This window comes from Okeania sp. SIO2C9 (assembly GCF_010672455.1).
In the GTDB taxonomy this organism is placed as follows: Bacteria; Cyanobacteriota; Cyanobacteriia; order Cyanobacteriales; family Microcoleaceae; genus Okeania.
This window is the reverse complement of sequence record NZ_JAAHGO010000007.1, coordinates 288,490-346,160: the sequence shown is the minus strand read 5'-3', so window position 1 is coordinate 346,160 and position 57,671 is coordinate 288,490. Positions and strand designations below refer to the sequence as shown.

At 34.5% G+C, this 57,671-nt stretch carries 35 protein-coding genes and 1 pseudogene (1 of these 36 running past the window's edge); 16 read left to right on the top strand and 20 right to left on the bottom strand.

What is annotated here, in order from left to right; all coding sequences use genetic code 11:
* Positions 1-905 carry the 5' portion of an efflux RND transporter periplasmic adaptor subunit gene (locus F6K23_RS07795; protein WP_293152954.1) on the bottom strand. It extends 1,075 nt beyond the left edge of the window, so the window shows 905 of its 1,980 coding nt (coding positions 1-905); the start codon lies at positions 903-905; its stop codon lies off the left edge, out of view.
* Between the two features lie 243 nt (positions 906-1,148).
* Between F6K23_RS07795 and F6K23_RS07790 the strand changes: the two genes are divergently transcribed.
* The 5 genes from F6K23_RS07790 (at position 1,149) to F6K23_RS07770 (ending at position 8,685) form a co-directional block, all read left to right on the top strand.
* Complete coding sequence (locus F6K23_RS07790; protein ID WP_293152951.1) at positions 1,149-1,994, top strand: Npun_R2479 family HD domain-containing metalloprotein; 846 nt, start codon at positions 1,149-1,151, stop codon at positions 1,992-1,994.
* Positions 1,995-3,270: 1,276 nt separating this feature from the next.
* Entirely contained in the window at positions 3,271-4,395 is a 1,125-nt protein-coding gene (locus tag F6K23_RS07785; protein ID WP_293152948.1) for an AI-2E family transporter, read from the top strand.
* A gap of 564 nt (positions 4,396-4,959) precedes the next feature.
* A complete protein-coding gene (locus F6K23_RS07780; protein WP_293152946.1) occupies positions 4,960-6,027 on the top strand; it encodes an ABC transporter permease in 1,068 nt (355 codons plus the stop codon).
* 493 nt (positions 6,028-6,520) lie between these two features.
* Positions 6,521-7,444: a class I SAM-dependent methyltransferase gene (locus F6K23_RS07775; protein WP_293152943.1), complete on the top strand. Its 924-nt coding sequence runs from the start codon at positions 6,521-6,523 to the stop codon at positions 7,442-7,444.
* A 1,052-nt stretch (positions 7,445-8,496) separates the two neighbouring features.
* Positions 8,497-8,685 carry a hypothetical protein gene (locus F6K23_RS07770; RefSeq protein ID WP_293152940.1) on the top strand — a complete coding sequence of 63 codons (189 nt, stop codon included), beginning with the start codon at positions 8,497-8,499 and terminating at the stop codon, positions 8,683-8,685.
* Positions 8,686-8,795: 110 nt separating this feature from the next.
* On the opposite strand, the gene F6K23_RS07765 is transcribed toward F6K23_RS07770, so the two are convergent.
* Positions 8,796-13,964, bottom strand: a complete 5,169-nt coding sequence (locus F6K23_RS07765) for a CHAT domain-containing protein (RefSeq protein ID WP_293152937.1) — start codon at positions 13,962-13,964, stop codon at positions 8,796-8,798.
* Between the two features lie 598 nt (positions 13,965-14,562).
* Here F6K23_RS07765 and coaE point away from each other — a divergent pair.
* Positions 14,563-15,183, top strand: coding sequence for a dephospho-CoA kinase (gene coaE, locus F6K23_RS07760; RefSeq protein WP_293152934.1), 621 nt, complete (start codon positions 14,563-14,565; stop codon positions 15,181-15,183).
* 1,589 nt (positions 15,184-16,772) lie between these two features.
* On the opposite strand, the gene F6K23_RS07755 is transcribed toward coaE, so the two are convergent.
* The 9 genes from F6K23_RS07755 to F6K23_RS07715 form a co-directional block, all read right to left on the bottom strand.
* Entirely contained in the window at positions 16,773-17,744 is a 972-nt protein-coding gene (locus tag F6K23_RS07755) for a hypothetical protein (protein ID WP_293152931.1), read from the bottom strand.
* Between the two features lie 592 nt (positions 17,745-18,336).
* Positions 18,337-19,008 (bottom strand): Bpu10I family restriction endonuclease, encoded by a 672-nt coding sequence (locus F6K23_RS07750; RefSeq protein WP_367267652.1) that lies wholly within the window; start codon positions 19,006-19,008, stop codon positions 18,337-18,339.
* 313 nt (positions 19,009-19,321) lie between these two features.
* Complete coding sequence (locus tag F6K23_RS07745) at positions 19,322-20,488, bottom strand: DNA cytosine methyltransferase (protein ID WP_293152928.1); 1,167 nt, start codon at positions 20,486-20,488, stop codon at positions 19,322-19,324.
* Positions 20,489-20,512: 24 nt separating this feature from the next.
* A complete protein-coding gene (locus F6K23_RS07740; RefSeq protein WP_293152925.1) occupies positions 20,513-20,947 on the bottom strand; it encodes a hypothetical protein in 435 nt (144 codons plus the stop codon).
* Complete coding sequence (locus tag F6K23_RS07735; RefSeq protein ID WP_293152922.1) at positions 20,919-21,509, bottom strand: Panacea domain-containing protein; 591 nt, start codon at positions 21,507-21,509, stop codon at positions 20,919-20,921. Before F6K23_RS07735 ends, F6K23_RS07740 begins: the two co-directional genes overlap by 29 nt.
* A 489-nt stretch (positions 21,510-21,998) precedes the next feature.
* Entirely contained in the window at positions 21,999-22,619 is a 621-nt protein-coding gene (locus F6K23_RS07730) for a hypothetical protein (protein WP_293152919.1), read from the bottom strand.
* A gap of 114 nt (positions 22,620-22,733) precedes the next feature.
* The gene (locus F6K23_RS07725) at positions 22,734-23,969 is read right to left on the bottom strand and encodes an LL-diaminopimelate aminotransferase (RefSeq protein ID WP_293152916.1); all 1,236 of its coding nucleotides are present in this window, start codon (positions 23,967-23,969) and stop codon (positions 22,734-22,736) included.
* Positions 23,970-26,228: 2,259 nt separating this feature from the next.
* On the bottom strand, positions 26,229-27,176 hold the full coding sequence (locus F6K23_RS07720; RefSeq protein ID WP_293152913.1) for a metallophosphoesterase: 948 nt from the start codon (positions 27,174-27,176) through the stop codon (positions 26,229-26,231).
* A gap of 33 nt (positions 27,177-27,209) precedes the next feature.
* Positions 27,210-27,362 carry a hypothetical protein gene (locus tag F6K23_RS07715; RefSeq protein ID WP_293152910.1) on the bottom strand — a complete coding sequence of 51 codons (153 nt, stop codon included), beginning with the start codon at positions 27,360-27,362 and terminating at the stop codon, positions 27,210-27,212.
* A gap of 777 nt (positions 27,363-28,139) precedes the next feature.
* Between F6K23_RS07715 and F6K23_RS07710 the strand changes: the two genes are divergently transcribed.
* The 3 genes from F6K23_RS07710 to F6K23_RS07700 all read left to right on the top strand — a co-directional run bounded on the left by F6K23_RS07710 (position 28,140) and on the right by F6K23_RS07700 (position 32,327).
* Complete coding sequence (locus F6K23_RS07710) at positions 28,140-29,654, top strand: polysaccharide deacetylase family protein (protein ID WP_293152907.1); 1,515 nt, start codon at positions 28,140-28,142, stop codon at positions 29,652-29,654.
* Between the two features lie 84 nt (positions 29,655-29,738).
* Complete coding sequence (locus F6K23_RS07705) at positions 29,739-29,882, top strand: hypothetical protein (RefSeq protein ID WP_293152904.1); 144 nt, start codon at positions 29,739-29,741, stop codon at positions 29,880-29,882.
* 936 nt (positions 29,883-30,818) lie between these two features.
* Positions 30,819-32,327: a diguanylate cyclase domain-containing protein gene (locus F6K23_RS07700; protein ID WP_293152901.1), complete on the top strand. Its 1,509-nt coding sequence runs from the start codon at positions 30,819-30,821 to the stop codon at positions 32,325-32,327.
* A gap of 184 nt (positions 32,328-32,511) precedes the next feature.
* On the opposite strand, the gene F6K23_RS07695 is transcribed toward F6K23_RS07700, so the two are convergent.
* From F6K23_RS07695 to F6K23_RS07670, 6 genes are all read right to left on the bottom strand, one after another.
* A complete protein-coding gene (locus F6K23_RS07695) occupies positions 32,512-32,871 on the bottom strand; it encodes a hypothetical protein (protein WP_293152898.1) in 360 nt (119 codons plus the stop codon).
* Between the two features lie 504 nt (positions 32,872-33,375).
* Positions 33,376-34,812 carry a DUF5009 domain-containing protein gene (locus F6K23_RS07690; protein WP_293152895.1) on the bottom strand — a complete coding sequence of 479 codons (1,437 nt, stop codon included), beginning with the start codon at positions 34,810-34,812 and terminating at the stop codon, positions 33,376-33,378.
* A gap of 901 nt (positions 34,813-35,713) precedes the next feature.
* Positions 35,714-36,433, bottom strand: coding sequence for a hypothetical protein (locus tag F6K23_RS07685; RefSeq protein ID WP_293152892.1), 720 nt, complete (start codon positions 36,431-36,433; stop codon positions 35,714-35,716).
* 523 nt (positions 36,434-36,956) lie between these two features.
* On the bottom strand, positions 36,957-37,142 hold the full coding sequence (locus F6K23_RS07680; RefSeq protein WP_293152889.1) for a hypothetical protein: 186 nt from the start codon (positions 37,140-37,142) through the stop codon (positions 36,957-36,959).
* Positions 37,139-37,486, bottom strand: a complete 348-nt coding sequence (locus F6K23_RS07675; protein ID WP_293152886.1) for a hypothetical protein — start codon at positions 37,484-37,486, stop codon at positions 37,139-37,141. Before F6K23_RS07675 ends, F6K23_RS07680 begins: the two co-directional genes overlap by 4 nt.
* Before the next feature lie 1,216 nt (positions 37,487-38,702).
* Complete coding sequence (locus tag F6K23_RS07670) at positions 38,703-40,742, bottom strand: AarF/ABC1/UbiB kinase family protein (protein WP_293152883.1); 2,040 nt, start codon at positions 40,740-40,742, stop codon at positions 38,703-38,705.
* Between the two features lie 2,467 nt (positions 40,743-43,209).
* Here F6K23_RS07670 and F6K23_RS07665 point away from each other — a divergent pair.
* The 3 genes from F6K23_RS07665 to F6K23_RS07655 all read left to right on the top strand — a co-directional run bounded on the left by F6K23_RS07665 (position 43,210) and on the right by F6K23_RS07655 (position 46,189).
* The gene (locus F6K23_RS07665; RefSeq protein ID WP_293152880.1) at positions 43,210-44,256 is read left to right on the top strand and encodes a hypothetical protein; all 1,047 of its coding nucleotides are present in this window, start codon (positions 43,210-43,212) and stop codon (positions 44,254-44,256) included.
* A 111-nt stretch (positions 44,257-44,367) separates the two neighbouring features.
* Positions 44,368-44,838 (top strand): hypothetical protein, encoded by a 471-nt coding sequence (locus tag F6K23_RS07660; RefSeq protein WP_293152877.1) that lies wholly within the window; start codon positions 44,368-44,370, stop codon positions 44,836-44,838.
* A 997-nt stretch (positions 44,839-45,835) separates the two neighbouring features.
* Complete coding sequence (locus F6K23_RS07655) at positions 45,836-46,189, top strand: hypothetical protein (RefSeq protein ID WP_293152874.1); 354 nt, start codon at positions 45,836-45,838, stop codon at positions 46,187-46,189.
* A 312-nt stretch (positions 46,190-46,501) separates the two neighbouring features.
* Here F6K23_RS07655 and F6K23_RS07650 read toward each other — a convergent pair whose 3' ends face one another.
* Positions 46,502-47,464 (bottom strand): transposase, encoded by a 963-nt coding sequence (locus tag F6K23_RS07650; protein WP_293152871.1) that lies wholly within the window; start codon positions 47,462-47,464, stop codon positions 46,502-46,504.
* A 708-nt stretch (positions 47,465-48,172) separates the two neighbouring features.
* Between F6K23_RS07650 and treS the strand changes: the two genes are divergently transcribed.
* A complete protein-coding gene (treS, locus tag F6K23_RS07645; RefSeq protein WP_293152868.1) occupies positions 48,173-51,505 on the top strand; it encodes a maltose alpha-D-glucosyltransferase in 3,333 nt (1,110 codons plus the stop codon).
* 970 nt (positions 51,506-52,475) lie between these two features.
* Here treS and F6K23_RS41600 read toward each other — a convergent pair.
* Both F6K23_RS41600 and F6K23_RS07640 read right to left on the bottom strand, forming a co-directional pair.
* On the bottom strand, positions 52,476-52,799 hold the full coding sequence (locus F6K23_RS41600; RefSeq protein WP_367267651.1) for an RNA-guided endonuclease InsQ/TnpB family protein: 324 nt from the start codon (positions 52,797-52,799) through the stop codon (positions 52,476-52,478).
* Positions 52,800-52,818: 19 nt separating this feature from the next.
* On the bottom strand, positions 52,819-53,730 hold the full coding sequence (locus F6K23_RS07640; RefSeq protein WP_367267650.1) for an RNA-guided endonuclease InsQ/TnpB family protein: 912 nt from the start codon (positions 53,728-53,730) through the stop codon (positions 52,819-52,821).
* 1,610 nt (positions 53,731-55,340) lie between these two features.
* Here F6K23_RS07640 and F6K23_RS07635 point away from each other — a divergent pair.
* From F6K23_RS07635 to F6K23_RS07625, 3 genes and pseudogenes are all read left to right on the top strand, one after another.
* Entirely contained in the window at positions 55,341-56,072 is a 732-nt protein-coding gene (locus F6K23_RS07635; protein WP_293152866.1) for a Stp1/IreP family PP2C-type Ser/Thr phosphatase, read from the top strand.
* Positions 56,069-57,214 (top strand): anhydro-N-acetylmuramic acid kinase, encoded by a 1,146-nt coding sequence (locus F6K23_RS07630; protein WP_293152864.1) that lies wholly within the window; start codon positions 56,069-56,071, stop codon positions 57,212-57,214. Before F6K23_RS07635 ends, F6K23_RS07630 begins: the two co-directional genes overlap by 4 nt.
* A gap of 143 nt (positions 57,215-57,357) precedes the next feature.
* Positions 57,358-57,671, top strand: a pseudogene (locus tag F6K23_RS07625) (anhydro-N-acetylmuramic acid kinase); the annotation flags it as partial.

The following is a 57,671-nucleotide window of genomic DNA, read 5'->3' as shown; positions in this document are numbered from 1 at the left end:
TTAGCTTTTGCTTCTGCTAACTTAGCTTCAGTTTGAGCTACAGATGCCAGAGCTTCATTGCGACTTGCTTGTGCTTGTTTCAACGCAGCAATAGCATCATCTCGACTTGCTTGTGCTTGTTTCAATGCAGCAATAGCATCATCCCGACTTGCTTTTGCTTGTTTCAAACCAGCGATCGCCTCATCTGTACCTGCTTTTGCCTGAGCAATAGCAGCTTTAATTTGGTCGCGGTCAGCTTCAGCTTGTTCGCGTGCAGCAATAGCTTGTTCTACCCCTACCTTAGCCTTGCTGTAAGCCGCTTTTCTTTGTTTTACTCCACTGCTAGTAGATTCTACTTGAGATTTGGCCTGGTTAATTTGCGATTTCAAAACAGAGTCATCTAAAATTGCCATCACCTGACCTAAAGTAACTTTGTCTCCTTCTTCTATCAATACCTGTTGAATTTGCAACCCAGTCGCCTGTGGCAATACTGGCAACAAATCAAAGGCAACAACATCACCTGTGGCATCAAAGGTACGTTCTACAGTTGCTAATTCTACGGCCGCTACTGTGACACTCATAGTAGGAGCCAAGTTATTTTCGACCGCTTGTGTGGGAGAATTTCCCGGAATAGTTTCGTTCCCAGAGTTGTCCTGTGGTCCGGAAACTAACTGCATACTTGCCACACTAGCAACTACACCGATGCCAATACCAACAATTAATCCTTGCCATCTAACTCTATTCTTCTGGGGAGGAAATGCAACATTGTCACTAATGATTTCTTCGCCTTCCTCTTTTTGAGTATAGACACTCAGAGTATTTATATTGTAGCTCTCGGCTTGATGAGAGTTGTCTAGACGATCGCTATCTTGCTTTTCTAGTATATTTTCTGGTATAATATCTTGTCTCAATTTAGTTTCACCCATTTCCATCATCACTCAACAATTATATTGTAAAGAAAAATTATAGTTTTGTTAGATTTCTTTAAACCATGAAGTAACTCGAATATAAAAATGACCCTGATTTCGCTTTCTGTGTCTCATTACCTTTAGCACTATTTATAATATTAAGTAAGTAAGAATAAATGACGTAAGAAAGCAAAAAAATAATTCAGACAACTACAATATTTAGAAAAGCCTAAAAAAATCAAAACAAATTAAGAAAAAAATATGTTTAATGCCACTGAAATATTAATTAATTCATTTGTCGAAAAAATTAAAGATGGCTACCGTCGCACTTACGGCGGTTATAAGTCTAACTACGAAGAAATTATTGGTTGGGCAGGAAATATGGCACTAGAAAATATTGCCAATAGCGATGCTCTTTACCATAATGTAGAGCATACAATTCTGGTGACTCTTGTAGGCCAAGAAATTCTACGGGGAAAACATATTCGAGAAGGAGGAGTTGCCTGCGAAGATTGGTTACATTATATTATTTCCTTAGTTTGCCATGACATAGGATATGTAAAAGGAGTTTGTCGGGCAGACAAAAAAGGATGGTACGCTACGGGTAGGGGTGATGAAATGGTTAATTTACCATTAGGTTGTACGGATGCTAGTTTAACTCCTTATCATGTGGATCGCGCAAAATTATTTATTAATGAACGATTTGGCGGTCATAAACTAATTGATGTGGGAATAATTAAACATAATATTGAATTAACACGCTTTCCTGTTCCGAAAGAATCAGATCATCAAGATACTGTTAATCATCCTGGTTTAGTACGAGCGGCAGATTTAATTGGCCAGTTAAGTGACCCCCGCTACCTCAATAAAATTTGTTCTTTATATTATGAATTTGAGGAAATGGGTTTCAATGAAAAAGTAGGGTATAAAAATCCTAGCGATCTGCGCGATAATTATCCGCAATTTTTTTGGCAAGGAGTTCATCCTTATATCAAAAATGCTCTGAAATATTTGTCGCTAACACAGCAAGGTAAGCAAATTATTGCTAACCTTTACTCCAATGTATTTGTAATAGAGCATGATCCTTCTCAGAAGGTTGCTGTTTAATAATTAATAATTAATAATTAATTATTAATTATTAATTATTACCTCTTCTTTTCAAGAAGAGGATTGACTAATTATGAAAATTGTTCTTCACAGGAGTCGATTGGATATGGCTCCGAGACCTCGCCATCCCACCCAACGGGGAAGCTGCGAAGATCGACCGCTTATTATCCCCTTAAAAGGGGAGGCGCATACCCACAATTTTTCGGTAAGAAGGAAATAGGTGTTTAGTTATCTAGTGTCGCTACGCGGAAGTTAAAAGTCAAAATTCATGCATCGAGTGCTAATTGGCGAGGTTTCCTACGGGGCGCCTACTGTGCGGAAGTAATTCCGCACACAGCCCCTCCAGAATGTAAGACGCATATCTGACAGTCAATCATTTTTGATTTGTAATTGTTTTGGGATTTTGTAACTGGTCAGTTATTTCTGCCATCCTGCACTAGGCAATTATTTATCTACCAGAGAAGGAAAAATCTTGTTTTGTCTGAGTTTTAAGCTTTTGATATATCCTAAATTTTCCTTCAACTGGTATAATATTTTGTTGAAATAAGTCATTTCAGTTATCAGTTAACAGTACCTCTGCAATCAGGAGGCAAGAAAATACGGAATTCTCTTTTTTTATCCCCTTAAAAGGGGATACCTTAGACCACGATTTTTCGGCAACAAGAAAAAGAAAATATCTCTAATACTAAATTCAGTTATTATCGGCTAATTACTTAAATGTTAAAAACCTTTACCTCTAAAGATTTTAATTTTTTCAACACTATCTTATATAGCTAAAGGAAGGAGGAAAAATCTTGTTTTGTCTGAGTTTTAAACTTTTGATATTTCCGCGCCCTTTTCTTCGATTTTTATACTTTCTAACGGAAAAAATTATGTCTTTAGATAATATTAAAAATTTTCACAGACAAAAATCTCAGGTGACTATTTCCAATAATCAGTGTGAAGTAATTTGTGAGACGCTAGAATTCTACAAAACAGGAATATCTTAACGAAGTCAGAAGTCAGAAGTCATAAGTCATAAGTTAGAAGCGGTGCGACCCCGCGACGACGCCAGCTCGCTTGCGGAATGCGCACTCCTGTGAGTCAGAAGTTAACCCACCCCTAACCCCTCCCAACCCACCCCTAACCCCTCCCCTCCTGGGAGGGGAAGTAGGGGATTTACCCCGCTCCAAAAACCCGATCGCCTTAAAAGGCGGGGTTGCGCGACCCATGTTATTTTGATAAACTTTGAAGCTGCCTAAGCTCTGACCAATTACTAATACTAATTACCGACTTTATGGATGTCAAATTTTCACCTATTCAACAGTTTTTAATTACATGGTTATTATTATTAGTAGCAGGATGGTTAACAATCGGGGCAATTAGTTATGTAGGTGAAATAGTTAGTATTCTAATTACAGCAGGATTAGTAGCGTTTTTGTTGAACTATCCAGTGTCTAAACTACAAAAAATTTTGCCTCGAAGTTTGGCAGCAGGTTTAGTATATTTAACCGCTGCTTTAATAATATTAATTATCGGCCTAACTATTGTTCCACCAGTTCTTAACCAAGCTCGACAATTGTGGTTGAAATTTCCCGACTTATTAGAATCTGCCAGATGGCAATTAACAGAATTTCAAACCTGGAGTGAAAATAATAACTTACCCTTCGATGTTGGTATTTGGCAACAACAATTACTAGCAGAAACCCAAGAACAAATACAAGCGATCGCTACTACAAGTTTGGCTTTTGTCTTAGGCACAGTTAACTGGTTTTTCGACTTAATCTTAATCTTAGTCATTTCTTTTTATATGCTCTTAGATGGAGAAAGAGTTTGGGATAATCTAACAAGTATTATTGTTCCAAAAGTACGAGATGTATTTACAAAATCCCTAGAAGTTAATCTGCAAAGTTTTGTTTCTGGACAGTTGTTATTAGGTTTATTTATGGCAACTACCTTATCTGTTGCTTTTTGGCTTCTTGGTGTTCCCTATTTTCTACTATTCGCAGTATTTATAGGTTTAATGGAATTAATTCCATTTATTGGCGCAACTTTGGGCATTGGCACTGTAGGCAGTATAGTAACATTTATTAATTGGTGGTTAGCTTTAAAAGTCTTAATCGTAGCGATCGCTCTCCAACAAATTAAAGATAATATAGTTGCCCCTAGAGTCATGGGCAATTTAACCGGACTTAGCCCAGTAATTATTTTTGCAGCATTACTATTAGGTGGTAAAATAGGAGGACTTTTGGGAGTAATATTAGCAATTCCACTCACTGGAGTTTTAAAAAGTATTGTAGAAGTGGTGCTAAATCCAAAATTACCACCCCAAACTGGCTCTTTCTTTTATAATCCTATGGATGAAGAACATGAATTATCAGAAATAGAAATAAAACAATTAAATCAAAAAATTTCTCCTTAACTTATTATCTCTTACTTATTTTTTTTTCTATCCTTCCTTTTACCTAAATTATTTCTTCTTTCTAACTTAATTAGGCTCGTAGTTGGGCTTTAGCCCTGACAATACTGATAGTCATTCTAGTTAATCTTGAGGCACTTAACCTTGATATAATCTTGAAGAATAAGAGATTTATCCGTCTCATTTTTATTTTAAATTACTAGAACTTATGCAATACAACATATTTTAGTCATTGCGACCGATAGGGAAGCAATCTCAAATCCTAATTTTTCATACCTTATGCGTAAGTCCTGACTAATATAGTATTAGGGCTAAAGCCCAACTACGAACAAAAACCTTATTATCAGTAATTATCCGATAGGGTAACTCCCCTGGAGAGGAAATATAATATTATTTTCTTCCTTCTTCCTTCTTACCGAATAATTAAGGTTTAAAGCCTCTCCTTGTAAAGGAGAAACAAGAAAAACTTTTCCTTTGAGTCAATCCTCTCCTTGAAAAGAAGAGGTAATTATTAATTATTAATTATTAATTGCTGAAACCTTCCTTCTTACTTCTTACTTCTTAAATATGAAATGGTGGAAAAATCTTAAAAAAAATCCTCTAGCGAGATTTGGTGCATTATTACTATTAATTTTTTACATAGTAGTAATTGCTGCTGATTTTGTTGCCCCTTATGACCCCTACGCATCTCAACCTAATGGTTCCCTACTACCACCCACTAAAATTTATTGGCAAAACCAAACAGGTAATTTTATTGGACCCCATATTTATCCCACAACTCAAGGACCAGTAGACTTAGAAACTGGACTGCGCAAATTAAATGTAGACTTAGATAAACCATCCCCTCTCGGTTTATTCGTTAAAGGAACACCCTATAAACTGTTTGGCATCTTGCCGCTAGATCGACATTTATTTGGCAGTACAGGTGAAGCAAAATTTAACATATTAGGCACTGATGAACAAGCAAGAGACCAATTTAGTCGCCTAATTTTTGGCGGTCGTATTAGTCTATTTATTGGTTTAGTAGGTATTCTGATTTACTTTCCTCTAGGGATGATTATTGGAGGAATTTCTGGTTATTTTGGTGGTTTAGTAGATAGTATTTTGATGCGTTTTGCTGAAGTACTAATGACAATTCCAGGTATCTATTTGTTAGTAGCATTAGCTGCTGTATTACCACCTAGTTTAACTAGCGCTCAAAGATTTCTATTAATTGTAGCTATTACTTCATTTATTAGTTGGGCAGGTTTAGCAAGGGTAATTCGTGGACAAGTGCTATCCATTAAAGAACGAGAATTTGTCCAAGCTGTAAGGGCAATGGGAGCAAATTCTTTTTACATCATTATCCGTCATGTATTGCCTCAAACTGCAACATACATAATTATTTCAGCCACTTTAGCCATTCCTAGTTTTATTATCTCAGAATCAGTTTTGAGTTTGATTGGTTTAGGCATTCAACAACCAGACCCATCCTGGGGAAATATGCTATCTTTAGCCACCAACGCTTCAATCTTAGTATTACAACCATGGTTAGTATGGCCACCAGCATTATTGATTATTTTGACAGTATTAGCCTTTAATTTATTAGGAGATGGGTTGCGAGATGCTCTAGATCCAAGAAATTTGCAACGGTAATTTTCAGGAGTCAGGAGTCAGGAGTCAGGAGTCAGGAGTCAACCCACCCCTCGCCCCTCCTGGGAGGGGGAGGGGAAGTAGGGGCGAATGGCCATTCGCCCCTACAGGAGTCAGTGCAAAATTTGTAGGCTCAGTTAGACGGCTAAAATCTAGATTGTGAAAGGCATTGAAAAATCCGTCGTAAGGCACCATTCTAGCTGTGTTGTTCTACTACGTCTTATAATTTATTTGGCTTTTCCCTGTTCCCTGATATAAATCTGATGATTGGCAGAATAGAAAAAGATAAATTTTTCTTTAGGGTTTAATACTTCGCCGTCCACATGGTATTTACAATTAGTTGTGGTTTTAAGTCCCCATCCACTTTTTCCTTTTTCCTTCTTCTTTCTTCCTTCTTCAATTTAAACAATTTTTTTAAGGATAAAATATGACGTTTGCTCCGCATTCCGCAGGAAAGTTACGACCATAGGAAATTAACTGATAACTGATAACTGAAATGACTACTACTTTAAAACCTAAATCAGATATAGCAACACAATTAGTAAATGGAATTCTCTCCATTAAACCACTGGCAAAATTGGCAAAAACTCAAGCACGAAAGATGATTATTAAACGTGCTGAAAAAATTGGTGTACCTTGGCGCAAACAAGTAAAAGAACTTTCCGAACGTAATTGGGATAAAGAATGGGAAATAGTAAATAATCCTAATTTGATTTATCCACAATATTACCTTACTTCATTTCATGCCTATGAAAAAGGTAATATGAGTTGGGAAGCTGCTGTAGAAGAAGAAGTAGCTGCTTTGGCAGTTCATGCTGGCATTTGGCCAGAATCAGGTATTGCTGGAGATGCTAGACTTCGTAAAAGTTTTCTTGATATTCTCAAACCAAAAATTACTGCACCAAAAGATATTTTAGATTTAGGATGTGGTGCGGGGTTAAATACTTTTACTCTACAAAAAGTTTACCCAGAGGCTAAGTTGACAGGGGTAGATTTATCACCTTATTTTTTAGCAGTTGGTTTGTATCGTTCCCAACAACAAAATTTAGACATTAATTGGGTTCATGCTGCTGCGGAAGAAACTGGTTTGCCTGATGCTTCTTTTGATTTAGTTTCTATCTCTTTAGTCTGTCACGAACTACCACAAACTGCTACTAAAAAAATATTTCGCGAGGCAAGACGGTTATTACGTCCAAAGGGCAATATTGCAATTATGGATATGAACCCTAAATCAGAAGTTTATGCCACAATGAAACCTTATGTTTTTACTTTGTTGAAAAGTACGGAACCTTATTTGGATGAATATTTCACTTTAGATATTGAAAAAGAATTAATTGATGCTGGTTTTATGACTCCCAAAATAATTTGTAATACTCATCGTCACCGCACAATTATATCATGTCCAGTAGAACAATTTTAACGCGCGTCAGAAGTCAGAAGTCAGATAGGGGAGCCGTCGGATTGGCGACGTACAGAAGTTAACCCACCCCTAGCCCCTCCCCCGACCGTGGAGGGGAATTAGGGGATTTAAGCCCCGCTCCAAAAACCCGATCGCCTTAAAAGGCGGGGTTGCCAGACTCATATTATTTTGATAGTAGGGCTTCGTAGTTGGGCTTTAGCCCTGACAATACTTATATTAGGGCTAAAGTCCAACTACAAACAAACACAAATTTTATTATAACTAAATTATCCGATAGTGTAGCTCCCTCGGAGGGCAGGGTTAATTTATTCTCACTAGAGAATAATTGATAGGGAGTGTGGATACCCACCCCTAATATCAAATCCGGTAGCATCAGTGTAATTAGATGGTGAGTAGGGGAGTAGGGGAGTAGGGGAGTAGGGGAGTAGGGGAGTAGGGGAGATAGGGAGATGGGGATATCTAGAAATATTTGGTAATGGTTGAAGATGGAACATTTTTTACCGAAAAATTGTGGGTATGCGCCTCCCCTTTTAAGGGGATAATAAGCGGTCGATCTTCGCAGCTTCCCCGTTGGGTGGGATGGCGAGGTCTCGGAGCCATATCCAATCGACTCCTGTGAAGAAAAATTTTCATGAATTTGTCAATCCTCTTCAATTCATAGAGAGGTAATTATTCATTATTCATTATTCATTATTAATTGTTGAAGTGCCGAATTAAACGGATTTGATATAACCCCTCCCTGGAGGGGAATGTGGAGTTAGGGGGAGAAAAAGACACCTAGAAACCTCACGGGGTGACAAGCGCCTCAAAACTATTGTGGGGTAAGGGTTTAAAAGATATAATCCCTTTCAAAAATTCAATGTTTTTCTCATAATAATAATCATTCTTTTGACATCCTCCCGACGCTGCTCTACGAGACAGCGCGGGATTCCTAAACATACATTACAAAGTTTAAATTTATTTAATGAAATATTGAGATTAACGACCAGAGGGATTGATTAATTTAATAAGTAGGTTAATGTTAAATTAGCAAACAATTTGAATCAAAAAAAATGATTGAGAAAGAAAAAAATCTCCCACGAAATACTTTGAACAACGTAACTGAAAAACAACAAATTAACAATAACTTAAAACCTCTGGTAGCTGTGTCTGACGATCAGAGACTAACAAGAGCAGACCCTTTTGAAACTATGAGAGGATGGAACTATGGTATTCCTGGATGGTATGTAGAACGGTATTGAATAGCGATCGCAGGAGAGCAAAGTTGAACTTTCTATTTTTTCTTGTGAAACTGTTGGAGCGATAAATTGTTTCCCTATTTTTCCTTCTTCCTTCTTCCTTCTTCCTTCTTTTACCATGGCGAACCAATCATCGTAAATGCTGCCCAATAATAAGGATGAGATAAATCCCTTCTACCTCCTCTAGCTAACTCCCGTGGTAGAGGTAGATGTTTATTACCATTTCGGAGTATATGACCATCTTGTAAATGCAACTCTCCCCGTAACATTGCTAACTGGGCCTGTCGTAATGCTGCTGCTTTAATTGGTCTGTTAGATAAACTCTGATAAAACTCAGTCATTAAAGCTAATGTACCAGTATCACTAACGTACCAAAGACTTGCCAAAGCAGACTTGACTCCCGCTTGCACTGCTAACCCAGCAAAACCTAACTCAGCTTCTTCATCTCCGACTGCAGTAGTACAAGCACTCAAAACTAATAACTCTACCTGTGTATTATACAAACGTAACTGGCGTAATTCATTTAAGCGTAACTTAGTATCCCAGAATTGAATATAAGAATTGTCAGCACCCCCTGGATGAAATTCTCCATGAGTAGCTAAATGAATAATTTTGAATTTTTCTTTGCTACTTTGCTGCTTTAAATTTTCGAGAGTAAATCCTTGATTCAAAAAAGATTTACCAGGCCAAAGATTATTCACGATGCTTTTAAGTTCTACAGGTACTGCTGGCAGAGGAGTTTGCTCGGTATTACCAGGAAATTCAGATGCTCCCATTGCCAAAACTTGAGAACCATTTAATCCAACATACGTTGTATCAGTTAAAGTAAAACTAGGAATTAATCCCAAACTATATTTTTCGACCAGGAATTGTTGACCATCATGTAGAGCGGCTATGGGAAGAGTTCGCAAACCGCTATCCATCGAAAAAATGATCGTATTAATATTATGATTTGCCAATTCTTCAGCAATTGGTGCAATTAACCATTGATGTAATTTTTGAGCATTTGGTAAATAATTATCAGAATTTAATTGACTGGGAGTCCTAATCTGATTTGTAAATTTTTTGGCAACCTCAATCACTTCATCTCTTGTTTGCCCACTACTTCTGACGATAGGTTTACCGTTTGGCAAAAACAATTGCAGTTCTAAATTATTGGGTTGTGCAGATACATATATAATTGCTGGTCTGATGCCTATTTTTTCAACGCTACTGAGAGTATTTCGGATATTTGCTGCTGTGACAGTTTTTTTAGTAATATTTTTTCCTAAATAACCCGCGAATTCTCTGCCTCTGTTTAACTCTATTTGCGATAGGGTATCAGTTAAACTAACTTGATTGTAATTATCGTTGCGAGAAATTTCGGAAGCAGTGGTAGTCATATTTTCTTCTACGACTATAGTTGGAGTTTGTTTCTGAGAGGACTTACCTTGGACGGGATTTTCTATAGCAACAGTTTGTTCTAAAACTGATGCAATTGAACTGGAATTAGTATCTTCTACAAGAATATTTGTCTCCACATTTTCGACAACAAGTTGAGAGTTATTCGGTTGGTCAAATTCCAATGTAGTTTGATTTTGATTTTGATTTTGATTTTGATTTTGATTTTCCACAACTAATGGGATAATTTGTTCTTCTGAACTACTCATTGAGGATGCAATGTTTTCTGCAATAGGGGTCGTAGGTTCTTCTGAACTACTCATTGAGGATGCAATGTTTTCTGCAATAGGGGCAGTAGGTTCAGAATTATCTAAAATTTGTGAGTTTGATTCGGGGTTTTGAGATACTATCTGTATATCTTGATCTGTGTTTGAGGGTTCCTCGTTATCTACTTCAGGGGGAATTTGAGTTTGCGGTTCCTCTATATTTTTTGGCTCCTCAACTAATTCTATTTGAGTTTCGGTAATGGTAGTAGTTTGATTTTCCTCAGAATTACTAGATTCTGTCGATTCTGGTTGAGTGACATTTTGAGGAGTTGATTCTTCTGAGTGAGGTTGATTTTCTTGACTTTCTGATTCCGTTGTGGTTTCAGTAGTGTCAGAATTTTGTGGTTGAGAGTTCTCTACTTCTTTGAGTTGAAAACTACTAGGTAGAGAGCGATCGGGTGAAACTGTTGATTTTCCATCTGTTATTGCTCCTACAGAACCATTAGTTGTAGCATCTCCAACGATAAAAGGTGTATTTCCAGTACTAATAGCAATATTTCCCCCCACTACCTCTCCTGCGGTAGAAATACTAGCAATATTCTGATTTTGGTCTAAAAAAGTACCTCTTATCCTGAGAGTATCACCTGTAGTAATTTCTACATTACCTCCACTATTTCCCCCTTCTGCTTGTATAGATATGACTTCAATAGCGTTTTCCGCATTCAGTTTAACTTCTCCTGCATTTCCTGGTGTAGCGCTAGAATTTATTCTACCTATAGTTATACGATCGCCTGCTTGTAAATTAATATTTCCTCCTGCTGTTGTTCTTGTGGTGGTTAGTTTTCCCGTTTCGATAGAACCACTACTAGCAATATCAATATTGCCAATACTATTATCTGATATATTTGCAGTCACATCTCCAGTCTTAACATTGCCTTGAATGCTGGTAATACTAATACCTGTGGATGTGGAAATATTGCCAGTGGAAATATCACTATTAGCATTTATAGTAATTTGAGCATTATCTACCCCAGTTATTGTACCTGTACCTGTAATTGTTTCTGCTTGAATAGTTGTGGGGTCATTGAATACAACTCCATTGTTATTGCTGCTTTCTGTAGAAGCAATAGTAATATTGCCAGAGTTTTCAGATTTTCCGATAGTAACAGACTCAAAACCATTTGCCAAAGTTACCAAATCTCCTGTTGTCAGGTGTAGAGGCAAATTGCCGTCTGTCCCTTCTATATTTTCAAATCCTCCCAGAGTAATATTTTGATTTTCTGATGCTGGTTGTAAGATGAGTCTCCCATTACTACTGACACTGTTTTCTCCACCTAAAAGGTTGATTTCATTTCCAGTAATACTAATGTTACCAGTTTCTCGACTACCGCTTGAGGTTGATATTCCTCGCAAGTTTAGAGTATTTCCAGCTCTAATATCAATATTCCCACCACTTTGCCTACCTTCAGCATGAATGCTTTCTGTATCAATATCAGTAGTAGCATTTATAGTAATATTCCCACCCCTAGAGTCTCCACTCGCATCAATTTCTCCTGTAGTAATATCTCCCTGTGCTCTAATATCAATATTCCCACCACTTTGTTGACCTTCAGCATTAATGCTTTCTGTATCAATATTAGTAGCAGCATTCATAGTGATATTCCCACCCCTAGAGTCTCCACTCGCATCAATTTCCCCTGTAGTAATATCTCCCTGTGCTGTAATATCAATATTCCCACCATTGCTTTCTACTGTCATATTTGAGTTGGTAGTAGATAAGTTATTAGTCATCACAAAACCTTGACTACTGGTGAGATTAAGTTCTCCTCCTTCTGTATTAATATCTCCAGTATTTATCGTCGTGCCAGAAATATTAACTGCTGCTCCTTGAGTATTGATAGTATTTTCTGAGTCTATTGTCAAAGACCCCAAACCATTTTCGTCACTATCTGCGACAAATGAGATTTCACCTTTTGTCTGAGCAAAGCTTAATTGAGTTTCAGATAAATTGTTGATAGTAATATTATCAGACGCTTGAAAAGTAATATTTGTACTATCTGATATGCTTTCTATTGATGATTTTGATATTTGAGATTCTATTGCCGTTTCACCTCTTAAAGGATTATCTGCTATCTCAATATTTGTATCTACAATATTAATATTTTCAGCCTTAAATGATAAACTGCCCAACACATCTGGAGAACCTAAATTAACAGTACCATCAAAAATTAAATTTCCTTGACTAGAAACTTCTACTAGATTTTTACTGGAATTTTGTTCTGCCGATATAGACTGTTCCTCAATCCGACCAATAGCTTCTATTTTGCCAAAAAAGCTAGTTTCTTCATCACTCCAAATAACTATATTTCCACCCTCATCCCTAAAAGAGGTAGTAAATATTTCTGTATTTTCATCTACATAAGTACGAGTAGCACGAGGAGCTGTTCCTAAACCTTGAGAATCTCCACCAATTCTAATATTGCCACTACCATAGAGACCAGAAGCATTAAGCTTGGCATTAAATAATCCTACTTTTTCTCCAAAAATATTGATTCTACTTGTATTTGCCAATTCAGAATTTTCTGCCCAAGAAATATCAAGAGAACCAGATACAATCGTTGTACCTAAATCTGTAGGAATTACTTGATTAGAACCTGTCAAAACCACTTCATTATTATCATTAACTCTAACTCCAGTAGCCATTTCCATCACTTCACTATTACCTGTTAAAAGCTCTGGTATAGATAAGGGATTTAAACTGTGTAATTCTTCTGGTAAATCATTAGAAATTCCTCCATCCTCTGTCGCTATTTCTAAATTTAATAAACGTCCTTCTTGACTAATACGGACTAAATTTTCTCCAGGAACTGTAGAGATCGTAATTTCACCACCTGGTGCAGAAATTTTACCCGTATTAATAATTGTACCCCCCAATAAAATAATACTTTCTCCTGCTTCAACAGTTAGCTCTCCTTCATTTAAAATGACTCCAGGACTCGTCATCGGGAAAGAAAAAGCACTAGGATTTCCTGTTAAAATATCGTAGTTATTTTCACCTATGCTATTGAACCAACCAGAGTCAAAACCAATACCTGAACCAGTAGTCACGACAAAAGATGCAGGTACATCCAATCTAGCATTTGCACCAAAAATTATACCCGCAGAGTTCATAATCAGTAAGTTGGAATTGCCCCCTGTTACCTGAATTAGACCATTAATTACAGAAGCATCTCCACCAGTGACACGAGTCAGAATATTTTTGATATTTGGGTTAGAGATAAAGTTAACAATTTGGTTTTCTCCCAAATTAAATCTCTCGAAGCTATGGAAAAGATTAGTATTATCTTTTGATTGCTTCCCACCTGTAATATCAAAGCGAGTTTGGGAAGAATCTGGGGATGGTATTACCGGAGTTACTACTGTATTGGTTGAGTTTTCTTCGGGAACTATTGGTTGAGTTGATGTTTGAGCTGATGCGATTTTAGCGGACAAAATTTTCCATGAAATCATTCTTAATCTACCATTATTTTCCTTGTCATGGAATGGTAGGAGGGCAGCAGTATCCAATATCCAAAGTCCTGTTAGGGGAACAGCTATGAGAATCTGATAAATTTTATAGATGGGTGCATGGTTCATTGGTTTGTGATTTTTGATCGCTTATCATATAACTACTCTTTCGTCAATATTTTTTTGTCCTTTAATTAATGAGCTACATCTATAGCAGGAAACAGGGAACAGCGGTACGACCCCGCCTCGGCGACAGAGGCAAGCGGTCGATCTTCAAAGCGAACCGTAGGGTGGGATGGCGAGGTCTCCTCACCATATCCAATTGACCAAGATAGGGAACAGTGGGAAAAACATTGCTTAGTCTAAGATTCATCATCAGCATAAGTCCTAACCGCTCTGGCTATTGCCATAACATAAAATCAAATAAATATTATAGAGAAAATTTCTGTTTGAGCTATTTCCATTTCTACTGTAATCTAAAATTTTCATAACTTGCTTGTAACTTTTCAGTGAAGATAACAGTAATTACAAGGAAGAGGAGTTTTCAATCAGGGTTGCTCGCGCCTGTTTTCTACACCTACAACCTACAACTACCAGCAAAGGAACTAGCGACGATAATAAATGGTATAAATTAAGCTAAACTACTAAAAGTTAGGCTCTGTCTAAAAATAATTAACTTTTGGCTTTTAACTTTTGACTTTTAACTTTTGACTTTTGACTTATTTATATGCGTCTCATTGGTTTAACTGGGGGTATTGGTACAGGAAAGACTACTGTATCAAATTATCTGAACAAAACTCACCATCTCCCAATTTGGGACGCAGATATTTATGCTCGCAAAGCCGTACAACCAAATTCATTGATTTTAGATAATATAGTAGAAAACTATGGCACTGATATATTGTTAGCTAATGGTAATCTTAATAGGCAAAAATTAGGAGAGATTGTTTTTAACAATCAAGAGGAGTTACTCTGGTTAGAGAAACAAATTCATCCTTATGTACGCGATCGCTTCGAGCAGAATATTCAGCAGTTTGTCATCAAAAATAATGAACCTGGGTATCATAGCTCCGATAGATACCCCACAGCAGTATTAGTAGTACCATTACTGTTTGAAGCCAAAATGACTGATTTAGTAACAGAAATTTGGGTTACATACACTTCTCCTCAACAACAAATAGAAAGATTGATGAAACGGGATGGGTTAAGTCAAGAACAAGCTTACACTCGAATTAATCATCAAATGCCTCTAGAAAATAAGTGTCAACAAGCGGATGTAGTTTTGGATAACTCCTCAACCTTAGAAATCTTGTTGAAGCAAGTAGACTCAGCGATCGCTCATCCCTAATCACCTAAATAATTGATCATCTGGCCGCAATTTTCCTGGAATAAGTAAAGACACTGAATTATATCCTGAAAAGACTATATAAGTTTTGTATTTAATAGTAGAAACTCCTTGCATGAACAATGGACAACTCCTATGAGTCTCTACCTATTTATTTACATTTCCATCGTAATTTCGACGATTTTATTCCGTAATATCTGCAGTTTACAACTAAATTACTCAACCTCAAATACCCAACAATCTTTTGCTCAAGTTAGGGTGTACTGTGATGAACGAGGTAGTGGACGTGGCGAAGCATAGTGTATTGGTCGCAATAGATAAACCTTTATGTACTTTCATATCCACAGTACCAGATATATAAGTTTTCCAGCATCCTGACTTCTGCTGTATCAACTACTTTCTTATTTTCTAGTTATACCAAATCCGGTCATTGCTAGTATACTGATTACGGTTTTCAACAATTAACAATATTTTGAAAAGCGTGTAGTGCGTATTGATGGCGGGTCTGTAGACGCGGAGTAAACATTAGAGTTGTCGCTAAATAGAGGGAAAAAATCGCTCCAACCTAGACAGAGCAATAATTCCAATACTTTTTGGCTACCAATAGCTACAATCCTTACATAACAAAGTTTTTGGGGATTTTTTAAGTTATAAAACGACAAGTCTATTCGCTATCCTCTATCATACACTTGATATAGCAGAAGGAAGAAGGAAGAAGAAAGAAGGAAAAGTTTTGCGTTGTCTGAGTTTTAAGCTTTTGATATTTCTGCACCCTTTCCTTTGATAGCTATAACTGTTAACGTAGTTCCTCCAAAGAAGGCTAACTCTTAATCTATTTAAAAGTTATTCACCAGACATCATATAATTAATGCCACAATAGTCAAGGTCTTAAAACAGTCCTTTGTTATAAATTATATGCTTGGTTTTTTCATTGTTCTACTTGCATCATTCTGTTTATGTTTTCAAAATGTCATTGTCAGAGTTTTATTCAACGAACAGACAATTTTGGGAATTCTGCTTGGTGCGCGTTCCCTCTCTTCAGCATTCCCATGGCGAGGAAACCTTTCCCTACGGGACGCTGACGCAAACGCCGGGGTCAGACCGCTTGCGCCGTGTGACGGCGCGGGGTCGCATCCGCTTTTTCCCCTATTCTATTTCTGAATTTTCTGACTTCACCAAGACTGAGTTTTGAGGACTGACTTCTATCCCAAAAGCACATACCGTGTGTAAAGATACCAAATGATTCTATAGAAAAGAAAAGATAGGAGGATCGATTTTTTCATCACGCTATTATCCGGAATCGAAATAATATAACAATTTTCAACAATTAAGAATTAACAATTATTGATGAGATTAGGCTTTAAATCTTAATTATTCGGTAAAGGAAGGAAAGAAGGAAGAGGACAATATATAGATGTTAATTTTCTCTATGATTCGGATGCCAAATAATTAACTCTTAAAAACTTCCCTCGCAATAATTATCACAGTCGAAGAAAAGGTTAGGACATATCAAAAGCTAAAAATTCAGACAACGCCAGATTTTTCTAACTTCGGTCCTTATTTCTTCCTTCTTCCTTCTTCCTTCTGCTATATCACTCATTTGATTTTTGAACTTCAGAAGTATGACTGAGATAATTACCAAAAACTTGACTCAAAGCATCAGCTTTTAAATGGTAATTCCAACGACACATTTGTGTCATTACTTTCATCAAGCTATAGCCAATCTCAATACCATATTTTAAATGATAAAACTTGATAATATCTTGACCAGAAGTTCGCTCTTTTTGATGATAATTTAATAGTCTAAGTAGACGAGAGATACTGCCAATAACTCGCCGAAAAACCGAATCACCAAAACCCCATCTAGTGATTCCCCAAAACTTAGCCAAATGATTAACTTCATCTTGTAAAGGTTGAGCGATCGCCATTTGTAATGCCCCTGTAGAATGAGACATTAACCATATATAAATAGATACGGCACTCCATTCAGAACTTATTCTACTTACTCCATGATTATAGATTTCTGCCCGTACATTTCCAGTAGGTTTATAACCATGAACGGTATTAGGTTTTTGCTGTAATTTTTTCCCTGTAAGTTGTTGATAAATCTTGTTAAAAGTAGGGGCGTGTTGTCGTTCTTCTTTTTCCCAAGTACCAACTTCAATTATTTTCCCATTTTCATCAGTTACACCTCCCATAAATCTAGCTAATTGAGGATGAGCTGTTTGTAAATAACCCCAACTTTCTTGGGAATAGGAACGAATTGGTGCTTCAATTTCTACGGCGGAAGCAATTACTTGTAAAAATAATGTTGGTTCGATACCAATAATTTGACTATTGTTAATTGCTTGCAAATTAATTTTTTGCCATGGTCTTTGTTGAGGATTTTCAAATTGTTGAGGTAAGTCTAATAGTCTTTCTGTAAGAATGTCTTGAGAAAGATAGCGTTCAAGTAAATAATTAATTCTGGCTCTGGTTTGTAGATAATTAGGAGTGGAATGGCAATAACCAGCTAGGTCAAATTGGGTCTGATTAGTGGAATTAATTGTTGTTAATAAGTTCATGGTTTTTCAGTTAAGTTATTTTTGGTGTAATGATCTAGGCAGATTTGAGAAAGTGTTACCAAGTCTCTGACAGATTATTAATAGAAACTGACCAGATTAAAAAGTGTCACTCTTGTGTTCTTGCCTTTCTTAATACCAATCCTAAGCTAACTATTAAGGTAGAACTTAGTATGTAGGTGACAGTTATTTAATTGTCATAGAAGAGAGTAGACAGTTGTAGTGATTTTTCTAAACTGGCACAGTTGAAATTATTTCAATACAAATGATTAGCTAGCTAAATTAAATAACCACGCTTCAAACCAAAATTAATACCACCCTCCCAATCAGAGGTTAAATAATCTCGAATATTAACAAATAAATGTTCTACCACATCTACATATATAGGATTTTTAATATACCCTTTCTGATATCGGAATTCTCTATCCGTATTCTTTTGTTTTCTTAATACATATATTTGGTCGATTTTGAATTTTCGTAAATTTACCTAATAATTAAGGTTTAAAGCCTCTCCTTTAAAGGATAAAAAATAAAAAATTTTCCTTTTAGTCAATCCTCTCCTTGAAAAGAAGAGGTAATTATTAATTATTAATTATTAATTATTGAAGGCATCTGTTAATTTTAGCCATTCTGCAACTAAAATATAAATGGCATTAGAGTTTCTATGCTTAAGTTGTTCTGCTGCTGTTGCTGCGTCTTGAAGCATAGTTTTATCCAAATAAGTTTTACATTCTATAACTACAGCAGGTACATCCCAAATATGACTTTCTAATTCTTGAGAACCCTGACAATTCATTTGGGCATGAATTCTCACTCCTATGGCAAAATCATTATCTTTCAACTCAATTAAAGCATGAGGATAATTGAGCATATCTTGATAATTTTCAGACCGAAAAAATATATCTTTGAAAGTACGAGACTTACCAATTAAAGCTTGTGATGAAAATTCACTAACTAAATCTTTGAAAAGGTAATACATAAATTCTTCCAAGACAGATGAATGGAGATTTGAACGAGAATCAAATTTTTCAGCATAGTGTTGTTGTTCTAGAAAATCTTTGTATTTATTCAAAAATTCTACTCGCTTTATCAATAATTCGCTATCTTGGTTTGTTGTTTCAATTGATGGAGCAATTAGCCCTTCATCAGCCAATTTCCACTCATTATATTTTTCTCTTATTTCTCTCAAATATCTCCGATAATCTTCGTCTATATATTTCGTTTTATGATTTTCCTTTTGCTCTAAATTATGACCATAAACATACATCTTATTTAGCTCTATTTTACCGAAAGATTGTTGTTTAAAGCCTTCCCTTTTAAGGGGATAATAAATAAAAATTTTCCTGTTCGTCAATCCTATCCGTTTTCAAGGAGAGGTAATTCTAAATTCGCGCATTCTAAATTCTAAATTATTGAAAACTGTTTTAATATATTATCGGCAATAGCTTTAGCTAACAAAGGAGGAACGGCGTTTCCAATTTGATTGTATTGACATAAATGTTTTTCTGCTAAACGACCTTCTCTCAATAGTAGCTCATCTTTTTCTTTTGGGTTTAATACCCCACGGTAAACGGGGGTGCTTACAATTGGTTGGGGTTTGAGTCCCCATCCACTTTTTCTTCCTTCCTTCCTTCCTTCCTTCCTTCCTTCCTTCTTCCTTCTTCTTTCTTCCTTCTTCCTTCTTTAAGACTAACAACTGTTGGTTTACCCATGAATTTCAAACTATCTGGAAATGATTGTATTCTTGCACCTTCTCTAGCTGTGAAATTTCTATGTTGATAAGGATGAACAAAATTAGCATAAAATGATGCTGGAATTGTATGGCATGGTTTATCTGGATGGAGTCTTCTATTATTTTGGTCGTAGATTTTTTTAGATATTTTTGTAGAGTTTCTTTGTCGCGGTTGTAAATGTTTTGGTGCATCTTTTCCAGAATTTCCCCAACTCATTGTGGCAAATCTTTCTACCATTCTTTTAGTGTGATTCATTGCTTTGTGATTAAACAGAATTTTATTGCCATTTCTCAACAATTTTTGATATTCATTCGACGGTTGTTTGGAATAATTTGACTCTTCTTTTCCTTCACCAGCTTCCAAGGTCGGTAAGTCAGAAATAGCATCCCATAATGTCGGACAGAACTTTAAATTTTCTCCAAATAAAGACATTTGCTGATTGGTTAATATTCCATGAGTTGGCAAGGGAAAAGGATTTTCTAGTTCCCGTTTTGAAGCAACAATAAATAAACGTTTTCTGATTTGAGGTACGCCGTATGCTGTAGCTTCCAATATTTTTATGTAGACGTGATACCCAATCTTATTAAACTCCTCTTCAATAATGTCAATAACTTTGGTTTGAGAATGAGTCCTAATTTTTATCAGGTTAGGCACATTTTCCATAATTAATATTTCTGGCTCAAAAACTACAGCTATTCTGATTAATTCTCTAAAAAGATTATTTCTAGGGTCTTTAGGATCTCCAGAATTTTTATTACAAATAGAATATCCTTGACAAGGGGGACCTCCTATCACAATTTGTGGTTTATTATTACTCCAAATCCCTGCTATATCCTTATTAGTAATATTCGTAATATCTTGATTGATAACAACTGCATCTGGATGATTATAAGCAAAAGTTTCTGATGCCCATTTATCTATTTCTATAGCACCAATAATTTGACAACCTGCCCATTTAAAACCAAGACTAAAACCGCCTGCACCGGAAAAAATATCTAATATTAATGGTTTCATAAGTAATACTTTTAGCAAAAATAGTCAAGCAACTATTTCATTTTTAGTAGTTTCTCTGTCAATAGATTTTTCCTCAAAAGTTTCTTGAATAACATCTTTAATATCTCGATCAGGAGGTCGTTTTTCAAATTGTTGATGATTATAAATCCATAAAGGATTAATTACTCTTTTCATCTCGTAAACTAAATACATTAATCTGATTTTTCCTGATGTACCTTTACCAATAGTTAAAAGTAACTTATAAAACTGACATTCATCAGGTAATTCAAGACCTTTTGGTAAAGGTTCAGCCCTTGCTTGAGGAGGATAAGGGTCAATGATTAGTTTATTGAGGTATATACTAATATCCTGAGTAAACTTCTGTTTTTCAGACTTAGATTTATAGGTTTTCACTAACTTTTTAAAACTGTTTTCAAAGTTAGTATTCTTCTTAATCAAGAAGAGATTTGAGCCAGTCATTTACTTCTCCTTGCTGAATATATTCTGGTTCTTCCTTAGATTCTATTGCTGTGTTTAAAACATAAGAAACAATGGATGTGTAGTGAGGATGTTCTTTCTCAATTTCTAAAAGTTTTTCTTCTCCTAATAAACGCATATCTTCTAATAGTATAGGTTCGTCTGAATTTGCATCACTAGGTAAATCTTTTCTGGCTTTTTTCCAAGGAGATTCTGAGTGTGTTAAGTCACTTAAGTCGTAAGCATCATATTCGCCAAAATATTGCCAGACTTCCTCTAAAATATGCTTGATTTCTGAGGTTAAATTTGCCATATTTTCCTGAATTGGAATAGGTAATTGTTCGGCTTCAAATTTACTGTAAAATTTATAAGCAGGAGGACAAACAGGACCAGATCGCCAAGCTTGTATTTCATCGGCGAATAAAGGTTCATCATTAAGAGCTAAATATAAGCATTGGCTATAGTAGAGAAGTTTTTGTACTTTCATATTGGTTATTTCAGCTTCTCTACCATCTTCATAAGCCCGCATAATGAAATATTTGGCTATTTCTAAGGGGTTAATCATGATACTTTTATCTGTTTGTTTTTAATTTAACAAAGCTATAGATACTTATTATTTTAATACTAACTCAGGATTTACACAACTAGGCTTGGTTTCCTAGGAAAAGTTTGATTCTTGTTAAATAAAATATTAAACAGAGACTTGAGAATCTAGTGCAGGATAGTAGAAATAACTGACCAGTTATACCAGTTTGATAAATCTTTGCTACAAATATTTAGGTTACTGCTTAGGAGTCAGGAGTCAGGAGTCAGAATGAATAGGTTTAATACCATTTATTGTGTAGTAATTTATCTTTTTAGTCCAATATATATTTCCTACAAATTATTTTAATACTGCTTATTATTTGTAACATTATTTTTTCAAGTTTCTATTACAAAATCCTCAAACAATTACAAATAAAAAATGATTGACTTTTAACTTTTGACTGTCTTGAGTGTGTCTTACATTCTGAGGAAACCTCAGAATTACACACTCGCTTTTAACTTTTGACTTTTAACTTCCGCGTAGCGGCACTAGCTGTAGTTCACATTGTTGAAAAATATAGTTAACCACGGCAAATAATTGGTCTAAGTCTTGAAAAGAATAAAAAGTCATATTTTTGGTAAAAATATTTGCTTGTAGTTTACCAAATTGCCAAATTTTGCCATTTGAAACAATCCCAAAAACTATCATCTCTGGGTTTTCATTTAATTTTTGAGCAGCTACCATTTCTGCCAAACATTGTCCCCATCCTTCCTCAAATTTATCTTGTTTTGCTTCTACTAAAAGTAAATAAGGTTTGTCAAAGACAACTTTTCCTAGTGGAGAACGTTTCGCTAGAATATATTCTGGAAAATCCGCAAGATTATCGTTATAAATCAGCGACTGATGACTCCACAAAATCAACTTACTACAATAAGATTTCCAGACTTCTTTTAAAACTGGATAAATTAAATTTTCACAGATAGCAAATTTTGAATTATCAACTATTCCTTCCCGCATAACTATTTCTATATCATTTCTGAAATATTCAGGAATGCTAAATTCTGTCTCTAAAATAAAATCAGATTCAATGTAGGTAATTTGAAATTCTTGGATAACTGCACTAATACTTTTATAGTTACTAAAAGACATATAGTTTTTCCATTTGATTGACAAATAGGTAGGCAAATGTTGCTTCAGTTAGAAATATTTTCCATAACTGAAGATTTGCCCATCCTACTAATACTGATTTTAGCGATCGCCTACCTAAACTTTAAATTTCTCAGTTATCCGTTTCATCGCCTCATTCACATTTTCCCGACTATTAAAAGCGGAAATTCGGAAGTAACCTTCACCTGCTGCACCGAAACCTGAACCGGGAGTACCGACAACATTACAGTTGTGCAACAGTTTATCGAAAAAATCCCAACTAGACAAACCTGTAGGAGTCTGCACCCAAACATAAGGCGCATTCACACCACCATAAACAGTTAACCCTGCCGCTTGTAACTGGGAACAAATAATTTTGGCATTCTCTAAATAAAATTCGATCAACCCCTTCACCTGTGCTTTCCCTTCATCGGAGTAAACTGCCTCCGCACCACGCTGCACAATATAAGAAACTCCATTAAATTTTGTGCAATGACGGCGGTTCCACAACTTCCATAATTCTACATCGCTACCATCAGCAGCTTTCCCCTTGAGAGTTTTGGGTATAACAGTAAGCGCACAACGAGTACCTGTAAAACCAGCATTCTTAGAAAAGGAGCGAAATTCGATCGCGCATTCTCTTGCTCCTTCTATTTCATAAATGGAGTGGGGAAGACTTGCATCAGTAATAAATGCTTCGTAAGCAGCATCGAATAAAATAATCGCATTATTTGCTTTTGCATAATTTACCCAAGTCTGGAGATATTCTTTTGTGGCAGTGGCACCAGTAGGGTTATTCGGGAAACACAGATAAATCAAATCTACTTTTTGAGTGGGAAGTTCAGCAGTAAAATTATTTTCTGCGGTAATGGGTAAATAAACTAAACCCTCATATTCTCCTTTCTCATTCACATCTCCAGTATTACCTGCCATTACATTAGTATCCACATACACCGGATAAACTGGGTCAGTAACTGCAATAGTATTATCGTGACCAAAAATGTCGAGAATATTACCAGTGTCGCACTTAGATCCATCAGAAATAAATATTTCCGAGGCATCAATATCACATCCCCTAGCTTGGAAATCTTCAGCCGCAATTTTCTCTCGCAACCAACCATAACCTTGCTCTGGGCCATAACCTTTAAAAGTTGAGCGATCGCCCATTTCTTCTACAGCTTTAATAATGGCCTGACGACAAGCTTCTGGCAGGGGTTCGGTGACGTCCCCAATACCTAGTTTAATAATTTTGGCCTCTGGGTGAGCTTCAGCGAAGGTATTTACTCGACGGGCGATTTCTGGAAAGAGATAACCTGCTTTAAGTTTGAGGTAATTATCGTTAATTGTTGCCATAATAGATTGCCAAAAATGATTTACAACAGACAGTATGTCAGATTATCCTGATTTTTGTTAATTAGACAACATTGTTTCTTTTTTCCGCAAAACCTAACTATAGCAATCCTATTTAAGTTGTAATATTTTGGTGGCAGTTAGGAGTTAGGAGTCAGGAGTCAGGGTAAGCATTCAGCTATTAGCTGTCAGCTATCAGCAACAAGAATGTCTCCTTAAGGACAGTATTTAAATTAACAACTGACTTTAAGGGTAAAGGAGTCAACTTTTGTAGTAAGACAATTAAATATTGCTTTGATCCTAGACTAAAAGCAATAGCTGATAGCTGATAGCTGACGGCTGAATGCTTACGAGTCAGGAGTCAGGAGTTAGAATTTACTAATGTTTTCAGTTCAAATTAACTATTATAAAAATTTTCACAACCAATTTAGGATTACTATATTTAAACCTGTAATTTTTTTTGGTAATTCCTGTGAATTAACTACTGCTCATAGGTAGTTTTAACAGTTATTGAAGAAGGCAGAAGGCAGAAGTTAGAAGTTCATTAATTGATAATTACCTCTGGTTAAAACCGCTCTTGATTGAATATAAGGAGATCTGATTTCTTCACAGGAGTCGATTGGATATGGCTCCGAGACCTCGCCATCCCTCGACCGCTTTTTTCCCCTTAAAAGGGGAGGCTTTAAACCATAATTATTTAATTATTAATTATTAATTATTAATAATTCGGTAAGGATTCAGGTGTCAGCTATACAGGCATCAGCTATTAACTTAATTGCGCTTTTTTGAGGAATCAGAATTGAAATATTTAACAGAATTAAAATTATGAAATAAATTAGCTACTTGCTCACGACTCAAACTCAATATTACTCAAATCCTCAAACTATTAATTCCTGTTAACGTAGTTCCTCCGGAGGAGGAAAGCTGACCGCTAATGGCTGAATGCTGAGGTTATAAGTTAGATTTGATCGACTAAAAACTTTGATAAGACGATAGTTTCGGGCAATTATTTGAAATTTAAACTTGGAAACTATTTGTGACATTCCTAAAGTTAATTGGTATAAGAAAGAAGAAGTAAAAAGTAATAAGGCTTTAGTTATCTAGGAGAGAAGGAAGAAGGCAAAAGTGAATGGGAATAGTCTTCGACAAACCACTTTGTGTCTACAATTGATTGGGGTTTATAGACACCCTTTCAGGTGGGATATTAAACTCATAAAGAAAAAGATAATTACTTCTCCTAAAAACCGATAGGATTGACGAAGGGGATTTTTGGGATTTATTTCTTCTTTACATAAAAGCTTTTTTACCTTAATTATTCGGTAAAACTCTTGTTTTGCCCTAAATTAATATCAAGAACTGTTAAAGTATTTCTGGGAGATAAGTTAGTGCTAATTAAATTACGCAGAATCCTACCTGAAGCACCAGAGCAAGTAATTTAAATTACCTCGATAGACAGTGTGTTTAGATTTTCCTGATTTTTTCTAACTAGGCAACATTGTTTATTTTTCTCGCAAGACCCAACCATTTAAACCTGTAATTTTTTCTGATAACTCCTGTAGGTTAACCACTGCTAAAGTCTCCAGAACCTGTTGTGTAGAAACTCTGGGTTTGCTCTAGATTAATATCAATAACTGTCAAAGTATTTCTGGGAGATAAGTTAGTACTAATTAAATTATGCAGACTTCTACCTGAAGCTCTAGAACAAGTAATTTTAAATTACCTCGATAGACAGTGTGTTAGATTTTCCTGATTTTTTCTAACTAGGCAACATTGCTGATTTTTCCCGTAAAACCCAACCATTTAAACCTGTAATTTTTTCTGGTAACTCCTGTGGGTTAACCGCTGCTAAAATGTTCGGAACCTGTTATGTAGAAACTCTTGTTTTGCCATAAATTAATATCAAGAACTGTTAAAGTATTTCTGGGAGATAAGTTAGTACTAATTAAATTATGCAGACTCCTATCTGAAACACCAGAGTAAGTAATTTAAATTACCTCGATAGACAGTGTGTTTAGATTCTCCTGATTTTTTCTAACTAGGCAACATTGTTTCTTTTTCCGGCAAAACCCAACCATTTAAACCTGTAATTTTTTCTGGTAATTTCTGTAGGTTAACCACTACTAAAGTCTTCAGATCATAGGTAGCATAAAAACTCTTGTTTTCCTCTAAATTAATATCAACAGCAGGACCCCACCTAAAGCTCTAGAATCAAGTAATTTTAAATTACCTCGATAGACAGTATGTCAGATTATCCCAATTTTTTTAACTAGGCAACATTACTTCTTTTTCTCGTAAAACCCAACCATTTAAACCTGTAATTTTTTCTGGTAACTCCTGTGGATTAACCACTGCTAAAGTATTCATGTCATAGGTTGTGTAAAAACTCTTATTTTGCTCTAGATTAATATCAACAACTGTCAAAGTATTTCTGGGAGATAACTTACTACCAATTAAAGTACGCGGACCGCTACCTAAAGCACCAGAATAAAGCAACTTCAAATTACCTTTATAACCAGGAAAATAAGCATGATGATGACCGCTAATATATAGGTGAACATTATACTTTTCTAGCATAGTTCGTAACTCATCAGCTTTCGCTAAAACATCACCCATTTTATTTTTAGTAGGAGCAACAGCATAAAAAGGTAAATGCCCCATGACAATTCGCATTTTTGCTGTTTGTGCTTGACTACTTGCGAGACTTTTTTCTACCCATTCTAATTGTTGTTTAGGAATCCGAAGCATAGAAGCATCCCAAATTAAATAAAAAATTTCTTTATGGAGAAAGCTGTAATAAAAAGGAAATCCATCTGCTTCTAGAAAATTTATGTTTAAATCATTTTGATGTTTGCTCCAATAAAGTTGTGCTTGTCTGCGCTCTTTTTCATATTTATATCCATCCCCAGATTTTTTGAAATAACCTGAAGCATCATGATTGCCAATAGTAATAGCAAAAGGTTGTTTTCTTTGACGTAATCGTGTGGCAATATAACGGTCAAAACCATCCCACATAGCTTGAATATTTTCTTCAGTAAGTGACTGTTTTTGTCCGGCGATCGTATCACCTGCACAAAGCACGAAATCTGGTTGCCATTCAGGTATTAAAGGAATAGTTTTTTCTACTTGTGGTTGGTAAGTTGTGGAGCCATAACTACTGTTTAAATCACTGATAACTACGAGTCGAATATCTCCTCGTTTTGGTGCAAACATTCCTGGAGGAGCTGGTGTTGATGGAGTTGATATTTATGAGGGAGAAATAGTCTGATTTGCGGGAATTTGAGAGTTAAAATTTTCGGCGTTTGTAGTCTGGGTTTGCTGGAAATTTTTGCAAGAATTAAAAGCTAATCCTAATGCACTGCCGAGAGAAATTAGGAAATAACGACGGTTAAATTTCATTTTTTTTCTCCACAATTATAGTAAGCATTTCCTCCGGAATGCTGCGCAAACAGCAGTCAGCTATCAGCTATCAGCTATGGCTTTTAGTTTTAGATAAAAACTTTACTAATTGAGCCAGAATTTATACTTACTATAAAAGCTGGCTGAAACAGTCTATATTTATTAAGACTCCCTGATAAGAACTAACAGCTAAATGCTTACGAATTACAATTAATTAGGTTAATTATATCTCAACTTTAGGTAAAGGTTTGATGAGGCTGGTGTAATTTCAGTTATCAGTTATCAGTTACCAGTACCTCTGCAATAAGGAGGTAAGAAAATACGGAATCTTCTTTTCTCTTAGTCCATTAGATATGGGGAGGATAACTCGCCATCGCTTGAGGGCTTTTTATCCTCTTAAAAGAGGAGGCGTAACTACCCAAATTTTTCGGTGAAATATCAAAAATTATTAATCTATTGTTAACTTTTTTTTAAACACTTAATTCCTATTTTTGTTGGCTGTTATACATTGATTAAAACAAATAAAAGTATTGATAAACTGTCTAAAAAATCTTGCTATTCTTTTTATTGGTATTTTTCAAATATCTAGATGAATTCAAACTAGATTGTCATTTTTTATCTTTTTATTTTGGGTTTAATTCCCTTGTTCCCTTCGGTCACGGGCAGCGAGAGCTGGAGTCAGAATTCTCTTCTGCCTTCTCCCTTCTGCCTCCTGCCTCTTGCCTTCTGCCTTTCTTGATAATTTGCTTTTTCTGTTCCTTAAAAAAAATATTAAAAATGGCTAAAAATCACAATCGATTCAGTTTATATCTGAGTTTAACTCTATTAATCGGAATATTTTCAGAACCAATAGTTGCTCAAACTACTTCTAATTTAAAATCTCTTCAATTTTGCAACAATGACAATATTCAATTATCAGAAATATCAGTCGATAATTCAGTAAATAAGTTACTAACTATTTCTAACTGGATGACGAATCCAGAAATGGGATTAGCTAACTTAATTACAACACTGGGAGAACAAACAATTGTTGCTGCTAATACTATACCCAATCCTTGGCCGATAATTCACGAACGAGCAAGATTAGGGAAAGTTCCTGTAATGATGTATCACGATATTTTGCCCAAGAAAAAAGTTTCTTTTGATGTCACAGTAAAACAATTTGAAAAGCATCTTGAATTAATTCAAGAAAGTGGAGTAACACCCATTAGTTTAGACCAACTAATTCAGCATTTACGCACAGGAGAAGCATTACCAGAAAAACCAATAGTTCTGACATTTGATGACGGATATATTGGTCATTATGAAATAGTTTATCCCCTACTCAAAAAATATAATTATCCAGCAGTTTTCTCAGTATATACAGACAAAGTAGAAGGCAAAATAGTTGGTCGTTCTACTCTCAGTTGGTCACAATTGCAAGAAATGGCAAAAAATCCATTAGTCACAATTGCTTCCCATAGTGTTACTCATCCCAAAGATTTAACTAAATTATCTGACCGAGAACTACAAGCAGAAATTTTCAAATCAAAGCAAATTTTAGAGAAAAAATTAGGAATAAAAATTAACTATTTTACTTATCCAGAAGGTAAATATGATGAGCGTGTTAGTGCTTGGGTAAAAGTAGGGGGATATGAAGCAGCACTAACAATGGAAAATAATAGAAATATCTTTAGCAATAAATCAAAAAGTTTATTGGCAATAGACCGCTTTGGTCAATCAGGATTAAAAAAGGCAATTGCAAAAACTTTTGGTGGATTACAATTACCTCCCTGGAAATTTGGGTTTGATTTTACTGGTCAAATTATCAAAAATGAAATAACTCTTCAAGGAATTCCATTAATTTTAATTTCTGGAGGAAAACCAATAACTATTCATGCAGATAGTCGGTATCAAGTCAAAGATATTCTGGCAAAACATCAGGCGATCGCTGGAGTAGATGGAGTATTTTTTTCTCTGGAAAAACTAGATTATAACGAAGTAATTGGTTCGATTTTTAGTCAGAATACAAAAAAATTTGTGCCTGGAGATAGCTATGACAATAATAAATTAAAGAATAGTCCGCTAGTATTAATTAGTAATGCTCAAGTAAATTTTATTCCTTTTAATCCCGAAAATCACAATACAATCAAAGGCATAAAAGCAGAGATGCAAAATTTTACAGATGCTTTTGTGGGAGCTGCATTTTTAGTGAGAAATTATCAACCACAACCAGCAGAAACTTTTGGTGAACTATTCAAGTTTAATGAACCTCGTCACCGAGCATTTTGGGGCATTCATCGTAGTGGTTAACCTATTATTGGCGTATCCTATCAAAGAGTTGGTTCCGTTAAACTTGCTCAACTTTTAGCACAAGTAAGATTTCGGGATGCAGTTATGTTAGATTCTGGAGCTAGTACGTCTCTAGTTTATGAAGGTAAATCTTTAGTCAGGTATACTCCACATCCTGTTCCTCATGTAGTTGCTTTAGTTTCACCAAAGTCAGCTTCCAAATCAACTTGTGTTGTAGCTCAGTATTGATAAATAATAAATAAAAGTCAATTATTAGATTGAAAAAATGATTAACTAAATCAATATAAATTCATATAGCAGTCGGAAATTATTTACTGCTACATAACTAATTAGCATTCAGGATATTGCTAAGGCAAGGCTACCTCATCAGTATTAAAAATGCTATACTTGTTAAGCTGACAGTTAAAAAAGTTAATAAAGTAAAAAATTAAGCCCTATTTTCATCCTCTTATACTGATGTCCTCTAACCAAAAATTAGTAATCAATCAACTATATGAAAGCTGATTTTAGAATTTTCTGAATCTAATACAAATCATTCATATAAAATTGGCAAAAATGGCTGTATCTTTAATTCCACAATCAAAAATCTCGATCTGCTTGATTCCTTGTTGCTTTTTCCTCAAAAGTATTTTCACCACTCAAATGAAAATGCTATATTAATTAAAGTTAAATATTTTTATATTAAAGTTATGTTATACATGAAGATAGCAATTTTTATACTGATGGGGTGCAAAAATTCAGGTTTTAGAGACCACCAGATATAGGAACAGAAAAGAAGAAAAACTGGTAGTACCTCACTAAACTGAAAACTGCTATGTTTAAAACACTTCAGGGTACATGTTACAAAAAATGCTTGTAGCTTCCTTAAGAGAGTAGATGAAATTCAATTAAACAGCTATTAATTATTATTTGACAGAGTTAATATGACAACTCTATACCCTCCTAAATATGACACAAATTTAATTTTCTTAAATTTGGCCAATAGCTACACCAAATATTCAATAATTAATAATTATCTCCCTCATTTTAGGAAGAGGATTGATACAACCGAAGAAATTGTTAAATTTTTTATTCTTCAAAAGAAGAGACCTTAAAGATTAATTAATTAATTATCAATTGTCAATTATCCATTGGTAACCATATTTACTCTACCGCAACTCAATCATGTATCAACAACAAAATTCTATACTTAGAGAAAGTATCTTAATTATTAACGATAATCCTAAAAGTTTAAAGCTGTTGACTGAGTTGTTATCTGTACAAGGGTATAAAGTGCAAATTGCCACCAGTGGAAAAGAAGCTCTAGAAAATATTTATTTTGATCTGCCAGACCTGATTTTATTAGAAGTTAAAATGCCAGAAATGGATGGCTATCAAATTTGTGAATGTCTCAAGATAGATAAACAAACTGCTAATATCCCTATAGTTTTTATCTCTGCTTTGGATAGAGCGATGGATAAAGTTAAAGCTTTTACTGTGGGTGGAGTAGATTATATTACAAAACCATTTGAATTAATTGAAATTTTAGCCAGAATTGAAAACCAATTACGTCTTCGATCGCTACAGCAGCAATTACAACAACAAAATGCTTTATTACAACTATTATTAAAAGTGACTCATGCTATTAGTGAAGCATCTGATATTGAATCAGCATTAGAATTAACTTTAGCAGAAGTTTGTCAAACAATGAATTGGGATTTTGGAGAAGCATGGATTCCTGACCCAGAAGCTACAATGCTCAAATTTAGTAGAGGATGGTATTCTAGTAATAGTAATAATGGTACTTTACCCGCAGCTCTAAAATTTCGACAACAGCATCAGATTATTACCTTTAACTCTCAACAAAGCTTACTACAAAGGGTGTGGAATTCTCAGCAAACAGAATGGGTCAAAGATATTTATCTGGAAAAAGAATCGGTTTTGATTGGTTTTCAAATTGCTGAAAAAATAGGTATTAAATCTGCTTTAGGAATACCGATTATTCTAGAGCAACAGGTTTTAGCTATCTTAGTATTTTTCCAGAAATTTTCTCAAACATTAGATCAAAATTCTATACAGTTAGTTAATGCTGTGGCAACTCAGTTAGGTGGATTAATTCAACGGAAAAAATCTGAGATAGCTCTTAAAAAAGCAAACCAAGATTTAAAACGAATTGCCAGTTTTGATAGTTTAACTTCTCTAGCTAATCGTCGTACATTTGATGAATATTTTCATCAAAAATGGGAGCAACTTAGACAAGAAAAAAAATATTTATCTCTCATCCTTTGTGATGTGGATTATTTCAAATATTATAATGATTGTTATGGGCATCCAGAGGGAGACCAATGCCTCAAAAAAGTTGCTCAAGCTATTAGCAAGGTAGCTAAATTTTCTACAGATTTAGTCTGTCGTTATGGTGGCGAAGAATTTGGAGTTATATTACCAAATACAAATATTGAGGAAGCTTTACGAAGAGCAGAATTAATTAGGAGAGAAATCAAAAGGCTTGAAATACCTCATGCTTGTTCAAAAGTAAGTCCTTATGTAACTGTAAGTTTAGGAGTAAGTAGCGTAATTCCTACGTTACAATTATCTGCTCGTACATTATTAATAGATGCCGATCAGGCACTTTATCAAGCAAAAGAACAGGGACGAGATTGTGTTATTGCTCATAGAATTAATTATGTTTGTTAAGATTAGGGAATAGGGAATAGGGAATAGGGAATAGGGAATAGGGAATAGGGAATAGGGAATAGGGAATAGGCAACAGGCAGAAATTTATCAGAGAAAATATTTTTATTATTGCTAACTAATCAGACTTGATATTAAAACTAATTTATCCAAAATCAATACGAGATATTTCAATACACTCTTGAATTTAACTATTAGATTTAGTATATATTTCCATGATAACTCCTACAAATGAGCCAAATATTCCTCCAATAATTGCTCCCCAAAATGGGATAAGTAGTGGACTGAAACAAGCATACAGTCCATCTAAACCATCCGCACAATTTAAAGGTTGAATTTTTTGATGAGCTACAACGAGAAAAATGAAGGTACTCAAAAGTGAAGTAAAAGTTGCTGCATTGAATATTCTCATCGTGCATCTAAATTTAGTGATTAAGTTGGTAATTGCACCAACAATTCCCCCAATAGTACCTCCAATAACAATACCTAAACAAGCTCCAAATAGTGCTATAAACCATACAAAAATAACAGGAATTATACTACTCATCAAATCCTCCTTCTTTTATTAATAAATATTGGTATAGCAATTCCCAAGAAGAGTGAAGTACAAAATTCCTTTGCTTTAGGGAGTAGGGAATAGGGGATAAAAAAAAAGAAAAATAACTGTACCTCAGTAACTTGATAAATCCTATAGTACTGTACAAGTAGTAATATTCTAATATCCAATTAAAATGAAGCTGCATAGAATTAAGATTCAATTTTGAATTTACCGAAAAATTGTGGGTATGCGCCTCCCCTTTTAAGGGGATAATAAATAAAAATTTTCTTTTGAGTCAATCCTCTTCTTTTCAAGGAGAGGTAATTATTAATTATTCATTATTAATTATTCATTATTGAACGTAGCTCGACGGAGATAAATGAATTAGTTTCATCATTATCTATATTTTAATATTAGCTTTAAGGCTTTCACTACAGCAGGGCACAGTAGGAAAAAAAATTCTCTGTCTTAAGCAATTTTGCCTTCTGCCTTCTGCCTTCTTCAATGCTGTTTTTAAGTCCTCCAAAAAAGCTTGGATTTGCTAAAAATACTTACGATTAATGCCACTATGAATGTATAAATAAATCCCGTAAATAATCCTAAATTTGTGGTTTGAGTCATTTGTGTAATTTCTTCATACCATCCAGTTAATTTTAAGATAGGTAAGAGTAAGTTACCAAAAACCACATAAGCTATCATTGGATTTTGACCATTATAGATAAATAATTTGAGAATATTTTTCTGCTGAAAATAATCTCTAACAACAGTGAATAGAATTAACAAAAAAATAGACATTCCTGTGGTAATGAAAAAGTAACTTAGGGTAGCACTGTCTTTTTTAACTCCACCTTGAAAAGGCTCAAAAGCTAATCCTAATGCTAGCCAATAAATCCCCCAACTATAAAGTTTATTGAGTAAACTTTCTATCTGATTACTTGGTTGCTGGAATAATAACCAACCAGAAGCACATAAAACTCCACTTATTAAACTCGTTTCTAAAACAAGCCTAGATTGTAACCCAATCAATAACACCAAGTCAATAGTTAGCATTAATACTGCAATAATAAAAAAACGACTAGCTGGCCATTTTTCTAAGTTTGAATTGCGATCGCTACTTTCATTATTTCTCATCCATTTTAAAATTAAATCTCCGCCAATAGTACCTGGAATAACAATAAATAAGTACTTTAAATAATCAAATCTAAAAATCCAAGGTAAAGGAGAGTTAAACCAAAAATATTTTACCCATCCATCATCAGCAGCAGAAAATCTTAGTCCTAATAATATTCCCAATAATCCTAAACGTAACCACCAATTAGATTTAGTAAATAACCAAATTATCGAACCAAAAACTGCCATATTAGTTAAAACGATGAGAATAATATCACTACGTTCTAATGAAAAGTTACTACCATCTGGATATGTTAATCTACTCAGAACTAAAATACATATACTCCACCCAGCTATACTAATAAATTGATTTAGAAACTTGGGGAAAATTTTAGGTAAACGACTGAACATTAAAAAGAGGATTAAAAATCCCAATAAAGCAAGTTTCCACTTTTCGGGAATTTCCTCTGCATTATTAATAATGTGCGGTCGAAAATGTTGAAGCACTATAGCAAATGTGCCTAGTAAAAAACCTCTTTTCAGGATGAATAAAAATATTGAAATGTATCGCCATCCTTTATTTATTAATCGAGATAAAGCTAGGGGTATAGATGCTCCCATTGCAAATAAGAAAATTGGAAAAACAATATCTACCCAAGTCAGTCCAGGAATATTAGGATTAAATACATAATTTGGTGGCGGTGTTTGAGCATGATACATCCAAGCAGGTAATGTTCCATCACGAGGAATTATGCCAGATAATACCATCATTAAAATAGCAAATCCACGCAAAGCATCTAAAGCATCGGCGCGTTTTTTAGAGGTTGGTTGTTTTTCCATAGTTATATAGTCATCCTAATTTCATTTGTAATATTTTAGTGTTGGTTAGGAGTAAGAATTGCTGGAGTCAGCGAGTCAGAATATAAAGGATTTTTAATAGATATCTACAGAAAATAAACTTGCTCTTTATTTAACATAAGGTAAAGTTGTAAAATTCACTTACAAAATCATTTTTCCTATCTTTGGATTGAAAATTTATTCCCTATTCCCTGTTCCTTTTTCTCTACTCTTACAAAAATTCTATATATTTATATTTTTTTAGAGATGTCTAATGGCTATTAATTATAATTAGGGTTTGCTGAATAAAGTTTTTTGGTAAGGGTAGGAGCCAGAATCCAGAATCGGTGAAGTCAGGAGGAATGGGAATTATAGAAGAAGTAGTCAGAAGAATCGTACCTTGACTTTTCTGCCATAATCCTCCCAAAATCCTAATTTTTTGAGCATTTTAGACTGAAACAAGCGCACTTTTTTCGACCTAAAAATTCTCAAATCTTTGTCTATAAATGCTTTGATATTTAATCAAGAAGCCCTAATTCAATTTTTCACAACCTATTTAGGATTGTTATATAGGAAATAGTTAGATAAAAATGTCAAAATTTTGAATTACAATACACTCGCTACTTGACATTAGATTAATTAGAAAACTTTAGACTGTAATTAATTTTTGCTAATTCTCTATTTCTAATTTTTTAAAGCTATACCCATAATTTTACCTCCACCTTTAGCTTTAGATAGACGCATTGCTAAAGCAACTTCAGGTAATGTTTTACCGAATAATTAATAATTAATAATTAAATAATTCTGGTTTAAAGCCTCCCCTTTTAAGAGGAAAAAAAAGACAATATTCCTTATATTCAATCAAGAGCGGTTTTAACCAGAGGTAATTATCAATTATCCATTATCAATTATCCATTAATGAACATATCCTATAGTGCCAGTTAATCCAGTTCTCTCTTTGTAAATTCTCTGTAAATTGTTTAGTAAACTTATACCATTTATCCATGAAGTTGCACTTAATATCAAAGATTAGAATAGTCCGTTTAATAAGGTCTGAGCAACAATTATTAAGCGCATTGTTACAGAGAAATGATATTGCCTGATAAGATGCTTTAAATAGAATATTGTCTCCTTCTGCAAAAAGTACACTTTTGTTATCTTTTGTTGCTTTGTAGATTAACTTTTTCAACTCCCCAATAACTTCATGTAATATCTGACTTCGTTGTCTTACTTCGTCTTCATTTGATTTTTCAAACGCCATTTCTAAATAGTAGTCAGTAGAATCACCATCGAACCCGAAATAAAAAATTGTCTGATTTTTATCTGCTGGGGTTTCTAGAATTTGAACATTTACAAGTTGACCATTTTTATCTAGAAAAGAACTTAGTGTTTTAGTCGTAAATTGTATAAATGCAAATGCTAATTGAGAAGACAAGCGAGATTGAATAGCTATTATATCCTTTGAATAACTATTTTCTGAAGAAGGATGAGCAATATCATTTCGTACGGAGGTGATTAGTCTAGTGATATATTCTAATGTTTCAGTCTTAACGAAGTATTTTGGATTTTGAGAAAAAACATCCCGCACTTCATCTAACTTTTTTCCTAGTGTTTTGTTTTCCAAATCAGCACTTTTTATAATCGTTAAAATGATATTTGCGACTTCTTCAACTCCAGCAGAGGAAGAAAAAATAGAATGACGATCACTATAGGTTTCTTCAGTTACTTCGCCAATTAGACAAGAATTTACTCCAGATAAAAGTGATTCTCGTAAATGTTCAATATCAAATCCAGAAGGTAATAAATTTGTTAGGCAATTTACAAGATAGTTAATATTTGAGCGATGGCGTAAAACTTCTGTGTAATTTAATTTTCCGAAATTATCAAACTCCCTTATCGGCGGAAATTTGCGATATTTTATATTTAGGGTTTGCTCAAAAAGTCTTATGGGTGAGGGTAGGAGTCAGGAGTTAGGAGTTAGGAGTTAGGGGAATTATATAGGAGCTAGGAGGAAGAATAGTCCCTTGATTTTTCTGCACAACTGTTGCCTAAAATGTTAATTTTTTGAACCTAAGCGACCTAAAAGCTTAGACTTTTTTTAACTAAAAAATGCTAAAACCTTTATATGTCAGTGCTTTTATATTTAATCAGTAAACCATACTTACACCTGCTTTTTCTAAATCATGAGAAAAAAGACTAGCTGGCTTTTTTCTAATATTTCTAATAACTGTATATTTAGAGAAATCTATTTCCAACGAATAAATATTTTCTATATCAAGTACATAAGCAAAAACAGCAAGTATAGACTTAAGAGATGAAATACCACCTGTCAAGTCAATATAGTTTTGTGGGTTATCAAAAGGGTTAAATTTTTTCGTAGTTGCTCTACAAGATCCCTAAATCTATCAATATTAGAATCTTCTATTTTTGTGACATGATGAACTAAACTTGTTGAAGAAATTTTATAGTTGCTTAGAGCTTCTTGCCAAGTTACTGAAGTTGTCAAAGCTTGTAATGATTGTTCAGAATGAAAAATGTGTACTTGACGAAAAGTTAAATCACTATTTTTAGTATCACTTCGTGCTTGAAGGGTAGCTCCAATAATAGCGTTAATCATTGCAGGAATGTTTGTATTTCCCGCTAAAATTAGCTTGAATGATTTTTGATAAATGTTCATTTTTGCTTTGTTGAATTCCCGATAATATAATTTATCTACTGTATAGTGGAGTTTAAATTTTATACTAATTCCAGTTATTAAAAGATACTTTTTCCAACTCTTTTTTAATCATTCTGCCTTTTGCTTTCCCCTCTTTAGAAAGATACTAATTAGGGTTTGCGTATGGAAAGTCTTTTTGCTCGGGTAGGAGACAGGAGACAGGAGACAGGAGAAATGGAAACTATAGAGGAAATAGTAGGAAGAATCGTCCCTTGATTTTTCTGCTCAACTCTTGACCAAAATCCACTCATTTTTGAACCATTACCACCTAAAACCTCGCATTTTTTGATACTTAAAAAGGCTAAAACCTTTGTCTATAAATACTTTTAGATTTAATCGGCAAGCCCTAATTAGGGTTTGCGCTCAAAAGTCTTATAGTTGAGGATATAATTCAGGATTTATAATTTATAATTCATAATTCATAATTTAGAGGATTTAGGAGGAAGAAATATCCCTTTATTTTTCTATCCTTATCTACTCAAAACTCTAATTTTTTTAGCTTTTTAGACCAAAAAACTTGCACATTTTTTAACTCTAAAAATTATCAAGTGTTGACAGATAAAGGCTTTGACAGTTAATCAGCAAGCCCTAATTAAATTAAATTTGGTATTATACCAAATTGAAAAAATAATTTTACAAATAAACTGGCTATAATAATCCACCTAAAACCTAAAACCTAGCATCTAGTACCTAACATCTACCACCTAATACCATTTTCAAAAAATACTGTTACAGTGCTTTATTTTGTTGGTAGGAGTTTTGAGATTAATACTGTAGCGACCTTTTTTGAATTTGGTATAACACCTAGAAAATTATTTGTAGCAAACATTTATCAATTTGGTATTATTGCTCAATTAAGCCTCCATTTTTTGATAAAAAAATTAGTTGCCAGTAGAAACTTTTCCTACTAACAACTAATAATAATTAACTATTAAATAACTAGGGATTGCTGATTAAATCTAAAAGCATTGACATATAAAGACAAGTGCCTTTTTGGGGTCGAAAAAAGTACCTGGTTTTCAGCTCTTCACGCTCATATTTTAGGCTCATAGTTGGGCAGAAAAATCAAGGGACAATTCTTACTCCTACCTCTTCTAAATTCCTATTTCTCCTGTCTCCTGTCTCCTGTCTCCTACTCCTACTAAAAGACTTTTTCAGCAAACCCTAATTAATCAACTTACCTTGGAATAGGCAAAGAAAGTTGAGGTTTAGTATCTGGTTGATGACCATTACCATTACCATTAGAATGCTCTGGAGATAATAATACTTGACGAATCAAACGAGCGATCGCCCGTTGAGTCAAACCACTTGCCACTTGTTGCCCCATCTTTTGCATTTCTGGTTTAACCAACAAATTTGGTACTAACTGCGCTAACTGCATAGCATCAAAACCAGGAGTATCTTGAATAATTTGCCAAATACGTTGAATATGCTCTGCTCTTTTTTCTTCTGGAGAATTTGTAGATGTAATTCTGGTCGGTTTTTCTTCCTTCATACCCAACAATTCACCCACTCTATTTCTCATATTAGAAAAAGTATTTCTGGATGCTAGGTCAAGACTATTAATCAACTCTTCAACTAAACGCACCCGAATAAAATCACCACGTTCAGACAATAAGAAATCTAGAGCTTGGTCTAATACCTTGCTAATATCATAATCATCACTATTACTCGCATTTCTTAATAGATTTTCCAATCTATTCCAACGAAAATCACCATCCTTAAAAAGTAAATCTTTCAGAGAAGTTCTTAACTCAGGAGCAGGGTCAGTTAGTAAACGTTTCGCCACATAAGGATAAGCTTTACTCAACACCTTAAAATTAGGCTCGACATTAATCGCAATACCTTCCAAAGTTACCAAAGAACGAATAATCAAAGCATAATAAGCAGGCACAGTAAATGGATACTCATACATTAAAGCTGATAATTGGTCTATAATACTCTTAAAATTAAGTTCTGCCACACTAGCACCAAGAGCATTATTAAACACACCAGCCAAAGCAGGAATAATCGGAGTTACATCAGTTTCAGGAGTCAAAAATTCCAGCTTAATATAATCCTGAGCTAAAGCTTCAAAATCACGATTTACCAAATGTACAACTGCTTCTAATAAACCATATCTCTGATAAGGTTTAACCTCACTCATCATGCCAAAATCTAGATAAACCAACTTACCTTCTGGACTAGCCAATAAATTACCAGGATGAGGGTCAGCATGAAAAAAACCATGTTCTAACAACTGTCTTAAAGAACATTGCACGCCTACTTCTATCAGATATTTGGCATCAATATTTTTAGCTTTTACAGCTTCCAAGTTAGTTAGTTTAGTACCCGTTATCCACTCCATTGTTAATACACGACGACCCGTATATTGCCAATAAATTTTAGGAACGTAAATATCTTGAAGATGACCGTAGAGTTGTTTAAATTTTTCCGCATTACGACCCTCTTGGGTGTAGTCCATTTCCTCAAATATTCGAGTTCCAAACTCATCCATAATAGCTACTAAATCACTGCGGAGTCGCTTAATACTTTGATGTGCCCAAATAGCTAGTGTTCTTAATATATAAATGTCTAAAGCAATACTTTCTGCTAAACCAGGACGTTGTACTTTTACTGCTACTTGTTCGCCTGTTTTAAGTTTGCCTTGATAAACTTGTCCAAGAGAAGCTGCAGCAATGGGATTAGGTGTTAATTCTGCATAAATTTCTTCTGGACGGGAACCTAATTCTTCTTCTATAAAACGATAGGCTAATTCATTAGGAAAAGGGGGTAATTGGTCTTGTAATTTAGTCAACTCTTCTAAATATGTGGGAGAAGCTAAATCTGGTCGAGTAGATAGTGCTTGTCCCACCTTAATAAAAGCAGGACCAAGATTTGTCAAAATTTCTCTTAACCTAATTGCCCGTTTTAGTTCATTTTTAGTGGCATTACCTGTAATTTTGTCCAACCATAAGCTAAAAGCAAATGATAAAAAAGTCCATAAAACACTGATGCGTCTTTTCCATACTGGCAAAGGGCGTTTACTGTATAAGGCTGTAATTGCTTCTGGGTCATAGCGTAGAGCATTACTTTCTACTGGTTCTGAATAATCTTGAGACTTAACCATATCTATATTTGTCACTGGCATTGCCTCTACTTCTAATGTGTCTAATTTCTTAGTATGTGAATTCAAATATTCTTTTTGGGTAGCAGATGATATTGTTTCCAGATTCATAAAATTTTAGATTTTTTTTATAAAGGTTGTTAAATATTGTAACAATATGGCTGTCGTTTCAATGAAGTCAAAAGTCAAAAGTCAAAAGTCAAAAGTCAAAAGTAAGAATTTGACTATATCCCTCCCTAACTGGAATTTCCTCTAGTCACATAAAAATTGTTAGTAAATCAAGAATCGAAAAATTAATTGGAAAATTTCACTGTTGCCACATACGCAATAGTAGAACATCAAACCTAGAGAGCAAGGTAACTCAGAGTTGATTTCTACATCCCAGAAAATATTTGACTATTAAAAATTGTTAGTAAATCAAGAATCAAAAAAATAATTGTAAAAATGACTATTGCCACATACGCAACAGTAGAGCATCAAACCTAGAAAGTCAGGAAACTGACAGTTGATTTTCACATCCCAGAAAATATTTGACTATCTTTCTACCGGAAACTTCCTCTAGTCACAAACAAATTATTAGCAAATCAAGAATCAAAAAAATAATTGTAAAAATGACTATTGCGACATACACAACAGTAGAACATCAAACCTAGAGAACAAGGTAACTCAGAGTTTATTTTCACATCCCAGAAAATATTTGACTATCTCTCTATCGGAAACTTCCTCTAGTCACAAACAAATTATTAGCAAATCAAGAATCAAAAAAATAATTGTAAAAATGACTATTGCGACATACGCAACAGTAGAGCATCAAACCTAGAGAGCAAGGTAACTCAGAGTTTATTTTCACATCCCAGAAAATATTTGACTATCTCTCTATCGGAAACTTCCTCTAGTCACAAACAAATTATTAGTAAATTAAGAATCGAAAAATTAATTGTCAAATTTCACTGTTGCGTATGTCGCAACAGTAGCAATTAAGCCTAGAAAGTAAGGAAACTCAGAGTTGATTTCCACATCCCAGAAAATATTTGACTGTCTCTCTAACCGGAATTTCCTCTAGTCACAGAAAAATTATTAGTAAATTAAGAATCAAAAAAATAATTGTAAAATTTCACTGTTGCGATATACGCAATAGTAGCAATTAAGCCTAGAAAGTAAGGAAACTCAGAGTTGATTTCCACATCCCAGAAAATATTTGACTGTCTCTCTAACCGGAATTTCCTCTAGTCACAGAAAAATTATTAGTAAATTAAGAATCAAAAAAATAATTGTAAAATTTCACTGTTGCGATATACGCAATAGTAGAAATTAAGCCTAGAAAGTAAGGAAACTCAGAGTTGATTTCCACATCCCAGAAAATATTTGACTGTCTCTCTAACCGGAATTTCTTCTAGTCACAGAAAAATTATTAGTAAATCAAGAATCGAAAAATTAATTGTAAAAATGACTATTGCGACATACGCAACAGTAAAACATCAAACCTAGACTGCAAGGAAATTGAGAGTTGATTTCTACATCTAAGAAAATATTTGACTGTCTCTCTAGCCGAAATTTCCTCTAGTCACAGAAAAATTATTAGTTAATCAAGAATCGAAAAATTAATTGTCAAATTTCACTGTTGTGACATACGCAACAGTAAAACATCAAACCTAGACTGCAAGGAAATTGAGAGTTGATTTCTACATCTAAGAAAATATTTGACTGTCTCTCTAGCCGAAATTTCCTCTAGTCACAGAAAAATTATTAGTTAATCAAGAATCGAAAAATTAATTGTCAAATTTCACTGTTGTGACATACGCAACAGTAAAACATCAAACCTAGACTGCAAGGAAATTGAGAGTTGATTTCTACATCCCAGAAAATATTTGACTGTCTCTCTAGCCGAAATTTCCTCTAGTCACAGAAAATTTATTGGTAAATCAAGAATCAAAAAAATAATTGTGAAATCTGACTATTGCGACATACGCAACAGTAGAAAATCAAACCTAGAAAGTCAGTTTCCTGACAGTTGATTTTCACATCCCAGAAAATATTTGACTATCTTTCTAGCGGAAACTTCCTCTAGTCACAGAAAAATTATTAGTAAATCAAGAATCAAAAAAATAATTGTAAAATCTGACTATTGCGACATACGCAACAGTAGAACATCTAACCTAGAGAGCAAGGAAACTCAGAGTTGATTTCTACATCCCAGAAAATATTTGACTATCTCTCTACCGGAAACTTCCTCTAGTCACAAACAAATTGTTAGCAAATCAAGAATCGAAAAGTTAATTGTAAAATCCGACTATTGCGACATACGCAACAGTAAAACATCAAACCTAGAGAGCAAGACAACTCAGACTTTATTTCCACTGACAGAAAATATCTCAGTGTATTTCTCTAGGCAAAATTTCCTCTAGTCACAGAAAATTTGTTAATTAATAAAGAATTAAAAAAACAAAAATTTTGTATGAATATTTCCCCACCTGCAACATTAGAATATCTTTTATATAATTATTGATGTACACCTAAAAATAGAAAATTTCTCAAGCTATTAATAAACTATTCTTTAATTTCTATAAATTAGATAAAAATGGTAAATAATAAACATAAGCCAAAGTCTCCAGAATCTGAATTTTCTCCTTTAAGATTCATCGCTAATTCAACTCAATCTTTCTTAATTTGGTGTACAGGTGTAGACAATCAAAAGTTACCCCAGCACTTAAAAAAATCTTATGCTGGTTTAGGAGCAATGGCTATGGTATCAACAACCCTTGCTACATTTGGTGGTTATACTTTTATTTTAATTTCTCTTAGTTCACCTGTAGGAGGTATTTTTGGAGGACTTTTAGCGGGGTCTTTTATGTGGGGTATGGATCGAAGTATTCTTAGTTTTTCAACTCAACAAGAAACTAAGAATAATAATCCTTCTAATAATATCTTCACTCGACCTTTCTTGGTTAAACTTTCAGTTAATATCGCTTTTTCAACTGCTCTAACAACACCTCTTACTACACTAATGTTAATGGGAGCAGTTCAAGTCAAAAATGTTGATGAAATAGAGTCTAAAATTGAGATAAAACAACAATCAATAGAAAAGAAAGAAGAGGAAATTAGGGAACTTAGGGGAAACTATGACAAAATTCGTGGTCAGTATCTTCAGAGATATCATGCCGATGGAACAATTAATCAAGGCTATGTAAAAAATGAAGAAAATGCCAGAAAGGCAGTTGAAAAAGCGGTAAAAGAAAAAGCTGAACTTCAAGAAGAAAAGAAAGAACTAAAAGAAGAAAAGAAAGCTTATGAAAGTGGAGATCTGACTAAAGCCTCTTTGAAGTTTCCCGATCAATTTAACTATGTTACGGGAGAAGCACGTCCTAGCGATCAATTACTTAGTTTATTGTTTTTTATTGTTACTGCTTTAATGGGTTCGGGTGCTGTTTTAATAAAGAGCATTATTTATACTAATGATTCATATAGCGAAATATTACAACGTTTAGAAAAAGAGGCTAAAGATCAAGAAAATCTTAAATATGTTACGAACACTTCTGCTAATCAAATTTACAGTTCTATCTTTAATATGGATGCAATTGACCATAACATTAGAATTAAAATAAAAGGGCTTCAAGATGAGTTTTAATCTGATGTAGTCGGAATTTATAAGTCTTTACAAAATCAGCGTTTAGCTAAAATACGAGAACAAGCAGAAAAACAGGCATTAGAAGAAAATATTGCTTTAAATTTTCAAACAATGCCTTTGAATAATGGTCATAAAAGTGGTCACCAAAAATATAACCAAACTAATGAAAAATTTGTGTCAACTGCTTCTAATACCCGACAAAAAGATGATGCAATTTCAGGAAATAAAATTTCTCAAAATGGTAATAACAATCAATCAAATGGTTCAGATGAGTATAGATTGAAGAATCAAAATTTTATTTCTCAAGAAGAGCTTCAACAATCAAATCTAGATAATCCTTTTGAGCAACAGTCTGATAATTATTCCCATTTTGTCAACGAAAAACCTTTCTCACCTAATTCTCAAAATTACCAGGTTAAAAATTGTCAGTTTCCTGACCCTTGGGTAGAGAATAATCTAATTTTAGGAAATAGTTTGCCTCAAGGTAATAATCAAAATAAATTAACCAACTCAGATGATGGAGAGACAATTAAACCAATAGAAAATGGGGAAAATTGTAATCAAAAATTTGCTACTAACTAGCTAACTTCAGGAGATAAAAATACTTCAGGTAGTAATCAAAATAAATTAACCAATTCAGACGATGAAGAGACAATTAAACCAATAGAAAATGGGGAAAATATCAATCAAATACCCTCCACTCAAGAAGAGATTGTAAATTTTTTACGTCAACAAAAAAGAAAAAACTAAAGTACCTATGAATATTTATGCTCTCAACGTAAATATTTTTCTTGGAAAGATAATTAGGGTTTGCTGAAAAAGTCTTATGGGTGAGAGTAGGAGACAGGAGACAGGAGACAGGAGACAGGAGAAATGGGTACTTATAGAAGGTAGGAGTAAAAATTGTAAGAATGATTTTTCTGCCTAACTATGAGCCTAAAATACTAACTTTTTGAGGGTTTTAGACATGATACAAGGCACTTTTTTAGACCCCAAAAAGGCTAAAACCTTTATCTGTAAATACTTTTATATTTAATCAGCAAGCCCTAATTACTATACTTAAAAAAAAGCATCTATATTTCATAAGGTTTATCAAAAGTCGATCTTGCTTCCCTAAAATATATAGCTTCCTACTTCAGCAAGATTAAGAACTGCTATAATATCTACAAAAATTATTTAAAGTTAAATCATTCAGGAAAAAAAATCATGTCAGACCAAAACAATTCTTCTTTAATTCCAACCTACAAATACAATTCATCTGATGAGATAATTAAAAATTGGCGTTGGTAATTTGAGGTATAATATCTTCCCCAGATAAGAGTACAAACAAAAAACTTTCTCCTTCTATTCTTCTTTATTCTTCTTTCTTTTATCCTGACTCCTGACTCCTGACTCCTGACTCCTAAATAATTAAGATTAATATCATACACGCGCTTTACCAACGCCTAAAAATTTAACTCAAGAATATCTCCAGTTACAACATCAAAACTCTAATTTCAAATATAATAATTCTGGAATATTTGGTCGCTTATTTCCTACTCAAGAAGTAAGACTTGAGAACCAACATCATCTGGAAAAAATGAGTGAATATCACAAACATGAGATGAGAATTTTTTCAAAGATGTGTGCAGCTAAAGAACAAGAACTTGAAATGCAGATAGCAGCTGCACTATCTCAAAAAAGAATAGTTTTAGATGCACAAACAAAAGAGCATATTGCTAGAATTTATGAACAATTTAGTGTGACTATGGATGGGCGTATTAAGAAAGCAGTGGAGTTGTATTTACAAGGTTTACAATATGCCGAAAATATTCCTAACGAACAAGCTAAACAGAAATTAATGAGTTACGCTGAAAACAAATTTCAGCAAGATTTTGATTTGATTCAGGATTTAATAAAAGATTTGTTGAGAAAGATTTATTCTGGTTTATAAGTCACCAACTACTTGAAAGTACTGTCTCAATAAATATAAGTACAGAAGTTATAAATAATAAAAAAATGTTTATATGCAGATATTCACACAAATCTTGTTGGTTTTAATTGTCGATAAATGTTTCCAAAGTAGAATAATAAAAGACAAAAGCAACAAAGTTTAGTTCTAGTACAAGCTAGACCAAACTTATACATTATCAGCAAGTAGAGGTTAAGTATCTATATAGTTGATAAAAATATAGTCAAATATGACTAATCCTTATTTTGCAGGCGTTACCCTGACTGGGTGAACTACAACACCACGCCAGTTGCTTTAAGTCGGGGGACCCGCCCAACGCACTGGCTCCTCTATCCCATGGTCAAAGACATTTGGGACTGCTTTTTTCATAATGTTCAAGGAACCGTTCACATCAGCATTGATTAATCCAATGCTTGCGGTACGATACAAACCTCTTGTTACTCTTTTTCCTGAAAAAATGATTTGATTTTTTTGGCCTTTCTTGTACACAGGAAGAAAATCATTATCTATAAAACTTGATTTTGAGGTATAAGATTCTTCTGTAAGAATGACATTTATCCCTACCATCTCGGCTTTATAAGATAACATTTTGATTAACCTGTTATGGGGCACACATACAAAATTTTGGTTGTTTCTTTTCCCTAAATTTATCTTCTGCTTCCACTCTTCATTGTGCCCTATTATCAATGTTCCTATTTTCTGATTAATTAGAGTATCAATAATCAAACGAGAAGCTTTATGAAGATAATCGTTGATTTTAAATTCTCTTTTTAAAATAAGTTTTTTCAGCCTCTTACTTGATTGATTTTCCCGGAGTTTATATTGTAAGAAGCTTTTAACTTTATTATAGTATTGATTTATAGATTTTAACGGTCTGCCATTTATCAATAGCGGTTTAATTCCGGCTTGATTAAAAGTTAATGTAGCTAAGTTGTTTAATCCTATATCAATACTGGCGCAACGATTTTTATCTAGCTCGTATTGTTTTTCGCATTTCTCATAAATGACCTCTATTACATAATGGTTAAGTCTAGGGACGAGACGAACTTGTTTGATTTGTGAAGTAGGTACTAATGTTTTTAGATAAATTCCTGTTTTGCTAGGATTAATAATTCCTTGTTTTAATTGCCTCTTGCTGATAGCTTGTGTTGTATAAACTACAATATTTCTTCCCGGTATTTTATTTTTGTATCTAGGAAGACGAGGACGAGCGTTAAACTTTGATGGGTTCTGTTGATAAACTTCGTTCGCTGCCAAAAAACTCTTCCAGTTTCTATCTATTATAATCAATATTTGTTGAGATACTCAATTCTGGCATTGCTTGATAATCTTCTTGAGATTGCAGTTGCTTTTGCAAGTCCAAATAGTGACAATAAGTATTTTCAAATATCCAAGACTGGCGAACTAAATAATTAGCATGAGTTTAAGATATTTTTAGACAAGAAACACAGTCGGTCAATCTCAGAATAAAACAGATTATTTTTCTGAATAATATGTCTTTCAACTAATCTCATAAATCAAGGAGTTAAAATTACTAAATGCTCTGAGCATTTATAAATCTTTATCATTATTTAGTCTGGAATTATCAGCCAATTTCATTATACTTTTAAATAAACTATAGCCATCCTAAATAGGTCGTGAAAAATCAAAAAGTAAATAAAAAAACTGAAACTCTTACCTGTTCCCTGTTCCCTATTCCCTAAAAAGCAGTAAGATTTTTGACACGAATAAAATAGGATTGCTATATCTCACAGAGTTATTAAATTTTATCAAATATTTAGTAGGTGGTTAGTACAAATGAACGAATATATTTGACTATATTGTAGAACTTTTACTATACACAATAATTTAGAAAAATACACCTATCTCCCCATCACCCCATCATCCCACCTCTCCACCTCCCTATCTCCCTTTCAGCTATAATTACCTCGAATCTCTAACAATAGAAAGAAAAAGCTTTACCCCATGCTAAAAAACGACCCACTTTGGTTCAAAGACGCCATAATTTATGAAGTACCAGTTCGAGCTTTCGCTGATAGTAACGGTGACGGTATTGGAGACCTTCAGGGACTTACAGAAAAATTAGACTATTTGCAAGACCTGGGAGTAACAGCAATTTGGACTCTACCATTTTTCCCCTCTCCCCTCAGAGATGATGGTTATGACATTGCTGACTATAGAAGTATTAACTCCATCTACGGCAATATAGAAGATTTTCAACAACTTCTAGATGCTGCCCATGACAGAGGAATTCGGGTCATTATCGAACTTGTAGTTAACCATACCTCCGACAAACACCCTTGGTTTCAAAGAGCACGTCGCGCTCCTAAAGGTAGTGTAGAAAGAGATTTTTATGTTTGGAGTGATAGTGCTGATAAATTCCCAGAAGTTCGGATTATTTTCCAAGACTTTGAAAATTCTAACTGGGCATGGGATTCTGTGGCTCAAGCTTACTATTGGCATCGCTTTTTTTATCATCAACCAGACCTCAACTACGAAAACCCTGCGGTACAAGAAGCTGTTTTAGAATTGGCAGATTTCTGGTTGAGCATGGGAGTTGACGGAATGCGTCTTGATGCAGTTCCCTATCTTTGTGTTGAAGAGGGTACTAACTGCGAAAACCTGCCAGGAACCCACGTCTTTCTCAAAAAGTTACGGGGGCACATAGATTCTAAATATCCTAATCGAATGTTATTAGCAGAGGCTAATCAGTGGCCTGAAGATGCGGCTAAATATTATGGGGCGGGAGATGAATGTCACATGAATTTCCATTTCCCTTTGATGCCTCGTTTATTTATGGCTTTACGGATGGAGGATAATTTTCCAATCTCCGATATTCTCAAACAAACTCCTTCCATACCCAATAACTGTCAATGGGCTTTGTTTTTGCGTAACCATGATGAGTTGACTCTGGAAATGGTCAGCGATGAAGACCGAGATTATATGTATAAGGCTTATGCTCAAGACCCACAGGCTAGAATTAATTTGGGTATTCGTCGCCGTTTGTCCCCTCTATTGGGAAATGACCGTCGGCAAATAGAGTTGCTGAATAGTTTATTGTTGTCTTTACCTGGGACTCCGGTTTTGTATTACGGGGATGAAATAGGTATGGGAGATAATATTTATTTGGGCGATCGCAATGGGGTGCGGACTCCGATGCAATGGACTGCGGACCGGAATGCTGGTTTTAGTCGTACAAATCCACAAAAGTTATATGCTCCAGTTATTGTAGACCCTGAATACCATTACGAAACAATTAATGTGGAGGCTCAACAGGCTAATTCTAATTCTTTGTGGTGGTGGATGAAGCGTTTGATTTCTACGAGGGAACGTTTTCAAGCTTTTGGACGGGGTTCGTTTGAATTGTTGCATCCGGAAAATAGGAAGGTCTTAGCTTTTACTCGTACATATTCTGGTCAGCATATTTTAGTAGTAGCTAATCTCTCTCGTTTCGTGCAAATAGTAGAGTTAGATTTATCAGCTTTTAATGGTATGGTTCCTGTGGAAATTTTTGGTCGAACTAAGTTTCCAGCTATTGAGGAGAATCCATACTTTTTTAGTTTAAGTCCTTATGCTTTTTACTGGTTTACTTTACAACCACAACAATCTTATATTGAGACTCCAAAACCTCTGAGTAAACCTCCTGTTTTGACTGTAGCAGGTAATTGGAAAGATATATTTTCTCAGGCAGAAATCAAGAGTAGATTAGAGTCAATTTTACCTAATTATTTGAGTAGCTTCCCTTGGTTTGGAGGTAAAAATAAGGTGATTCAATCTACAGAAATTACAGAGGTAATTTCTATTAATTATCAACAGAAAGAAACTGCTTTAATATTTTTAGAATTAAATTATACAGAGGGGTCGCCAGAAACATATTTGATTGCTTTGAGCTATTTAATTCCCACAGAAATAACTCCTCAAATTCCTCGGGAAAAGATTATTGCGGAGTTGCAAATACAGCAGCAAGAAAAGTCGGGGATTTTGTTTGATGTGTTGGGAGATAGAGAATTTTTAAATATGCCTTTTGATGCCATCGCCCAAAACCAAAAATATCAAGGAAATAAAGGTGTTCTTCGAGGAAAATATACCGATGTATTAGCAGAGATAATGCAGACAAATACAGGAAATATTAATCCTCATATTTCCTCAGAAAAACATGATAAAACTCTGATTAATTTCGGTACAGGATTAATATTTAAGTTATTACGAAAACTAGAAATTGGTATTAATCCAGATTTAGAAGTAGGCAAATTCTTGACAGATAAATCTAGGTCTCAAAATTCAGAAATTGCAGGAAATATTCCTCAAATAGCAGGATATCTAGAGTATCACCAACAGGGTAATAACTTAATGACCATTGGCATATTAGAAGAATTTATTCCAGAAGCAAGAGACGGTTGGTCTTATACCTCTAGTGTTCTGAGGGATTATTTTGACAGAATAATGGTAGAAAATACATCTGTAAATGAGTTAGAAATTCCTCAGATTACTGTTAGTAATAGTTTAAATACTGAGATTACTGAATCAGTCTACGACGTGATTGGTTCTTATATCAATGTAGCCGAAAACTTAGGTAAAGTTACAGCAGATATTCATTGTACTTTAGCCTCTGATTTAGAGAACCCAAATTTTGCTCCCGAACAGTTTACACCTTTTTATCAAAGGTCGGTTTATCAGTATATGAGAAACCAGACAGGAAGAATTTTATTAAAGTTGAAAAAACACTTATCAGGATTTTCACAAGATAAACAACAATTAGCGAAAAATGTAATTAATCGTCAGGACCAAATTATGAAACATTTAGGTTCTGTGGTAGAACGAAAAATTACCGCGATGCGTACTCGCTGCCATGGAGATTATCATTTAGAAAACGTTTTATTTACAGGTAAAGATTTTGTAGTTGTTAATTTTGAAGGGGAAGGTGTTCGACCTTTAAATGAACGTCGCATGAAGCGTTCCTTACTTCGAGATATAGCAATAATGTTGGAGTCATTCTATTATGCAGCTAATGTTGCTCTCCGGGAAGAAATTAAAAATGGAATGATTCGTCCTGAAAATTTGCTTGCCATGGAACAATGGTCTACATTTTGGTATAGCTGGACGAGCATATCTTTTTTAAAAGCTTACCTCAACAATACAATGTCAAGTTCATTCTTGCCTAAAACCGAAGAAGAAATACAGGTACTTTTAGATGTTTATCTCTTAGAAAAAGTTGTCTATGAACTTGATTATGAACTTACTTATCGTCCTGAATTTGTGGAAATTCCTTTGGCAAGAATTCAACAATTAATTCCATGATTTATCAAGAAAGAATTCAGTCCTCAGTCCTCAGTCCTCAGAATTCAGAAGTCAGATAGGGGAACCGTCGGATTGGCGACGTACAGAAGTTATTTTTGTAATACCAACTTGAAAAAAGAATGCAAATTTTACTTCAATTATTAAGTAATTAACACAGACTGAATAACTTTTTTAATAATTATTAGCTAGTTATTGTTAATTATTCTTATCTTTACCGAATAATTAATAATTAGACATCTCCGAAAAAGATATAGGTTTTTTGCAGGAGTAGGCAACAGCTCATCTGGCAACAGGCAACAGGTAAGATATTTTTACGCGCAAAGGCACGAAAAAAGATTTTTTAGGGTGAATTTTTCCTATCCTTAGCCTGCTCTAATTAAAATATTTATTTTCTGGAGATGTCTATTAATAATTAATAATTAAATAATTCGCGCCTTGAAGCCTCCCCTTTTAAGGGAAAAAAAGCGGTCGATCTTCGCAGCTTCCCCGTTGGGTGGGATGGCGAGGAAACCTGCGCCATATCCAATCGACCAAGAAAAGAAATAATATCTCCTGATATTCAATTCCGTAGCGGTTAAAACCCGAGGTAATTATCAATTATCCATTATCCATTATCAATTAATGAATTCTCCCCTACTCCTCCACTCCCCTACTCCCCCGCAATGGGAAAATGTAGCAAACATTTATCAAATTGGTATAAGGGGGATTTGAGCAAGCCTCCAAAAACATTTTGCCTTAAAAAGTGGGGTTGCACGACCCAATTATTTTGATAAATTAAAGATAAATAAATGGGTTTAATATTCCCACTAAGTTTGATGATTTGCTGGTATTCAATTAGTGGTATTCAGAACTGCCACTAATTGATTCTGACTCCTTCTTCAAAGAGCCAATTTAGGAATAATAGCTGTGAGTTTACTTTTCGGTAAATTTATTGATACTCAATCACAAATTTTGGTGACATACTCCCACACTAAGCTGGTGCTATAGTGTGAGCTTCTCGTTTCATAGCCCTGCCATTACATCGGGCTCCACGAGCTTTAAGAACGGAATGCCCTACCGCCCTATTTTTGATATTTATCGCCGCGTTTACATCGCGGTCTATTACTATGCCGCAGTGCGGGCAAGAATGGGTTCGTATGTTTAATTCTTTAGGGACTTTTTTGCCACAACTTGAGCAATCTTGGCTAGTATTTTTGGGGTTCACTCCTATAGTTTTCTGTCCAGCATTTTCAGCTTTGACAGTCAAAATAGACAGGAATTGACCCCATCCAGCATCGTTAATTGATTTACTCAAACGAGTCTTTGCTAGCCCTTTAATATTTAAGTTTGCCTCCGGCACGCCGCTCCGCGTCTACATGGGCGATCACTTCAGCTTTTAATAACAATTCATTGGCTGTTTTAAAATGGAAATCTTTACGTTTATCAGCTACTTTTTTATGTTGTTTCGCTACAGCTTTAACAGCTTTGATCCTCCTTTTACTTCCTTTTTTCTTTCGAGATAAACGTTTTTGCAAAGTCTTTAATCGCTTCTGAGATTTTCGATAGTATTGAGGTATGGGGACAGATTCTCCAACACTAGTTACTAAGAATTCCTTTAGCCCCATATCGATTCCCAGAGTATTTTCTAATGTAGGTTCCACTTCACTTGTCAAAGCTGGAACTGATTTGTCTTCTAGGGATACAGTTACATAATAACCATCAGCTTTACGACTAATAGTCACAGTTTTAATTATAAAACCTTCTGGTATTGGACGATGTTGAATTAACTTTACCTTGCCAATTTTGGGTAAGTTAATCTTGCGTCCTTCAATACAGTCTTGTTTGATTTGAGGATAAGTAAAACTACGATAACGGCTTATTTTCTTAAACCTTGGTTTTCCTAATTTATGTCCACTCTTGTCTACCTTAAACCATCTATCAAAAGCAAGTTTTACCCGTTTTATGCAATCTTGCAAAACCTGAGAATGAATCAGCTTATACTCAGGAAACTTGTCTTTGGTATTGAGCAAATCTCGTTTTTGAGAGTAATAATCTGGATTATCCCTGAGTTTTGGAATTGGCATTACTAAGGGGCAAGCATTAACCGGACAGCGATTTTCTTCCCACCATGAGAACCTTTCACCTAACCGATAGTTATACTGCCGACGCAACAATTCCAACCACAATTCTATTGTGGCTATTTGATCTGAGTTGGGCCTTAATTTATATTGGTAGGCAGTGCGCATGGTGGAAAATTTTCGGGGTTATAGCAACATCATAATACAAGTTTTTCAACTAGGGCGAAAGCTTCTACTGGGATAGCATGCAAATTGAATGGGCATCCAACCTGTTCAATTTGCCGCCGATTCAGCTAAATTATATCCTTAATGAATGCTTGATTTTACTGTAAGCATTCAACTATTAGCATTTCCGTTTGTCATGCTACGCAAACAACTTTTGAAAGAATCAAGCAACGACTAAGATTCGCTGATGACCAATTTCATTAATAACTTTTCATTATCCTTCGAGACTAATTCTTCCTGTCAAAATAATGAGTTATATCATGTCCGGTTTTGAAAGAATTAAGCAACGACTAAGATTCGCTGATGACCAATTTCATTAATAACTTTTCATTATCCTTCGAGACTAATTCTTCCTGTCAAAATAATGAGTTATATCATGTCCGGTTGAACAGTGATAAATAAATAACTACGGAGTCCTCAGGAGTCAGGAGGTAAGAAAGAAGTAAGGAACAGGAAGAACTGGAGTTGAAGGAGAAAGTTTTTTGTAAGCATTCAGCATTTCCTGCGGAATGATGCGCAAACAGCAGTCAGCTATCAGCTCTTGAGAAACATCTACATTTCCCGCTATAGAACCCCTAAGCGTATCTTCATAAATATTAAATTTTTTTAGCTAGGAGACAGGAGACAGGAGACAGGAGACAGGAGATAGGAGACAGGAGACAGGAGACAACCCACCCCTAACCCCTCCCAGGAGGGGAAGAAGGAAGAGGGAAGATGTGGGGAGAAATAATACAAAAAATTCAACACTCCTTTTCAGATTTTTCCTAACTCATTGATGCGCGAAAAGACTTGGCTACCATAATTATATAGCTATCAAATGGGTTCTATAGAATTGTATGAATTGAACTCAAACTAATAGTTCTTATGGTTCATTCTCTGATTAAAAATGTAATATAAGTTAAACAAATGCTTGCTTCATTCATTAAAAAGTTAAGAACTGAATACTTACAGTTTTTTTATAACTAATTATCCGGACATGATATTAATAACTCATAGCTGATAACTGATAACTGATAGCTGATAGCTGACCGCTGAATGCTTACATTTTTCGAGATTCATACAGCCATTATTTTGAATCAGATGTTTGAATTAACCTGATGAGATAAAACTTCTCAATAAAATACAGCAGTTTCCTACTTGATGAAATACTTATCTTGATGATTTTAGGGAGTAGGGAATAGGGGATAGAGAATAGGGATGATGAGTCCAAGGATAGAGAACAAGCAAAAAATATTTACCGAAAAATTGTGGTCTAAAACCTCCCCTTTTAAGGGGATAAAAAAAGAGAATATTCCAGACTTTCAATCCCAATGCTTTCCTAGGTCATGCTGCGCAAACAGCTAGAGGTACTGATAACTTATAATTGAAATGACCCCGTCAATTTCAGAACATTAATCACCGAATCTGCTGTAATTTTCTGGCAAGATATATACTGTATTAATTAGCAGCATTGTAGTGCTAGAATAAAAGTAAAGTATATAAAAATTGGGATATTAAATATATAGGTGGATAATAAACATAAAAATGGGACAAAAAGTGTTCAACTAAATTCTATGAAATTGGATTTCGCAGGTACTACTGATAAAGGTTGTATTCGCTCAGTTAATCAAGATTCTTACTACATAGACCCTGAAGGACGATTTTTTATTGTTGCTGATGGTATGGGAGGACATGCAGGTGGCCAAGAGGCGAGTAGAATTGCTGCGGAAGTAATTAAAAATTATCTTGTTAGCCATTGGCAGGATGTTATAGAATCACCAAAGTTGTTAGAAGATGCTTTTCTCAAAGCCAATGAAGCCATTTTATACGACCAACTAGAAAACCCAGAACGTTCAGATATGGGTACCACTAGCGTAGTAGTTATATTCAGAGAACAAGAACATTGGTGTGCAAATGTAGGTGACTCTCGCTTCTATCGACTTCGAGAGCAAAAGTTAGAACAAATTACAGAAGACCAAACTTGGGTAGCTCAAGCAGTGAGACAGAATGCTCTAACTCCTGAGCAAGCTAGAGTACATCCTTGGCGTCATGTACTGTCTCAATGTTTAGGTAGGGAAGATATGGGTAAAGTAGATATCTTGCCTGTTGATATTCAAACGGGCGATCGCCTATTACTATGTAGTGATGGATTGACAGAAGATTTATCCGACACATTAATTGCCCCTATATTAACTTCTAATGATGATTGTGAACCTATTGCTCAAGAACTTGTAGATGCAGCTAAAGATCGAGGAGGTCGCGATAATATCACAGTAGTAATTGTCATTGTTGGTAATGAAAAATGACCAAAATTATTGGTTTGATTAGTGGTACTTCCGTTGATGGTATAGATGCCGCTTTGGTTGATGTTGCTGGCGATCAAACAAATTTAAAAGTTGAACTGCTAGCAGCAACTACTTATCCCTACTCAGAAAAATTACGCTCGCAAATTCTGAGTGTTTGTGGGGGTACATCTCTGTCAATAGCTGAATTGGCAGAACTTGATGATGCTATTGCCCAAGAATTTGCCCAAGCAGCATTTACAATTAATCAAAAAAGTGATAGAAAAGCAGAAATTATCGGTTCTCATGGTCAGACTGTTTATCATCGTCCACCATCTCAACAATTAGGTTATAGCCTTCAGTTAGGACGTGGTGAAGTAATTGCTAACATAACAGGTATTCCGACTATTAGTAATTTTCGAGCTGCTGATATTGCTGCAGGAGGTCAAGGTGCACCCTTAGTTCCTTGTGTAGATATTCATTTACTGAGCCACTCTAAATATAGTCGCTGCATTCAAAATTTAGGTGGAATAGGGAATGTTGCTTATATTAAAAGTCAAAAGTCACCAGACTTCAAAAATAGTATTTTAGGTTGGGATACAGGTCCGAGTAATACACTATTAGATTTAGCAGTACAACACCTTTCTCAAGGTAGAAAAACCTACGATAAAAATGGAGAATGGGCGGCTAGTGGAGTACCATGTCAAGACTTAGTAGAAAAATGGTTAAAACAAGACTTTTTCCAAAAAAAACCACCAAAATCTACAGGTAGAGAATTATTTGGCAAAGACTATTTATTTAACTGTCTTGCTGATGGAGAAAATTATAATTTAAGTGCTGCTGATATATTAGCAACTCTCACAGAATTAACAGCAGCTTCCATTAATCATAGCTATCGAAATTTTTTGCCAAATTTACCAGATCAAATATTATTATGTGGCGGCGGTAGTCATAATTTATATTTAAAAGAACGGATACAGAATTTATTAGTAACTATCCCAGTAATGACCACTGCTGAAGTAGGGGTAGATGTAGATTTCAAAGAAGCGATCGCCTTTGCAGTTTTAGCATATTGGCGTTCTTTAAAAATTCCCAGTAATTTGCCAGAAGTTACCGGAGCAAAAGCCAAAGTAATGTTAGGAGAAATTCATCAACCGATTATTTAGAATTCAGAATTTAGAATGCAGAATTTAGAATGCAGAATTTAGAATTCAGAATTCAGGAGTTATATAAAATCGGGTTTATATAGTTAGAGGGAGTGGGAGAGTAGGGGAGATTGGATATTGAAGTAATTATGGACATACTAGAACCAAAATCTACAGGTAGAGAATTATTTGGCAAAGACTATTTATTTAACTGTCTTGCTGATGGAGAAAATTATAATTTAAGTGCTGCTGATATATTAGCAACTCTCACAGAATTAACAGCAGCTTCCATTAATCATAGCTATCGAAATTTTTTGCCAAATTTACCAGATCAAATATTATTATGTGGCGGCGGTAGTCATAATTTATATTTAAAAGAACGGATACAGAATTTATTAGTAACTATCCCAGTAATGACCACTGCTGAAGTAGGGGTAGATGTAGATTTCAAAGAAGCGATCGCCTTTGCAGTTTTAGC

Bases quoted from the DNA above. Each gene is read 5' to 3' on its own strand.
- F6K23_RS07665 (WP_293152880.1), top strand. From the start codon at position 43,210: ATGGTAAATAATAAACATAAGCCAAAGTCTCCAGAATCTGAATTTTCT.
- F6K23_RS07640 (WP_367267650.1), bottom strand. From the start codon at position 53,730: ATGCGCACTGCCTACCAATATAAATTAAGGCCCAACTCAGATCAAATA.
- F6K23_RS07740 (WP_293152925.1), bottom strand. From the start codon at position 20,947: ATGACTGGCTCAAATCTCTTCTTGATTAAGAAGAATACTAACTTTGAA.
- F6K23_RS07725 (WP_293152916.1), bottom strand. From the start codon at position 23,969: ATGGCAACAATTAACGATAATTACCTCAAACTTAAAGCAGGTTATCTC.
- F6K23_RS07790 (WP_293152951.1), top strand. From the start codon at position 1,149: ATGTTTAATGCCACTGAAATATTAATTAATTCATTTGTCGAAAAAATT.
- F6K23_RS07635 (WP_293152866.1), top strand. From the start codon at position 55,341: ATGAAATTGGATTTCGCAGGTACTACTGATAAAGGTTGTATTCGCTCA.
- F6K23_RS07660 (WP_293152877.1), top strand. From the start codon at position 44,368: ATGCCTTTGAATAATGGTCATAAAAGTGGTCACCAAAAATATAACCAA.
- F6K23_RS07745 (WP_293152928.1), bottom strand. From the start codon at position 20,488: ATGAAACCATTAATATTAGATATTTTTTCCGGTGCAGGCGGTTTTAGT.
- F6K23_RS07765 (WP_293152937.1), bottom strand. From the start codon at position 13,964: ATGAACCATGCACCCATCTATAAAATTTATCAGATTCTCATAGCTGTT.
- F6K23_RS07695 (WP_293152898.1), bottom strand. From the start codon at position 32,871: ATGAGTAGTATAATTCCTGTTATTTTTGTATGGTTTATAGCACTATTT.
- F6K23_RS07670 (WP_293152883.1), bottom strand. From the start codon at position 40,742: ATGAATCTGGAAACAATATCATCTGCTACCCAAAAAGAATATTTGAAT.
- F6K23_RS07755 (WP_293152931.1), bottom strand. From the start codon at position 17,744: ATGAACTTATTAACAACAATTAATTCCACTAATCAGACCCAATTTGAC.
- treS (WP_293152868.1), top strand. From the start codon at position 48,173: ATGCTAAAAAACGACCCACTTTGGTTCAAAGACGCCATAATTTATGAA.
- F6K23_RS07775 (WP_293152943.1), top strand. From the start codon at position 6,521: ATGACTACTACTTTAAAACCTAAATCAGATATAGCAACACAATTAGTA.
- coaE (WP_293152934.1), top strand. From the start codon at position 14,563: ATGCGTCTCATTGGTTTAACTGGGGGTATTGGTACAGGAAAGACTACT.
- F6K23_RS07735 (WP_293152922.1), bottom strand. From the start codon at position 21,509: ATGATTAACCCCTTAGAAATAGCCAAATATTTCATTATGCGGGCTTAT.
- F6K23_RS07730 (WP_293152919.1), bottom strand. From the start codon at position 22,619: ATGTCTTTTAGTAACTATAAAAGTATTAGTGCAGTTATCCAAGAATTT.
- F6K23_RS07655 (WP_293152874.1), top strand. From the start codon at position 45,836: ATGAGTGAATATCACAAACATGAGATGAGAATTTTTTCAAAGATGTGT.
- F6K23_RS07770 (WP_293152940.1), top strand. From the start codon at position 8,497: ATGATTGAGAAAGAAAAAAATCTCCCACGAAATACTTTGAACAACGTA.
- F6K23_RS07720 (WP_293152913.1), bottom strand. From the start codon at position 27,176: ATGTTTGCACCAAAACGAGGAGATATTCGACTCGTAGTTATCAGTGAT.
- F6K23_RS07715 (WP_293152910.1), bottom strand. From the start codon at position 27,362: ATGAAATTTAACCGTCGTTATTTCCTAATTTCTCTCGGCAGTGCATTA.
- F6K23_RS07690 (WP_293152895.1), bottom strand. From the start codon at position 34,812: ATGGAAAAACAACCAACCTCTAAAAAACGCGCCGATGCTTTAGATGCT.
- F6K23_RS07700 (WP_293152901.1), top strand. From the start codon at position 30,819: ATGTATCAACAACAAAATTCTATACTTAGAGAAAGTATCTTAATTATT.
- F6K23_RS07675 (WP_293152886.1), bottom strand. From the start codon at position 37,486: ATGAACATTTATCAAAAATCATTCAAGCTAATTTTAGCGGGAAATACA.
- F6K23_RS07780 (WP_293152946.1), top strand. From the start codon at position 4,960: ATGAAATGGTGGAAAAATCTTAAAAAAAATCCTCTAGCGAGATTTGGT.
- F6K23_RS07710 (WP_293152907.1), top strand. From the start codon at position 28,140: ATGGCTAAAAATCACAATCGATTCAGTTTATATCTGAGTTTAACTCTA.
- F6K23_RS07785 (WP_293152948.1), top strand. From the start codon at position 3,271: ATGGATGTCAAATTTTCACCTATTCAACAGTTTTTAATTACATGGTTA.
- F6K23_RS07630 (WP_293152864.1), top strand. From the start codon at position 56,069: ATGACCAAAATTATTGGTTTGATTAGTGGTACTTCCGTTGATGGTATA.
- F6K23_RS07750 (WP_367267652.1), bottom strand. From the start codon at position 19,008: ATGTATGTTTATGGTCATAATTTAGAGCAAAAGGAAAATCATAAAACG.
- F6K23_RS07705 (WP_293152904.1), top strand. From the start codon at position 29,739: ATGTTAGATTCTGGAGCTAGTACGTCTCTAGTTTATGAAGGTAAATCT.